Origin of the sequence: Marinobacter sp. M5B (assembly GCF_042604615.1) — a bacterium.
Taxonomy (GTDB): Bacteria; Pseudomonadota; Gammaproteobacteria; order Pseudomonadales; family Oleiphilaceae; genus Marinobacter; species Marinobacter salarius.
The window spans coordinates 1,095,130-1,152,800 of sequence record NZ_CP156894.1 but is presented as its reverse complement, the minus strand read 5'-3'; the positions used below and the strand labels follow the sequence as shown (position 1 = coordinate 1,152,800).

Annotated in this window: 48 protein-coding genes, 2 tRNA genes, 3 rRNA genes and 1 other RNA gene (2 of these 54 only partly in view); 16 read left to right on the top strand and 38 right to left on the bottom strand. The window is 55.5% G+C overall.

Annotated features, from left to right (window positions below):
• The 4 genes from rsmH to rsmI all read right to left on the bottom strand — a co-directional run.
• A protein-coding gene (gene rsmH, locus AAGD24_RS05210) for a 16S rRNA (cytosine(1402)-N(4))-methyltransferase RsmH (RefSeq protein WP_036203728.1) crosses the window boundary here: on the bottom strand, nucleotides 1-979 show its 5' portion. Its footprint begins 2 nt before the window's first position; the window shows 979 of its 981 coding nt (coding positions 1-979); the start codon lies at nucleotides 977-979; only part of the stop codon is in view: it crosses the left edge, with 1 base visible at nucleotide 1.
• The gene (gene mraZ, locus AAGD24_RS05205) at nucleotides 976-1,428 is read right to left on the bottom strand and encodes a division/cell wall cluster transcriptional repressor MraZ (RefSeq protein WP_007154587.1); all 453 of its coding nucleotides are present in this window, start codon (nucleotides 1,426-1,428) and stop codon (nucleotides 976-978) included. Before mraZ ends, rsmH begins: the two co-directional genes overlap by 4 nt.
• Before the next feature lie 306 nt (nucleotides 1,429-1,734).
• An RNA gene (gene rnpB, locus AAGD24_RS05200) (RNase P RNA component class A) lies at nucleotides 1,735-2,096 on the bottom strand.
• A gap of 65 nt (nucleotides 2,097-2,161) precedes the next feature.
• Nucleotides 2,162-3,052: a 16S rRNA (cytidine(1402)-2'-O)-methyltransferase gene (gene rsmI / locus AAGD24_RS05195; protein ID WP_379867302.1), complete on the bottom strand. Its 891-nt coding sequence runs from the start codon at nucleotides 3,050-3,052 to the stop codon at nucleotides 2,162-2,164.
• 99 nt (nucleotides 3,053-3,151) lie between these two features.
• On the opposite strand from rsmI, the gene AAGD24_RS05190 reads away from it, so the two are divergent.
• The 3 genes from AAGD24_RS05190 to AAGD24_RS05180 are packed head-to-tail and all read left to right on the top strand — an operon-like array spanning nucleotide 3,152 to nucleotide 6,071.
• On the top strand, nucleotides 3,152-5,083 hold the full coding sequence (locus AAGD24_RS05190) for a penicillin-binding protein activator (protein WP_379866740.1): 1,932 nt from the start codon (nucleotides 3,152-3,154) through the stop codon (nucleotides 5,081-5,083).
• Between the two features lie 20 nt (nucleotides 5,084-5,103).
• A complete protein-coding gene (locus AAGD24_RS05185; protein WP_379866738.1) occupies nucleotides 5,104-5,478 on the top strand; it encodes a YraN family protein in 375 nt (124 codons plus the stop codon).
• A 2-nt stretch (nucleotides 5,479-5,480) separates the two neighbouring features.
• Complete coding sequence (locus AAGD24_RS05180) at nucleotides 5,481-6,071, top strand: SIS domain-containing protein (RefSeq protein WP_036203719.1); 591 nt, start codon at nucleotides 5,481-5,483, stop codon at nucleotides 6,069-6,071.
• A 67-nt stretch (nucleotides 6,072-6,138) separates the two neighbouring features.
• Here AAGD24_RS05180 and AAGD24_RS05175 read toward each other — a convergent pair whose 3' ends face one another.
• The 23 genes from AAGD24_RS05175 to AAGD24_RS05065 form a co-directional block, all read right to left on the bottom strand.
• The gene (locus AAGD24_RS05175; protein ID WP_177190669.1) at nucleotides 6,139-6,561 is read right to left on the bottom strand and encodes a ClpXP protease specificity-enhancing factor; all 423 of its coding nucleotides are present in this window, start codon (nucleotides 6,559-6,561) and stop codon (nucleotides 6,139-6,141) included.
• Nucleotides 6,562-6,617: 56 nt separating this feature from the next.
• The gene (locus AAGD24_RS05170; protein ID WP_036203714.1) at nucleotides 6,618-7,247 is read right to left on the bottom strand and encodes a glutathione S-transferase N-terminal domain-containing protein; all 630 of its coding nucleotides are present in this window, start codon (nucleotides 7,245-7,247) and stop codon (nucleotides 6,618-6,620) included.
• A gap of 108 nt (nucleotides 7,248-7,355) precedes the next feature.
• The gene (locus AAGD24_RS05165; protein WP_036205673.1) at nucleotides 7,356-8,111 is read right to left on the bottom strand and encodes a cytochrome c1; all 756 of its coding nucleotides are present in this window, start codon (nucleotides 8,109-8,111) and stop codon (nucleotides 7,356-7,358) included.
• Nucleotides 8,111-9,343 carry a cytochrome bc complex cytochrome b subunit gene (locus AAGD24_RS05160; RefSeq protein WP_007154595.1) on the bottom strand — a complete coding sequence of 411 codons (1,233 nt, stop codon included), beginning with the start codon at nucleotides 9,341-9,343 and terminating at the stop codon, nucleotides 8,111-8,113. The genes AAGD24_RS05165 and AAGD24_RS05160 overlap by 1 nt, the downstream gene beginning before the upstream one ends.
• Nucleotides 9,343-9,939, bottom strand: coding sequence for a ubiquinol-cytochrome c reductase iron-sulfur subunit (gene petA, locus AAGD24_RS05155; protein WP_036203711.1), 597 nt, complete (start codon nucleotides 9,937-9,939; stop codon nucleotides 9,343-9,345). Before petA ends, AAGD24_RS05160 begins: the two co-directional genes overlap by 1 nt.
• Nucleotides 9,940-10,180: 241 nt before the next feature.
• Nucleotides 10,181-10,573, bottom strand: a complete 393-nt coding sequence (gene rpsI, locus AAGD24_RS05150; RefSeq protein ID WP_007154597.1) for a 30S ribosomal protein S9 — start codon at nucleotides 10,571-10,573, stop codon at nucleotides 10,181-10,183.
• Nucleotides 10,574-10,585: 12 nt separating this feature from the next.
• Complete coding sequence (rplM, locus tag AAGD24_RS05145; protein WP_007154598.1) at nucleotides 10,586-11,014, bottom strand: 50S ribosomal protein L13; 429 nt, start codon at nucleotides 11,012-11,014, stop codon at nucleotides 10,586-10,588.
• Between the two features lie 286 nt (nucleotides 11,015-11,300).
• Nucleotides 11,301-12,089 (bottom strand): TatD family hydrolase, encoded by a 789-nt coding sequence (locus tag AAGD24_RS05140; RefSeq protein ID WP_151982840.1) that lies wholly within the window; start codon nucleotides 12,087-12,089, stop codon nucleotides 11,301-11,303.
• Between the two features lie 17 nt (nucleotides 12,090-12,106).
• Nucleotides 12,107-13,687: a peptide chain release factor 3 gene (gene prfC, locus AAGD24_RS05135; protein WP_036203705.1), complete on the bottom strand. Its 1,581-nt coding sequence runs from the start codon at nucleotides 13,685-13,687 to the stop codon at nucleotides 12,107-12,109.
• A gap of 122 nt (nucleotides 13,688-13,809) precedes the next feature.
• Complete coding sequence (gene rimI, locus AAGD24_RS05130) at nucleotides 13,810-14,292, bottom strand: ribosomal protein S18-alanine N-acetyltransferase (RefSeq protein ID WP_036203703.1); 483 nt, start codon at nucleotides 14,290-14,292, stop codon at nucleotides 13,810-13,812.
• A 3-nt stretch (nucleotides 14,293-14,295) separates the two neighbouring features.
• Nucleotides 14,296-15,099: a 2-isopropylmalate synthase gene (locus tag AAGD24_RS05125; protein WP_305937536.1), complete on the bottom strand. Its 804-nt coding sequence runs from the start codon at nucleotides 15,097-15,099 to the stop codon at nucleotides 14,296-14,298.
• A gap of 27 nt (nucleotides 15,100-15,126) precedes the next feature.
• Nucleotides 15,127-16,677: a 2-isopropylmalate synthase gene (locus AAGD24_RS05120; RefSeq protein WP_379866733.1), complete on the bottom strand. Its 1,551-nt coding sequence runs from the start codon at nucleotides 16,675-16,677 to the stop codon at nucleotides 15,127-15,129.
• Nucleotides 16,678-16,759: 82 nt separating this feature from the next.
• Nucleotides 16,760-18,475, bottom strand: a complete 1,716-nt coding sequence (locus AAGD24_RS05115) for a protein kinase (protein ID WP_379866731.1) — start codon at nucleotides 18,473-18,475, stop codon at nucleotides 16,760-16,762.
• Entirely contained in the window at nucleotides 18,472-19,941 is a 1,470-nt protein-coding gene (locus AAGD24_RS05110) for an MFS transporter (protein ID WP_305937534.1), read from the bottom strand. Before AAGD24_RS05110 ends, AAGD24_RS05115 begins: the two co-directional genes overlap by 4 nt.
• A gap of 373 nt (nucleotides 19,942-20,314) precedes the next feature.
• Nucleotides 20,315-20,430 (bottom strand): 5S ribosomal RNA (gene rrf, locus AAGD24_RS05105).
• A gap of 101 nt (nucleotides 20,431-20,531) precedes the next feature.
• Nucleotides 20,532-23,427, bottom strand: a 23S ribosomal RNA gene (locus AAGD24_RS05100).
• Between the two features lie 359 nt (nucleotides 23,428-23,786).
• Nucleotides 23,787-23,862, bottom strand: a tRNA-Ala gene (locus AAGD24_RS05095).
• A gap of 96 nt (nucleotides 23,863-23,958) precedes the next feature.
• A tRNA-Ile gene (locus AAGD24_RS05090) sits at nucleotides 23,959-24,035 on the bottom strand.
• A gap of 111 nt (nucleotides 24,036-24,146) precedes the next feature.
• Nucleotides 24,147-25,686, bottom strand: a 16S ribosomal RNA gene (locus AAGD24_RS05085).
• The 16S, 23S and 5S rRNA genes sit together here with 2 tRNA genes alongside, the layout of an rRNA operon.
• A 422-nt stretch (nucleotides 25,687-26,108) precedes the next feature.
• Nucleotides 26,109-26,960, bottom strand: coding sequence for a CDP-diacylglycerol--serine O-phosphatidyltransferase (pssA, locus tag AAGD24_RS05080; RefSeq protein ID WP_036203693.1), 852 nt, complete (start codon nucleotides 26,958-26,960; stop codon nucleotides 26,109-26,111).
• A 90-nt stretch (nucleotides 26,961-27,050) separates the two neighbouring features.
• Nucleotides 27,051-28,067 carry a ketol-acid reductoisomerase gene (gene ilvC, locus AAGD24_RS05075; protein WP_007155057.1) on the bottom strand — a complete coding sequence of 339 codons (1,017 nt, stop codon included), beginning with the start codon at nucleotides 28,065-28,067 and terminating at the stop codon, nucleotides 27,051-27,053.
• Between the two features lie 68 nt (nucleotides 28,068-28,135).
• Nucleotides 28,136-28,627, bottom strand: a complete 492-nt coding sequence (gene ilvN, locus AAGD24_RS05070) for an acetolactate synthase small subunit (RefSeq protein ID WP_007155058.1) — start codon at nucleotides 28,625-28,627, stop codon at nucleotides 28,136-28,138.
• Between the two features lie 2 nt (nucleotides 28,628-28,629).
• Nucleotides 28,630-30,348, bottom strand: coding sequence for an acetolactate synthase 3 large subunit (locus AAGD24_RS05065; RefSeq protein WP_075195695.1), 1,719 nt, complete (start codon nucleotides 30,346-30,348; stop codon nucleotides 28,630-28,632).
• A 498-nt stretch (nucleotides 30,349-30,846) separates the two neighbouring features.
• On the opposite strand from AAGD24_RS05065, the gene AAGD24_RS05060 reads away from it, so the two are divergent.
• Nucleotides 30,847-31,305, top strand: a complete 459-nt coding sequence (locus AAGD24_RS05060; protein WP_036205671.1) for a DUF4124 domain-containing protein — start codon at nucleotides 30,847-30,849, stop codon at nucleotides 31,303-31,305.
• A 67-nt stretch (nucleotides 31,306-31,372) separates the two neighbouring features.
• Here AAGD24_RS05060 and clpB read toward each other — a convergent pair whose 3' ends face one another.
• The 3 genes from clpB to rluD all read right to left on the bottom strand — a co-directional run bounded on the left by clpB (nucleotide 31,373) and on the right by rluD (nucleotide 35,803).
• Complete coding sequence (clpB, locus tag AAGD24_RS05055; RefSeq protein ID WP_036203689.1) at nucleotides 31,373-33,949, bottom strand: ATP-dependent chaperone ClpB; 2,577 nt, start codon at nucleotides 33,947-33,949, stop codon at nucleotides 31,373-31,375.
• A 143-nt stretch (nucleotides 33,950-34,092) separates the two neighbouring features.
• The gene (gene pgeF, locus AAGD24_RS05050; protein WP_075195694.1) at nucleotides 34,093-34,836 is read right to left on the bottom strand and encodes a peptidoglycan editing factor PgeF; all 744 of its coding nucleotides are present in this window, start codon (nucleotides 34,834-34,836) and stop codon (nucleotides 34,093-34,095) included.
• The gene (gene rluD, locus AAGD24_RS05045) at nucleotides 34,826-35,803 is read right to left on the bottom strand and encodes a 23S rRNA pseudouridine(1911/1915/1917) synthase RluD (RefSeq protein ID WP_036203682.1); all 978 of its coding nucleotides are present in this window, start codon (nucleotides 35,801-35,803) and stop codon (nucleotides 34,826-34,828) included. The genes pgeF and rluD overlap by 11 nt, the downstream gene beginning before the upstream one ends.
• Nucleotides 35,804-35,939: 136 nt before the next feature.
• On the opposite strand from rluD, the gene AAGD24_RS05040 reads away from it, so the two are divergent.
• Nucleotides 35,940-36,776, top strand: coding sequence for an outer membrane protein assembly factor BamD (locus tag AAGD24_RS05040; RefSeq protein WP_041336829.1), 837 nt, complete (start codon nucleotides 35,940-35,942; stop codon nucleotides 36,774-36,776).
• A gap of 44 nt (nucleotides 36,777-36,820) precedes the next feature.
• On the opposite strand, the gene AAGD24_RS05035 is transcribed toward AAGD24_RS05040, so the two are convergent.
• Nucleotides 36,821-38,473: an NAD+ synthase gene (locus AAGD24_RS05035; protein ID WP_075195693.1), complete on the bottom strand. Its 1,653-nt coding sequence runs from the start codon at nucleotides 38,471-38,473 to the stop codon at nucleotides 36,821-36,823.
• An 85-nt stretch (nucleotides 38,474-38,558) separates the two neighbouring features.
• Between AAGD24_RS05035 and AAGD24_RS05030 the strand changes: the two genes are divergently transcribed.
• From AAGD24_RS05030 to AAGD24_RS04985, 10 genes are all read left to right on the top strand, one after another.
• Nucleotides 38,559-40,205: a PAS domain-containing sensor histidine kinase gene (locus AAGD24_RS05030; RefSeq protein WP_075195692.1), complete on the top strand. Its 1,647-nt coding sequence runs from the start codon at nucleotides 38,559-38,561 to the stop codon at nucleotides 40,203-40,205.
• 53 nt (nucleotides 40,206-40,258) lie between these two features.
• Entirely contained in the window at nucleotides 40,259-41,647 is a 1,389-nt protein-coding gene (locus tag AAGD24_RS05025; protein ID WP_075195691.1) for a sigma-54 dependent transcriptional regulator, read from the top strand.
• 121 nt (nucleotides 41,648-41,768) lie between these two features.
• Nucleotides 41,769-42,341, top strand: coding sequence for a GspH/FimT family pseudopilin (locus AAGD24_RS05020; protein WP_169052462.1), 573 nt, complete (start codon nucleotides 41,769-41,771; stop codon nucleotides 42,339-42,341).
• 156 nt (nucleotides 42,342-42,497) lie between these two features.
• A complete protein-coding gene (locus AAGD24_RS05015; protein WP_083637211.1) occupies nucleotides 42,498-42,983 on the top strand; it encodes a GspH/FimT family pseudopilin in 486 nt (161 codons plus the stop codon).
• Between the two features lie 8 nt (nucleotides 42,984-42,991).
• Nucleotides 42,992-43,474, top strand: coding sequence for a type IV pilus modification protein PilV (gene pilV, locus AAGD24_RS05010; protein ID WP_178380785.1), 483 nt, complete (start codon nucleotides 42,992-42,994; stop codon nucleotides 43,472-43,474).
• A 2-nt stretch (nucleotides 43,475-43,476) separates the two neighbouring features.
• Entirely contained in the window at nucleotides 43,477-44,604 is a 1,128-nt protein-coding gene (locus AAGD24_RS05005) for a PilW family protein (RefSeq protein WP_075195688.1), read from the top strand.
• Nucleotides 44,604-45,119, top strand: a complete 516-nt coding sequence (locus AAGD24_RS05000; protein WP_075195687.1) for a PilX N-terminal domain-containing pilus assembly protein — start codon at nucleotides 44,604-44,606, stop codon at nucleotides 45,117-45,119. The genes AAGD24_RS05005 and AAGD24_RS05000 overlap by 1 nt, the downstream gene beginning before the upstream one ends.
• A gap of 74 nt (nucleotides 45,120-45,193) precedes the next feature.
• On the top strand, nucleotides 45,194-48,598 hold the full coding sequence (locus AAGD24_RS04995; protein ID WP_075195686.1) for a pilus assembly protein: 3,405 nt from the start codon (nucleotides 45,194-45,196) through the stop codon (nucleotides 48,596-48,598).
• Between the two features lie 59 nt (nucleotides 48,599-48,657).
• A complete protein-coding gene (locus tag AAGD24_RS04990) occupies nucleotides 48,658-49,032 on the top strand; it encodes a hypothetical protein (protein ID WP_075195685.1) in 375 nt (124 codons plus the stop codon).
• Between the two features lie 46 nt (nucleotides 49,033-49,078).
• Nucleotides 49,079-49,486, top strand: coding sequence for a type IV pilin protein (locus tag AAGD24_RS04985; RefSeq protein ID WP_083637212.1), 408 nt, complete (start codon nucleotides 49,079-49,081; stop codon nucleotides 49,484-49,486).
• Between the two features lie 30 nt (nucleotides 49,487-49,516).
• Here AAGD24_RS04985 and ispH read toward each other — a convergent pair whose 3' ends face one another.
• From ispH to murJ, 6 genes are all read right to left on the bottom strand, one after another.
• Nucleotides 49,517-50,467 (bottom strand): 4-hydroxy-3-methylbut-2-enyl diphosphate reductase, encoded by a 951-nt coding sequence (gene ispH / locus AAGD24_RS04980; RefSeq protein WP_041335403.1) that lies wholly within the window; start codon nucleotides 50,465-50,467, stop codon nucleotides 49,517-49,519.
• Between the two features lie 59 nt (nucleotides 50,468-50,526).
• Nucleotides 50,527-50,979, bottom strand: coding sequence for an FKBP-type peptidyl-prolyl cis-trans isomerase (gene fkpB, locus AAGD24_RS04975; RefSeq protein WP_075195683.1), 453 nt, complete (start codon nucleotides 50,977-50,979; stop codon nucleotides 50,527-50,529).
• On the bottom strand, nucleotides 50,979-51,497 hold the full coding sequence (gene lspA / locus AAGD24_RS04970; RefSeq protein ID WP_087148989.1) for a signal peptidase II: 519 nt from the start codon (nucleotides 51,495-51,497) through the stop codon (nucleotides 50,979-50,981). Before lspA ends, fkpB begins: the two co-directional genes overlap by 1 nt.
• A gap of 25 nt (nucleotides 51,498-51,522) precedes the next feature.
• On the bottom strand, nucleotides 51,523-54,342 hold the full coding sequence (ileS, locus tag AAGD24_RS04965) for an isoleucine--tRNA ligase (protein ID WP_075195682.1): 2,820 nt from the start codon (nucleotides 54,340-54,342) through the stop codon (nucleotides 51,523-51,525).
• Nucleotides 54,343-54,377: 35 nt separating this feature from the next.
• Nucleotides 54,378-55,349 (bottom strand): bifunctional riboflavin kinase/FAD synthetase, encoded by a 972-nt coding sequence (ribF, locus tag AAGD24_RS04960; protein WP_075195681.1) that lies wholly within the window; start codon nucleotides 55,347-55,349, stop codon nucleotides 54,378-54,380.
• 65 nt (nucleotides 55,350-55,414) lie between these two features.
• Nucleotides 55,415-56,995 carry a murein biosynthesis integral membrane protein MurJ gene (murJ, locus tag AAGD24_RS04955; protein WP_075195680.1) on the bottom strand — a complete coding sequence of 527 codons (1,581 nt, stop codon included), beginning with the start codon at nucleotides 56,993-56,995 and terminating at the stop codon, nucleotides 55,415-55,417.
• A 286-nt stretch (nucleotides 56,996-57,281) separates the two neighbouring features.
• Between murJ and rpsT the strand changes: the two genes are divergently transcribed.
• Nucleotides 57,282-57,551: a 30S ribosomal protein S20 gene (gene rpsT / locus AAGD24_RS04950; protein ID WP_075195679.1), complete on the top strand. Its 270-nt coding sequence runs from the start codon at nucleotides 57,282-57,284 to the stop codon at nucleotides 57,549-57,551.
• Between the two features lie 75 nt (nucleotides 57,552-57,626).
• On the opposite strand, the gene proB is transcribed toward rpsT, so the two are convergent.
• On the bottom strand, nucleotides 57,627-57,671 hold the 3' portion of the coding sequence (gene proB, locus AAGD24_RS04945; RefSeq protein WP_075195678.1) for a glutamate 5-kinase. It continues 1,080 nt past the right edge of the window; only the last 45 of its 1,125 coding nucleotides appear in the window; its start codon lies off the right edge, out of view; its stop codon occupies nucleotides 57,627-57,629.

Sequence of the window (57,671 nt, the reverse complement as noted above, 5' to 3'; positions counted from 1 at the left end):
ACGCGCTCCCTAACTTGTGTTGTTCCGGTATCCGTTCAAGTACACGCATAACCGCGCTCCTCGCCCGCACGTTGTCGCTCACTTCTTCTGTATCCGCCTTGTTCGCCTTGCCGATCAACCGAAACGCCGATGCTTCCTGCTCCGCCGTCACCGGCACGCCTTTTGGCAATCTCGGCCCGCGCGCCAAGTCCCGCATAAAGCGTTTGACCAGCCGGTCCTCCAACGAATGGAAGCTGATAACCACCAGCCTTCCACCGGGCATCAGCTTTTCAACAGCGGCATTGAGCCCAAGCTCCAGATCTTCCAGCTCCCGGTTGATAAAGATCCGGATTGCCTGGAACGTCCGGGTGGCCGGGTGCTTGTGCTTTTCTTTTTTCGGCACCGCCTCACTGACCAACGACGCCAGTTGACGCGTTGTTTCCAGCGGCGCCTCCTTACGCCGCTCCACAACAAGACGAGCGATACGGCGGGAGAATTTCTCCTCGCCGTATCGCCAGATCACGTTCGCGATGTCTTTTTCGTCCGCCTCGGCCAACCATTGCGCCGCACTTGGCGCCTGCCCGGGGTCCATTCTCATATCCAGTGGCCCATCGCGCATAAAGCTGAACCCCCTGGCGGCATCGTCCAGCTGCGGGGATGAAACACCAAGATCCAGCAAAACACCATTAACCTTCATCCACCCCTGGGCTTCAGCGGCAGCGCCCAGTTCCGCAAACGAGCCGTGAAATGGCTGAAACCGAGCATCGCTCGCCGACAGGTCTCGGGCCACCTGAATTGCGTCCGGATCCTTGTCGATACCCAACACCTTTCCGCCCTGCCCGAGCCGCCCCAGAATCAGCCGGCTGTGACCTCCGCGACCAAAGGTGCCATCGATATAAACGCCATCCGGATCGTTGACCAGCAAGTCCACCGCCGAGTCCAGGAGCACGGAACGGTGCCGGTACTGACCGGCAGGCTCCTGCCCGCGGCCGGCTGTCATAGCGACAACGCCTCCATTTCCGGCGGCATCTCGTCTTCATCCGATGACTCGTCAAGCCAAGCGAACCAACGCTCTTCGCTCCAAAGCTCCAACTTCTTGCCCTGACCAATCAGCATCAATTTCTTCTCCAGGCGCGCATAACTGCGCAACGTGGGTGGCACCAGAATGCGCCCCGCCGAGTCCAGCTCCAAAGGCGTGGCATGGCCCAGCAGCAATCGCTGCAACCTGCGGGCAGCTTTATTCATATTGGGAAGTGCTTCAATTTGTGGCCTTAATGCCTCCCACTGCGGTTCCGGATACATCAGCAAACAGCGCTCTTCATCGGCATTGGCCGTCAATACAATGCGACCACTGCAGGCATGCGCAAGCTCTTCGCGCACCCTGGCGGGGATCGCCAAGCGACCCTTCGCATCCATATTGATGGCATGACTGCCAAGAAAATTGCTCATTAGCACCAATTCCGGGGTTCAGAAACCACAAATAACCACTAGAAACCACTTTTTCCCACTTGTGCACACTATAGAAACACGCAATACACAATGCAAGCGCCGCGAACAGCGCCACACCCGGAAAAGTTCCTTTCACGACAAGAGGTTACAGAACAAGACTGGTCAAAAGCTGGAGATTACGGAAAAGAAAAACCTAAAAATCAATCACCTGCAGTCAGTTCTGAAGATGGCAAGTGAACTCTAAGATTTTTTGGCTATAAAAGCTTGCTGGTGAGAATGACAAATGTCACATCAAGCGGAGAAATAAAAATGAGCTCGCCGGTAAGCCGGGTTCTGTCTGGGACAGTCATTCATCTAGGGCCTGCGTCACCGCATGCCTCAAGCGACCTACCCGAATCCAGCGCGGGCCGCGCCATAGGATTCCTATTTGGTCTTGCTCCAGGTGGGGTTTACCATCGCCGTGAACTGTTGCCAGTCACGCGGTGCGCTCTTACCGCACCGTTTCACCCTTACCGGTGCCCGCGAACATGTCACGGCCACTTAGGCGGTATACTTTCTGTTGCACTTTCCGTCGGCTCGCGCCGCCCAGGCGTTACCTGGCACCTTGCCCTGTGGAGCCCGGACTTTCCTCCCCCGGTAAAACCGGCGGCGACTGTCTGGCGAGCTCGGGCGAGACCATACTCCAGCCTGCAGCGGCAGGCAAGAAAAACCGCGAACCAGTGACTTCCTGAGATCAGGCCTTCAGAGACAACGCTCGCTGATACAGCTCATTCTTGGAGATTCCGGTTAACTCCGATGCCAGCTTCGCCGCCTTTTTGACCGGCAACTCTGTCAGCAGCAACGCCAACACCCGGTCCGCCTCTGCCGCCCCCACCGACAACTCCTCTGCGCTCGCGCCACGCACCATCACCACGAACTCGCCGCGACTGCCATGGGGGTCCGCCTCCAGAGTTTGCCTGACATGGGCCGCCGCCCCTGCATAGAAAGTCTCGAACGTTTTGGTCAGCTCCCGGGCCAGCACGAGCTCTCGCTCTGCTCCCATCACCTCCGCAATACCCCCCACCGTATCGACAATACGGTGGGGCGACTCGTAAAACACCAATGTGGCGGATTCCCTCGACAGGCGGTCCAGGGCAGCCTTGCGCGCTCCGGACTTGGAGGGCAGAAAACCCTCGAACAAAAACCGATCCGTCGGCAGCCCTGCCGCGCTCAACGCCGAAATGAGCGCACAGGCACCAGGCACCGGAGTAACCCGATAACCCCGAGCCCGAGCCTCCCTTACCAGCACAAAGCCCGGATCAGAGATCAGCGGCGTCCCCGCATCGGAAATCAGAGCCACATCCTGGCAGGCCGCAAGCTTGTCCAGAACCTGGCCAGCCCTGTCCCGCTCATTGTGTTCGTGCAAGGCCATCATTGGCTTGCTGATACCCAAGTGCTGCAATAGCCGGCCACTATGCCGTGTATCCTCGGCGGCAATCACGGCCACCCGCGACAAAACCGCCGCGGCCCTGGGAGACAGATCGTCCAGGTTGCCAATTGGTGTGGCAACGATATACAGGGTGCCAGCCTGTTCCGGCAGCTCGCTTTCTGAGTTCACACATCCCTCTCTTTGCCCCCTGCGCATGACACCAACGTCATGTGAATTCACGCGGGAGCTGTTAAACTTGCGGCCTGATAAATCAAACCATTAATGGGAAGCCCGGCGGGCACCAGGGCTCCCGGCATGATGCCGCCGATTACCCGGCGCCACAAGCGTAATAACCCGGAGTATTGTGAGCCAGCCATGACCAAATACCGCCAGAACCTGAAAACCATCACCATTCTCCTGGCCACGACGGTGCTGTTTGCGGGTTGCGCAAGCGTGAACCTGGAATCGTACATTGCCAAAACCGCCGGAGAAGCTCTTGAAGTCGCTGCCAGCGAAACCAACCGACAAAGCGCACAGGCTTACCTGTTGAGAGCAGCGGACAGGTTCCAGGGTCAAAACGAACACCGGGCCGCCAGGAAGCTGCTTCAAAGCAAGCAATTCTCGCCGACCACTGAGGCCACAGAAAACCAACGGCTTCTGCTAGCCATGGCCAGCGCCACTGCGCTTGAGGATGGCGATTGGGCGAAGAGCATTGTATCTGGCATAGAGCCAGATCATTTCCTTAATTATGAAAGAAACCTGATTAACCGCGCCGCAAGACTGCAAGAGCAAACCTATCGGCTTGCCGGAGACAACCTTGCGGCGGCCATTACCCTGATCTTGCTGTCCGGAGCGGACACAGACGCCAATACGCAATCTATCCATGACGATATCTGGAAGAACCTGAAACAGACCTCAGACACCCAGCTCGCCGACAGAAAAGGCCGAGCGATTGGCTATGAAGCCCAGGGCTGGCTTGAACTGGCAGGCATTCTCCGGCAGCCGGGCATCAATCTGGACGAACAGGGAAGAATGATCCGCAACTGGCAGAACAACTGGCCCGACCACCCCGCCGCCGGGGCCTTACCGGCTGAACTGCAACTGATTGCAAGCCTTGCAGAGAGCCAGCCCGAAAGAGTCACCCTGGCATTGCCGCTCAGCGGCCCACTGTCGAGTGCGGGCGCTGCCATCCGCGATGGTTTTTTCGCCGCCTACTACGAGGACGACTCAGCGGAGCGCGGAAAAATCAGCATTCGAGTCGTCGACACCTCGGATCAGAACTTTCGTTCGCTTTATGACGAACTGACCAAAGAGGAACAGGACCTGATTGTCGGCCCCCTGGAAAAAGAGTCCCTGGCAGCACTCGGCGACATGTCGACTCTGCCCGTGCCGGTTCTTGGCCTGAACTATCTGCCACGGGAGGTTACAGCTCCTGACGGACTCTACCAGTTCGGGCTGTCAGCAGAAGACGAAGCCAGACAAATTGCCAACCGTCTTGATGCAGAGGGTATCGATCAGATTCTTGTGCTGATCCCAACGGGGAATTGGGGGGACCGACTGGAAACTGCCCTGCTGGACCAGCTGGCAGAGAATGGAGGCATCGCCCTGGATATTGAGCGCTATTTCCGCGAGGACAATCTCCGTGCCGTCACTGCCGACCTGCTTGGCATCACAGTATCCCGCGATCGGGCCATAGACGTTGAACGCACTGCCGGCATTGACGTTGAATTCGAGCCCCGGCGGCGCCAGGATGCCGACGGCATCGTTATGGTGGCGGAGCCAACCGTCGCACGGCAGTTCAAACCATTATTCGCCTTCTATTTTGGCGGCGATCTGCCCGTTTACTCACCCTCCATGGTCTACGAAGGTAATCCGGACCCATCGAGGGACCGGGACCTGAACGGCGTCACCTTTACCGACACGCCTTGGGTTCTTGAAAAGAAAAACCGCTTTCGCGACATCGTCAAGGAAGCCATGCCTGATGTCCGGGGTCAGCTTGGCCGCCTGTTCGCCATGGGGGCCGATGCCTGGAATCTGAGCAAACGACTGCCATTACTGAGGCAGGTCGATGGCGCCACGATAGACGGCCAGACCGGGGTATTGACCATGACGCCGCAAGGCAGCATTCACCGGGAACAGCTCTGGGCCCGATTCAGCGAAGGAACTCCAGAACAATTGCCATCACTGGAACCTGAAGAAACAGAATCGGACGCCCCCACTATGGAAGGCGCCTCCAATCCAAATTAACAACCAGGACACCTTACGCCATGGATGGCAGCACAGGAACTCGAAAAGCCACCGGGGACCATGCCGAGGGCGTTGCCGCGCGCTACCTTCAGACGCGAGGCGTCACTATTCTGGCACGCAATGTGTTCAGTCGCGGGGGCGAAATTGACCTCATCGGCCGGGACTGTGATGCGCTGGTTTTCTTCGAGGTGCGATACCGCGGAAGCGGTAGCCTGACCGGTGCAGCCGAATCCATCACCCCCACGAAGCAAAAGCGCCTTATCCGCGCCGCTTCGTTTTACCTCCACAGGCATGGGCTGTGGAATGCGAACGCAAGAATTGACGTAATCGCAATCGCACCGGGCGATCGCAAAAAATACCGGATACAATGGATAAAAAACGCCATTCAGGTCTGACTATGACGGATACCGAACAACAGATAAACCAGTGGTTTGCCAACCACATGGAACACACGGCCCACGCCGCCAGCCTGACGGCGCCGGCCATTGAGAGCGCCGCAGACGCACTGGTTAACACGCTACTGAATGATGGCAAGATCATTACCTGCGCCAACGGCAATGCCAACGTACTCACACAGTACTTCTGTACTGCGCTGCTCAACCGCTTTGAGCACGACCGACCGGCACTGCCCGCCATCAATCTGGGAGCGGACGCAACAACCTATTCCGCAATCTGTCGCGACAATCGCTTCAATGACACCTTCTCAAGACAGGTTCGCGCTATTGGCAAAGCCAACGATCTGCTCCTGGTTATTGTGGACGACGGCCACAAAGCCAACCTGATCCAGGCCATACAGGCCGCGCACGACAGAGAAATGAATGTGGTAGTACTGAGTGCCAAGGAGAAAACCGACATCACCTCCCTGCTTCACCCGGAGGACCACGAAATCGCCCTGGATAACCTTTCCCCGACGGCTGCAACGCCTATTCTGTTAGTGATTATCAACGCCTTGTGCGGACTGATCGACGAAAAACTGTTCGGCGGATAAACAAAAAAGCCAGCTGTTAAAAACAGCTGGCTTTTAGGCATCCTGACACTTTCCCTTCAAGACAGTGCTATTTCACGACCTTGAGCGTTGGCCGACCGCTGGGCCGGTCACCACCTTGACCGTTATCACCACTACCATGCTCGGAATCCTTACCACCAGGTCCTTCCGGATCAGGGGAGCCTGGCTCGCTACCGAAGACCATGCCCTCACCATTCTCCTTTGCGTAAACCGCCATGACAGCCTGCAACGGGATAAAGACCTGCATTGGCACACCGCCAAAGCGTGCGCTGAATTCCAGAGCGCCGTTACCAATCACCAGACCACGCACAGCTCCAGGACTTATATTGAGCACGATCTGCCCATTGGCCACATGCTCAGTCGGAACCTGAACGCCCTGCACTCCCGCATCCACAACAATGTAGGGCGTGCAGTCATTGTCGAGGATCCACTCGTTGAATGCCCGAACGAGGTAGGGACGGCTTGATGTCATCGTTATCTTACTATCAGGCACTGCCTTTCTCCTGAACCGGTTTCAGGCGCTGCATATCAGTTACGGATATCTTCTTCCAGGTCTGACAGGCTCGCCTTGAAACCTTCACGACTGAATATGCTATCCATGTACTTTTGAAGCGGCTTCGCCTGCTTTTCATTCAGCTCAATACCCAGCGACGGCAAGCGCCACAGAATCGGAGCAATACAGCAATCCACGATCGTGAACTCTTCCGACAGGAAAAAAGGCATCTCACCGAACAGCGGCGCCGTGGCCAGCAAACTCTCGCGAAGCTCTTTTCGGGCTGCATCCGACGCCTTTGCGTTGGGCTGAGCCAGAATCTGATCCACCAACCCACACCAGTCTTTCTGGATGCGATGGATCATCAGGCGACTGTTCGCACGCGCAACAGGATAAACCGGCAGCAATGGAGGATGCGGGAAACGCTCGTCCAGATACTCCATCATGATGTTTGGCTCGTAGAGCACAAGGTCACGATCCACCAGCGTCGGCAGGGCATTGTACGGATTCAGGTCAGCCAACTCTCCAGGCGGGTTATCCGGATCAACGTTCACGACGTCAACCGTCACCCCCTTCTCTGCCAGCACAATGCGGACTCTGTGGCTGTAATGACTGGCCGGGTCCGAGAAAAACGTCATTGATGACCGCTTGGTCACAACGCCCATAGAACTACCTCACGATTTGACTAACCGAATTGATCCTGAAAAACGCAAAAATCCAGCGGGCCGGCTATTGCCCGCTGGAACTCAGGGACAGGAATTATACCTGAAATCTCAGTGTACGTCCTTCCAGTACTCGCGATTAAGCAGGTAGGCAAAGATAAAGAAGATCGCCACAAAGATCAGTACGAACATACCCAGCCTTTCACGCTCAACCTTTATCGGGTCACCCATGTAAGACATGAAATTGGTCAGGTCGTACATAGCCCGGTTGAATTCCTCCGGCTCCATGGAGCCTTCTGTTTCCCATTCCGGGCAAATGTCTGCATTACGAACATCGCCACTGAGAGGATCAACACTCGCACCCTCACCAATTCTCGGCTCAACCGCACACAGCCCCTGCAAACCGATCAACACATGGGGCATACCAACGTTTTCGAAGACCACGTTGTTCACACCCAGCGGACGACTTTCATCCTTGTAAAAGCCACGAAGATAGGAATAGATCCAGTCTTCACCGCGAAGACGAGATTCCAGGGTCAGGTCAGGTGGCGGAGCACCGAACCAGCTCGCAGCCATTTCCTTGCTCATGGAGTTCTTCATGAGTTCACCGATCTTTGCACCAGTGAAAATCAGATTCTCCTCGTAAAGCTCGGCGGGAATCCCCAGATCATCCGATACACGCTTATACCGCGCATACTCCATGGAGTGACACCCCATGCAGTAGTTGGTGAAAAGGGCCGCACCGCGCTGAAGCGACGCTTTGTTGGTATGGTCCGGCTCCATGGTATCAAGCGGCACGGACGCCCCCGCTGCCAGCCCGAGAGCTGGCAGGATCGCTATGAAAAGACCAACTATCAGCTTTCTCATCATCCTGTCACCCTCTCTGGAACTGGCTTTGTTTTCTCCATGCGTGTGTAGAACGGCATGAGAATAAAATAGAGGAAGTAAAGCGTTGTCAGGATCTGGGCAACCGTTGTGCGACCCTCAGTGGCCGGAACAATACCCAGGTACCCCAGGACAATGAAGCTGATGGCGAAGATCGTCAGAGCGATCTTGCTCAACCAGCCTTTGTAGCGCATTGAGCGTACCGGACTTCTGTCCAGCCAGGGCAAAACAAACAGGATGGCGATAGCAGCCCCCATCACGACAACACCCCAGAACTTCGCGTCCAGGCCGAAGAGGTCAATAGTCACCGCCCGCAACATGGCGTAGAACGGTGTGAAGTACCACACCGGCGCTATGTGGTCGGGCGTCTTGAGGGCATTGGCAGGCTCGAAATTCGGCTTTTCAATGAACAACCCGCCCATCTCGGGGAAGAAGAAGACCACGATAAAAAAGATGAAGAAGAAAACACCGACGCCCAACAGGTCATGCACCGTGTAATAGGGATGGAACGGTATACCATCTTTGGGAATGCCGTTTTCGTCCTTGTTCTTCTTGATATCAATACCGTCAGGGTTGTTGGAGCCAACTTCGTGCAACGCAAGAATGTGCAACACCACCAAACCAAGCAGAACGATTGGTAATGCGACAACATGCAATGCAAAGAATCGGTTCAGGGTAATACCAGAGATCAGGTAGTCACCGCGGATCCACAGCGACAGATCATCGCCAATGACCGGAATGGCGCCAAACAGGTTTACGATCACCTGCGCACCCCAGTAGGACATCTGGCCCCAGGGCAGCAGATAACCCATGAATGCTTCGGCCATCAGAACCAGGTAAATCAGCATACCGAAGATCCAGATCAGCTCGCGCGGCTTTTGATAAGAGCCGTACATCAAGCCACGGAACATGTGGAGATAAACCACCACGAAGAACGCGGAAGCGCCGGTGGAGTGCAGGTATCGAAGCAACCAACCCCACTCAACATCACGCATGATGTATTCAACTGACGCGAACGCACCTTCCGCTGTGGGGTTATAGCTCATGGTCAGCCAGATACCGGTCACGAGCTGATTCACCAGCACCAACATCGCCAGCGAACCAAAGAAGTACCACATGTTGAAGTTCTTGGGCGCGTAATACTTGCCAACGTGCTTGTTCCACGCATCGACAATTGGAAGACGTTCGTCTACCCAGTTCACTAACTTGTTCATTATGCGGCCCCCTCAGGATCCAGACCGACGGTCAGAGTGTTCTCGTCGTCAAAGCGATAGGGAGGCACCTGAAGATTCGAGGGTGCCGGCATATTCGGATAGACACGCCCGGCAAGGTCGTAACGGGAGCCGTGACACGCACAATAGAAGCCGCCAAGCCAGTTTTCCCCGAGATCGGCTGGAGCGACTTCTGGCCTGAATTGGGGAGAGCAGCCCAGATGGGTACAGATACCGACGAGAACAGCGTACTCGTCCTTGAGTGCCCGGAGCTCGCCTTCGATGTAGGCAGGTTGGTCCGCTTCCTTGGAAAGAGGATCCTTCACCTGGTCATTCAGCTCGAGAATGTTTTCGTTCATCTCTTCGGTGCGGCGAATAACCCACACCGGCTTACCGCGCCATTTGACGGTCATTTGCTGACCTGGCTCCAGTTTACTGACATTGACGGTGACCGGTGCACCGGCTGCTTCCGCTTTGGCACTGGGATTCCAGGATGCTACGAAAGGCACGGCCGCACCGACGACGCCGACACCACCCACCACAGACGTGGCACCGATCAAAAATCGGCGCCTGCCTTGGCTCACGTCGCCATTACTCATTATGGTTATCTCCCATCAGGCGACATACAGCCCTGCTTACAGGGAAACTGCACATCGAAAAGGACTTCTCTCAACCTAAAATTATAAGCGCTCAAATGGTAATGAAATTACCCTGCCCTTACAAGTCGGAAAGGCTTTGAGCCGGGCCATTACCTGTCTCAAGCCTGTTCGAAACTGACTTCCCAGACAACAAAAAACCCGGCCAATAGACCGGGTTTTTTCGGATCTGCTCCAGCGATTTTTAACGCTTGGAGAACTGAGGACGCTTACGCGCCTTCCGCAGACCAACTTTCTTACGCTCCACTTCACGAGCGTCACGGGTAACGTAACCCGCTTTACGCAGCGCAGGGCGCAGCGTTTCATCGTAATCCATCAGGGCGCGAGTCAGGCCGTGACGAATAGCGCCCGCCTGACCACTGATACCACCACCTTTAACAGTGATGTTGATATCGAAACGATCCGTGGATTCAGCAACCACCAGGGGCTGACGAACAATCATCCGCAGAGTTTCGCGACCGAAAAACTGCTCAATGGAACGACCGTTGATAGAGATGTTACCGCTTCCCGGCTTGATGAAAACCCGAGCCGTGGATGTCTTGCGGCGACCAGTACCGTAATTTTGTGCTACAGACATATCCGCCTTCCGTTAAATGTCGAGTTCTTTGGGCTGCTGGGCTGCATGAGGATGCTCAGCGCCGGCATAAATTTTCAGCTTCTTGAACATGGCACGGCCAAGCGGGCCATTCGGAAGCATGCCTTTAACAGACTTCTGAATGATTTGCTCAGGAGCCTTGTCGACCAGCTTCTCGAAGTTGATGGACTTGATTCCACCCGGAAAGCCGGTGTGACTGTAGTACATCTTGTCAAATGCTTTTTTGCCGGTAACCCGTACCTGACTGGCATTGATAACCACAATGTAATCACCAGTGTCGACGTGAGGGGTGTACTCAGGCTTATGCTTGCCCCGCAGACGACGGGCGATTTCAGTTGACAGACGACCCAGCGTCTTGCCGGCTGCGTCTACAACGTACCAGTCACGTGTTACTGTTTCTGGTTTCGCACTCAGAGTCTTCATTGATTCCGCCTTGAACGCTATATAAGAAACGTTAAAAACCACCACCGGTAAATGCTCGGCATCCGGAGGAGGTTCTTTACCTGTATGTTATGCGGCAGTGACATCATTCGGGGCTGAGATGATGGCATCGCCTTGAAAAGCCAGGGCGCGAAGTATATCCGAACCCAAAAAGAAAGCCAACCCTGAAAGGGACTGTTTCGTTATTCACGTATCCTCATTGCTACCGCGGAACGGAGCCACCAACCAAAGGGCACCGAAACAACCCGTGGTCGTCATTTCCACGACTCTAGCGCTCGGAAGCGCCGACTTCGTTCCAACCATACAGCCGCTGCACGTTGCAGAGCAGCGACTGGGCCAGGTCTTCGAGCCCCGAATTCCGCAACCGTGCCAGGGTGGCTAGTATCGACGGCAGGTACGCAGGCGAATTATGCCCCGCCTCGACGCCCGCTGGCGCCATATCAGGCGCGTCCGTCTCGAGGATCAGCGCATCAACGGGCAACCGGGCGATGGTATCCCGGGTCTTTCGCGCTCGCTGATGGGTAATGACACCACCAACACCGATGAAGCAACCAAGGTCAATCAGCTTGGTAGCCTGCTCATAGCTGCCCGAAAACCCGTGCACCAACACCCGCCCTGAAAAGCGCTTGCGCCGCAGCACCTCATAGACCTCGTCGTGGGTCTTAACGGAGTGAATAACCAGCGGTAAATGTACAAGCGCAGCAATATCAACCTGCCCTTCAAACCAGGCGTACTGATCCCGCATGTCCCCTTGGAGCCGATCCAGGCCGCACTCCCCCAAGGCTACACAATGACCTGGACGGTCTTCGAGCAAGCCTTGCAATGCGCATAGGTCATCAGCGGTATGCTCAGCCACATACCAGGGATGGATTCCGAGACAGTAGTAGAGCCCATCGTATTCCGATGCAATGCGACTCACTCTGCTCCAGTCGGGCCGCCGAACGCCGGGAATAACGAGATTCGACAGACCACTGCTGCGAGCGTCCTCAAGCACTGCCTTGCGACGCCCATCAAACTCAGGGAAGTCAAAATGGCAATGAGCATCAATGAGTCGCATTCACTCACTCCAGCCTACTAGTGCTCCCGTGTTTTATGGAAGCTGATCTCTGGATAGCGCTCCTGGGCCAACTGCAGGTTGACCATCGTTGGCGCAATGTAGGCCAGTCGGTCGCTGCCATCCAGAGCCAGGAAATCGTTAGCCTTACGCTCGAACTCATCCAGTTTACGCTCATCAGAGGCCGTTACCCAGCGTGCCGTTGCAACATTTATCGGCTCATACACCGCCTCAACCTTATATTCGCTCTTGAGCCGACTAACCACCACATCAAACTGCAGGACACCCACCGCTCCCACGATCAGGTCGTTGTTTCGAAGCGGGCGAAAAACCTGTACCGCGCCTTCTTCCGCAAGCTGGATCAAACCCTTTTGCAGCTGCTTGGACTTGAGCGGGTCCTTCAGGCGAATACGACGGAACAATTCCGGTGCAAAATTGGGGATGCCGGTAAATTTCATATCCTCACCGGCAGTGAAGGTATCTCCCAGCTGGATGGTGCCGTGGTTGTGAAGGCCGATAATATCGCCTGCGAACGCCTCCCCCGCGTGCTCCCGATCACCTGCCATGAAGGTCAGCGCATCGGAAAAGCGAACTTCCTTGCCGATTCTCACGTGACGCGCTTTCATGCCCTGATTGTAGCGCCCCGACACGATCCTCAGAAAAGCCACACGATCCCGGTGCTGGGGGTCCATATTCGCCTGAATCTTGAACACGAAGCCCGAGAAGACATCCTCTTCTGGTTTCACTAATCGCTGATCGGTTTCACGCGGTTGCGGTGTTGGGGCCCACTCCACCAACCCATCAAGCATGTGATCCACACCAAAATTGCCCAGCGCCGTACCGAAGAACACCGGCGTGAGCTCGCCCGCAAGGAAGGCGTCCAGATCGAACTCATGGGACGCTCCTTTGACCAGCTCAATCTCGTCTCGGAGATCACCAGCATAGCCTCCCAGAACCTCGTCCAGCTCAGGATTCTCAAGCCCCTGGATCACTCGTTTTTCCTGGATGGCATGGCCCTGACCGGATTTGTACAGGATCACTTCGTCCCGGGTCAGGTGATAGACACCTTTAAAATTCTTCCCCATACCGATGGGCCAGGTAATCGGTGCGCAGGCGATTTTGAGGACATCCTCAACCTCATCCATCAACTCCACGGGATCACGCGTATCACGGTCCAGCTTGTTCATGAAGGTCAGTATTGGCGTATCCCGCAAGCGGGTTACTTCCATCAGCTTGATCGTGCGCTCCTCAACACCCTTGGCGCTGTCGATCACCATCAGGCACGAATCCACCGCCGTTAACGTGCGGTAGGTATCTTCCGAGAAATCCTCGTGGCCAGGCGTATCCAGGAGGTTGACCAGGCGCCCGCCATATGGGAATTGCATCACCGAGGTGGTGACGGAAATACCACGCTCCTTTTCCATCTCCATCCAGTCGGATTTTGCGTGCTGCCCCGACTTCTTTCCCTTGACCGTGCCGGCTTTCTGGATGGCCTGCCCAAACAGCAGAACCTTCTCTGTAATGGTGGTTTTACCCGCATCCGGATGCGAGATAATCGCAAACGTGCGGCGCTGGGATACTTCGCTGGCAAGGCTGGTCATAATTGGTAACAACCTGGTTCGGAGAGACTGAAAAAACGGACGTCATTATAGGGATATTAAGGCACTGACGCGAACCCGCATCCGTTGAGAGCGTGCCGATCTAACCGCGGAGTTTCGAGGGACTATCCGCCCAAGGGTAAGGCCATGACCAGTGCGTCTTCCCGCTCGCGGCCTGCAGGGTAGTAGCCCTTCCTGCGACCAATCACGTCAAAACCTTCCGCCGCGTACAGATCAATTGCTGCACGGTTGCTGGCGCGCACCTCCAGTAAAACCTGGCTCATGCCATCCCGCGCCGCCTCCAGCACAAGGTGCCGAAGCAAACGGCGTCCTCCGCCATTGCCCTGTTTAGCCGGTGCCACGCACAAATTCAGCAAATGGGCTTCACCCGCCATATAAGCGACGACGGCGTATCCACTGAGCCGCTGCCCCCACTCGAGTGCCCAGAGCCGATAGTCAGGCCGAAAGCACCCCAAAAAAACGGACTCGCTCCAGGGGAAGGAGTAGCCCTGGGCTTCGATATTGAGGACGTCAGGCAGATCCTCCTGGCGTAAGGCCCGGATCATGAGGTCGGCACTCTCTATCTCGCGGTATAGATCCTGACCCACAAGTCAGCCCCCGACAGCGGACTTCAACTGCTGCCAGAGCTCACGCTTGTAAGCGGGCACCGCAGCCAATTCGGCAAGAGTATGGGAGAAGTCGACAGCAGCATCACCCAGCGCATCGTCAAGCAATACAGCTCTTTCTGAGGGAGAATCGTTGGTTAAAACTCCGAGCAAGACCACTTTGCGGGCACCGAAGTCATTGGCCAGGAAATGAAGAGTATCGCGAAAACAGTCTGCGCTGTTTCCTGGAACCCTCAGATTTCCAAACACCGGCCAGCGAAGCTCGCGCCCTTTCTCAATCCGGGTTTCACCGACCGCTGTCAGGATGTTTTTTGCCAGTGTGTCTTGAAGACGTGTGCTAGCCTCGTCGGATACACCACTGATCAGCACAAGCTGCTCTGAGAACCAGAACCCAAGGTGGGCGTGAATCTGGCGGGGCAGCTCCCCAGCAGCGTCCACTGTTTTTTCAGGCGACTCGTCGGCCGGTGCCTTCGACTCAACGGCAACTGGCGTTTCCGGAACCTTTTCGGGCACCGTTACGCCAGCAGGTTCCGGCGTGTCATCGGCCATCAGCGCCTGGATGCCGGCGATTCTGTCCTTGCCGACACCATCAACCTTACGCTGGGGAACGGATGGCCGCGCCGGAACCGGAGGCGGTGCAATCGCAGCAGCTTCCAGCTCCGGCTCATCCTGCTCGGGAAAGGCGAATTCAGGGCTCGGTGCGGCGCCGGGTAACGCCTTCCTGGCGTACCAGAGATGGATTCCCGCCTTGCCCAGATAAAATTGACGTTCTGCCTCCGGCATCATCATTGTACTAGCCCCCTTCGCCTACCCTGCTCAGACATCAGCGCCCTGCGGGTGCTGCCGAACACCGCCCCGGCTGATCAGGTTCAGGGCCTCAATGTAGGCCTTTGCGGAGGCGATAATGATATCGGTATCGGCGCCGATGCCGTTCACAATTCGACCACCGCGCTCCAGGCGTACCGTTACTTCTCCCTGGGCATCCGTACCGCTGGTAATGTTGTTCACGGAATAGAGCTGCAGGTTACAGCCGGAGTCTACCAGGGACTCAATGGCCTTGAAGGTGGCGTCAACCGGCCCGCTGCCTTCTGCCTCTACCTTGTGCTCCCTGCCATCCACCAGAAGGGTCAAGCGAGCCCGGGGAATAACACCGGTCTCAGAGCACACCTGCATAGTAACAAGCCCATAGCGGCCGTCTTCTTCCTTCTGCCGGGTATCGCTGGCAATCGCCTGAAGGTCTTCATCGAAAATCTCATGTTTGAGATCAGCCAGTGCCTTGAACCGGGTAAAGGCTTCATTAAGCTCTGTTTCTGTCTCAAACTGGATGCCGAGTTCCAACAGGCGGGAACGGAAAGCATTACGGCCAGAATGTTTGCCCAGCACCAGGCTGTTGGTGTGCCAGCCCACGTCCTGTGCCCGCATGATTTCGTAGGTTTCCCGATGCTTCAGGACGCCATCCTGATGAATACCTGATTCGTGGGCAAAGGCGTTTGCACCAACGATCGCCTTGTTAGGCTGTACCGGAAAGCCGGTGATGGTCGATACCAGTCGAGAGGCAGGCACAATGTGCTGAGCATCTACCCGGGTGTCGATAGCGTAAAGATCCTGACGGGTACGAACCGCCATCACAAGCTCTTCAAGAGAAGCGTTCCCTGCCCGCTCACCGAGCCCGTTGATGGTGCATTCCACCTGGCGGGCGCCGCTGCTAACGGCTGCAAGGGAGTTTGCAACTGCAAGCCCGAGGTCGTTGTGACAGTGAACGGAGAACACGGCTTTGTCGGCGTTCGGAACACGGTTCAGCAACTGACGGATGGTCTCCCCAAACTGCTCCGGAATAGCATAGCCCACTGTATCCGGAATGTTGATGGTTGTTGCGCCGGCCTTGATTGCCGCTTCGATAATACGGCACAGAAAATCCAGCTCTGACCGACCGGCGTCTTCGCAGGAAAATTCAACGTCGTCAACATGACTGCGGGCACGCCTAACGGATCTGACGGCCTGCTCAACCACGTCATCCGGCTGCATCTGCAGCTTGTACTGCATGTGAATCGGAGACGTCGCAATGAAGGTATGGATACGTCCGCGCTCGGCCGGCCTTATGGCATCCGCGGCGCGGTCAATGTCCTTATCCAGTGCCCTGGCAAGACTGCAAACGGTAGATTCCTTGATAGACTCTGCAATCGACTTTACCGCCTCGAAGTCACCCTGGCTGGCGATCGCAAAACCCGCCTCTATGACGTCAACCCTCAGCTTCTCGAGAATCCGGGCTATCCGCAGTTTCTCCGCTTTTGTCATCGTTGCGCCGGGGCTTTGCTCACCGTCACGCAATGTTGTGTCAAAAATAACCAGGTGATCGTTCGCAGGCATGGCGCTCTCCATCAGGGCAACTGAAGACCAGTTTCTCGGGAGTATATCATCGATTGCGATGCCCACGGGGCGTGCATAGTGTTTAGTCGACGCCGTTCATCCAGACCAGCCAAATCAGCAAACCATTGAGCACCAGAGAGACAACCGCGATGAAACGCCAGTTTTCCGGTGGCACACGGTCCACGAGCGGGCGCCATTCGGTGGGTGTCAGCGCCGGGTTGGGATGTCCGAGATCCCTCAGGAATTCCGACAGCGAAGGGTATCGGGACTCCGGCCTCAAGGAAACGGAGCGTTGCAGGCAGGCATCCAGCCACACCGGCAGGTCTGGGTTGAATTCGCGTATACTGCGATAGCGCATATGGCGACGGACGGACGGTCTGGGAGGCTTCGCATAGGGAAGCTGACCGGTCAACAGCTCATAGGCAATCACCGCCAGGGAATAGCGGTCAGAGGCGGGTGTTGCCCGATCACCCTCAAGACACTCCGGCGCAGCGTAGCTCTCAGTCCCCAGGCAGCCATCCTGCCCCCACGGCACATCAATCTCCTCAATCCCTCGAATTCGTACCGCGCCCAGGTCAATGATTTTAACTGTCCCGTCTCTGGCAATCAGTACGTTTTCTGGCTTGAGATCCTGGTGCACCATTTCAAGACGGTGCAGAGCCCGTAAACCAATGGCAATCTGCTGAATGAGGTTCCTCACGTCGGCAGGCGTTGGCAGGGGGTTGTCGTTCATCCACTCGCGTAGCGTCGGTCCCTGAATATATTCGGTGACACAATAGAGGCAGCGTCGGTTCTGGGGCGGCTCAATAAACCGGACAATATGAGGACTGTTTACACGGCGCCCCACCCAGCACTCATTGAGAAAACGGTCGATATAGGCCGGATCATCCACAAAGTTCGGCGACGGCGTTTTGATAATCACCGGCTCACCGCCGGCATCGGGGCTAGCAAGGTAAACCTGGGTGCGGCGGCTGGCGTAGATTTCCCTGACGATCCGATAACCGTCAAGCCTTTGCCCGGGCTCCAATGGCGGCGGAAATGCCAGCGACGTCAGCCGTTCATAATGAGCCTCAACGTCTTCCACTGGCAGATGCTCAATATTAAGTACCTGAGCGCTCAGGTTGTCGGGGCTTCCAGCGGAGTAGGCTGCGTCCACCAGCGCCCTGGCGACCTCATCCGCGTCACCCTCCGCTGCAAGTCCGGCCATAACGACTGGGTCGAGATACCCGTGCACACCATCAGTGGTCAATAGCAAACAATCACCGGGCAGAAGGTTTGCCCGGAATACATCAATTTCGACATTCAGCTCAGCCCCCATGGCCTTTGTCAGCGCGCCCCTATCGGCGCCTACAACTGCATGATGGTCCCTGGTCAGGCACTCCAGTTCGTCGTTGCGAACAAGACAAACCCGACTATCCCCCACATGAAATACATAGGCTCGATTGTTCTTGATGACGACACCGCTAAAAGTACACACCATCGCATGGGCATCTGCATGGCCGGCGTGACCACGACCGTGCAACCATCGATTCAAGGCCCCAAGGACACGACCGGCCGCAGTTTCAACGGCCCAGGAGTCCGGCGTACTGTAGTAGTCGTGCAGAAACCCTTTTACGCAGGTCTCAGCCGCCTCACGGCCTGCGGCTGAAGCACTCACCCCATCGGCAATAACAGCAGCAACTCCCTTGAGAACGAGGGCCTCGCCTTCTGGATACCGAATACCCAGGCTGTCCTGATTCTCGGCCTTCCGGCCGGCGATGCTGTATTGGCCGGCCTGTAATTGGAGGCGACCACTCACGTTACGTCAATCATTCTGACGGAACCATCCGGCATAACCTCGCTTGTTTGCGGATCAGGTTCATCCATGAAGATCATCACCAGGGACATGATTGCCAGAGCAATTGCTCCCAACACCAGGAAGAACTGCTCTGAGGGCACCAGGGCCAATACAACCAGGAAGACAACACCTCCTACATTGCCGTAGGCACCTGCCATCCCCGCAACCTGGCCGGTAAGACGACGCTTCACCAACGGAACCGACGCATAGACTGCGCCACATCCGCCTTGCACAAAAATCGAGCAGAGCACAACCAGAGCGACCGCCAATGGCAGAGGCCAGCTGCTATCAATCCTTGCCATGAAGAAGTATCCAACTGCGATACCGGCCAGCATCAGTATCGTAATCAGCTTTCGCCCATAGCGGTCCGCAAGATAGCCGCCGCCGGGGCGCCCAAACAGGTTCATCAGAGCAAAACTCCCGCCGAGCATCCCCGCCAACATGGGAGAGATATCAAACGTATCCAGGAAATACAGCGGCAACATGGAGACCACCGCAAGTTCCGATCCGAAGCTCGCCATATATACGAGATTTAAAAGTGCTACCTGCTTGAACGGGTAACGATCAAATGCCGGTACAGGCCTTTGAAAGACGTGACCGTTTATCTGCCAAATCCGCAAGAACTGGACAGCTGCCATCACCCCTATCGCACCATAAAGAAGATAGGTTGTCGGAGCCCCCAGCATACCGAGCTTATAGGGCCCCAGTTGCCAAACGATCAACGCCAAAGCAAAGAACAGCGGCAAGTTCATTACCACGTAAAGGACGAAATCGCCCTTGCTGGTGACTTCCATCGCACCGCCCCGCTTTGGCTTGAAGTAAGTCGAACCTTTTGGGGTATCGCGAACCAGGATGAAGAAAACCGCCGCGTAGATAATCGCGATAACGCCGGTCGTGCCTACCGCCCAGCGCCATCCGTTATCACCACCAAACCACAGCGCTACTGCCGGCAATGAAAGCCCCGCAAACGCAGCACCAAAGTTACCCCAACCGCCATAGATACCCTCAGCCAGCCCCAGCTCCTTCGCCGGAAACCATTCACTTATCAGCCGGATACCCACAACGAACCCCGCACCAACAAAGCCCAACAGAAACCGGGTCACAGCAAGCTGCTCAAAGGTTGTGGAGAGTGAAAATGCGATGCAGAGAAGCCCCGACACAACAAGGACCAGGCTATACACACGGCGAGGGCCGAGTGCATCCACTAACATACCGATAAGAATTCGAGCTGGTATCGTCAATGCCACGTTGAGCAGCAACAAGGTATTTACTTCCGAGGCTGACAACCCGAACTGATCTCGAATAGAAGACATTAGGGGGGCGTGATTAAACCAGACCAGGAAGCTTATAAAAAACGCTACCCAACTCAGGTGAAGAACTTTGATCCTTCCTACGAAAGAAAAGAATCGAAAAGAGGTATCGCTCATACGTTGGCCTGTAAACATGCTGAATTTGCCAACAGATCGTGAGGAAGGTTCTAAAGAAGGGGGGGCCAAATGTGGCGAGCTATCAAAGCAAAACAGGAATGGCCGACACCTTCACTTCCTTCTGACGGCGTCGTTGCCGGTACCTGTCGGAGCCTAACTCTAGACCCGATACTTCAGCAAAATATATTCCAGAATATTTTTAATTTTTAAAAACAATGCATTGCGAATATTTCCAAGGGCAACAAATCCCCAGCAACGCACCAATGCTGGGCAACCCGAGCGGCACCGCACCACTATAGGTTATTGGTCGTTACTTTTTTACAGGCAATAAAAAACCCCCGTCGGCGAAGCCGCGGGGGTTTTGGTATTAAGAGCCTGACGATGACCTACTCTCACATGGGCAGAAGCCACACTACCATCGGCGCTGGTCTGTTTCACGGCTGAGTTCGGGATGGGATCAGGTGGTTCCAGACCGCTATGGTCGTCAGGCAAAACGGTTGATCACTGGGTGGACGAGGTAGAACGATGTGATGTTGATTTCGATTGAGCGCGATGGCTCTTGCGTTATCCGCAATTGTCTTGGGTGTTATATAGTCAAGCCTCACGAGCAATTAGTATCGGTTAGCTCAACGCCTCGCAGCGCTTACACACCCGACCTATCAACGTCCTGGTCTTGAACGGCTCTTCAGGGACCTCAAGGGTCCAGGGAGATCTCATCTTGGAAGGGGCTTCCCGCTTAGATGCTTTCAGCGGTTATCCTATCCGAACATAGCTACCGGGCAATGCGTCTGGCGACACAACCCGAACACCAGCGGTTCGTCCACTCCGGTCCTCTCGTACTAGGAGCAGCTTTCCTCAAATCTCCAACGTCCACGGCAGATAGGGACCGAACTGTCTCACGACGTTCTAAACCCAGCTCGCGTACCACTTTAAATGGCGAACAGCCATACCCTTGGGACCGGCTTCAGCCCCAGGATGTGATGAGCCGACATCGAGGTGCCAAACACCGCCGTCGATGTGAACTCTTGGGCGGTATCAGCCTGTTATCCCCGGAGTACCTTTTATCCGTTGAGCGATGGCCCTTCCATACAGAACCACCGGATCACTATGACCTACTTTCGTACCTGCTCGACGTGTCTGTCTCGCAGTTAAGCGGGCTTGTGCCATTACACTAACCGCATGATGTCCGACCATGCTTAGCCCACCTTTGTGCTCCTCCGTTACGCTTTGGGAGGAGACCGCCCCAGTCAAACTACCCACCACACAGTGTCCTTAACCCCGATAAGGGGTCGAAGTTAGAACCTCAAACAGGTCAGGCTGGTATTTCAAGGTTGGCTCCACCAGAACTGGCGTCCTGGTTTCAAAGCCTCCCAGCTATCCTACACAAACATGCTCAAAGTTCACTGTGAAGCTATAGTAAAGGTTCACGGGGTCTTTCCGTCTAGCCGCGGATACACCGCATCTTCACGGCGATTTCAATTTCACTGAGTCTCGGGTAGAGACAGCGCCCCCATCGTTACGCCATTCGTGCAGGTCGGAACTTACCCGACAAGGAATTTCGCTACCTTAGGACCGTTATAGTTACGGCCGCCGTTTACCGGGGCTTCGATCAAGAGCTTCGCGCAAGCGCTAACCCCATCAATTAACCTTCCGGCACCGGGCAGGCGTCACACCGTATACGTCCACTTTCGTGTTTGCACAGTGCTGTGTTTTTAATAAACAGTCGCAGGGGCCTGGTATCTTCGACCGGCTTCTGCTCAACCCGCGAAGGGCGTCACATACCACCGGCGTGCCTTCTCCCGAAGTTACGGCACCATTTTGCCTAGTTCCTTTACCCGAGTTCTCTCAAGCGCCTTGGTATTCTCTACCTGACCACCTGTGTCGGTTTGGGGTACGGTCTCGAATAGCCTGAAGCTTAGAAGATTTTCCTGGAAGCAGGGCATCAATGACTTCCCGCCCTAAAAGGGCAGTCGTCGTCGCGTCTCGGCATTGTGGGACCGGATTTGCCTAATCCCACTGCCTACATGCTTAAACCGGGACAACCGTCGCCCGGCTCACCTAGCCTTCTCCGTCTCTCCATCGCAGCTATCCAAGGTACGGAAATATTAATCCGTTTCCCATCGACTACACCTTTCGGTCTCGCCTTAGGGGCCGACTCACCCTGCGCCGATTAGCGTTGCGCAGGAACCCTTGGTCTTCCGGCGTGGGGGTTTTTCACCCCCATTGTCGTTACTCATGTCAGCATTCGCACTTCTGATACCTCCAGCATGCCTCTCGACACACCTTCGCAGGCTTACAGAACGCTCCCCTACCCCGTGCACTTGCGTGCACAGCCGCAGCTTCGGTAACCAGTTTGAGCCCCGTTACATCTTCCGCGCAGGCCGACTCGACTAGTGAGCTATTACGCTTTCTTTAAAGGATGGCTGCTTCTAAGCCAACCTCCTAGCTGTCTGAGCCTTCCCACATCGTTTCCCACTTAACTGGTATTTGGGGACCTTAGCTGGCGGTCTGGGTTGTTTCCCTCTTCACGATGGACGTTAGCACCCACCGTGTGTCTCCCGGATAGTACTCACAGGTATTCGGAGTTTGCATCGGGTTGGTAAGTCGGGATGACCCCCTAGCCGAAACAGTGCTCTACCCCCTGTGGTATTCGTCCGAGGCGCTACCTAAATAGCTTTCGGGGAGAACCAGCTATCTCCGGGCTTGATTAGCCTTTCACTCCGATCCACAAGTCATCCCCTGGCTTTTCAACGACAGTGGGTTCGGTCCTCCAGTTGATGTTACTCAACCTTCAACCTGCTCATGGATAGATCGCCCGGTTTCGGGTCTATGCCCAGCGACTAAATCGCCCTATTCAGACTCGGTTTCCCTACGGCTCCCCTAAACGGTTAACCTCGCCACTGAACATAAGTCGCTGACCCATTATACAAAAGGTACGCCGTCACGGAACAAGTCCGCTCCGACTGCTTGTACGCATACGGTTTCAGGATCTATTTCACTCCCCTCACAGGGGTTCTTTTCGCCTTTCCCTCACGGTACTGGTTCACTATCGGTCAGTCAGGAGTATTTAGCCTTGGAGGATGGTCCCCCCATGTTCAGACAGGATGTCTCGTGTCCCGTCCTACTCGATTTCACTGGACTCAGGTTTCGGATACGGGGCTATCACCCACTATGGCGGCTCTTTCCAGGGCCTTCTCCTACCAGTTGTCCAGCTTAAGGGCTGGTCCCCGTTCGCTCGCCGCTACTGAGGGAATCTCGGTTGATTTCTTTTCCTTCGGGTACTTAGATGTTTCAGTTCCCCGAGTTCGCCCCGTACGGCTATGTATTCACCGTACGGTACCGGCCCGAAGACCGGTGGGTTTCCCCATTCAGAGATGCCCGGATCACAGCTTGTTTGCCAGCTCCCCGAGCCTTATCGCAGGCTTCCACGTCTTTCATCGCCTCTGACTGCCAAGGCATCCACCGTATGCGCTTAGTTGCTTGACTATATAACCCCAAGACAACTGATCCGTTTCTCACACTCAACCAGAACGTCGGACCCACCGAAGTGAACACAACCTTCTCATTCAGAGATGAGATTCAGAGACAGTCACTCGAAGTCATATACAACCACTTCAACGACAACACCGGATAACGCTTGAAATCGCTATCACATTGAACACTTTCTCTCGGAGATAATGAGAAAAAGTATTCGTGTTCTATCTCGTCCAATTTGTTAAAGAGCAAATCTGACCCAGTGATCAGAAAGAAGGTCTTCAGTCACAACCCTCAATCGAGTCATAACACTGAAAAACTTGTTTCTGTACACTGACCGAAGCCAGGCATTCATCGATCTGTCCAGGTATTGGTGGAGCTGAGCGGGATCGAACCGCTGACCTCCTGCGTGCAAGGCAGGCGCTCTCCCAACTGAGCTACAGCCCCTAAAAGCTATTTACAAGAATTGTGTAGATCTAGGCGTGTTCGGGCGCCGCATAGCCTGCTATGCAAGTCCGGACACAACGACGAGCTACGCAATTCTGGTGGGTCTGGGTGGACTTGAACCACCGACCTCACCCTTATCAGGGGTGCGCTCTAACCACCTGAGCTACAGACCCGGTTTTGCTTGTCCTGAAACAAGCCAAGTCGGGCCTGCATAGACCCTTTGCTCTCTTCTTAAGCTAACCAAGTAATTCGTGTGGACTCTGACCGAAGCTTTCGGCTTCGTTTAAGGAGGTGATCCAGCCGCAGGTTCCCCTACGGCTACCTTGTTACGACTTCACCCCAGTCATGAACCACACCGTGGTGATCGTCCTCCCGAAGGTTAGACTAACCACTTCTGGTGCAATCCACTCCCATGGTGTGACGGGCGGTGTGTACAAGGCCCGGGAACGTATTCACCGCGACATTCTGATTCGCGATTACTAGCGATTCCGACTTCACGGAGTCGAGTTGCAGACTCCGATCCGGACTACGATGCGTTTTGTGAGATTAGCTCCCCCTCGCGGGTTTGCAGCCCTCTGTACGCACCATTGTAGCACGTGTGTAGCCCTGGCCGTAAGGGCCATGATGACCTGACGTCATCCCCACCTTCCTCCGGTTTGTCACCGGCAGTCTCCCTAGAGTTCTCAGCCGAACTGCTAGCAACTAGGGATAGGGGTTGCGCTCGTTACGGGACTTAACCCAACATCTCACGACACGAGCTGACGACGGCCATGCAGCACCTGTGTCAGAGTTCCCGAAGGCACCAATCCATCTCTGGAAAGTTCTCTGCATGTCAAGGCCAGGTAAGGTTCTTCGCGTTGCGTCGAATTAAACCACATGCTCCACCGCTTGTGCGGGCCCCCGTCAATTCATTTGAGTTTTAACCTTGCGGCCGTACTCCCCAGGCGGTCAACTTAGTGCGTTAGCTGCGCCACTAAGACTTCAAGAGTCCCAACGGCTAGTTGACATCGTTTACAGCGTGGACTACCAGGGTATCTAATCCTGTTTGCTCCCCACGCTTTCGCACCTCAGTGTCAGTATTGGTCCAGAGTGCCGCCTTCGCCACTGGTGTTCCTTCCTATATCTACGCATTTCACCGCTACACAGGAAATTCCACACTCCTCTACCATACTCTAGCCTGACAGTTCGAAATGCCGTTCCCAGGTTGAGCCCGGGGCTTTCACATCTCGCTTATCAAACCACCTACGCGCGCTTTACGCCCAGTAATTCCGATTAACGCTTGCACCCTCCGTATTACCGCGGCTGCTGGCACGGAGTTAGCCGGTGCTTCTTCTGTGAGTAACGTCAAGCCTCACGAGTATTAGTCGTAAGGTTTTCCTCCTCACTGAAAGTGCTTTACAACCCGAAAGCCTTCTTCACACACGCGGCATGGCTGGATCAGGGTTGCCCCCATTGTCCAATATTCCCCACTGCTGCCTCCCGTAGGAGTTCGGGCCGTGTCTCAGTCCCGATGTGGCTGATCATCCTCTCAGACCAGCTACGGATCGTCGCCTTGGTAGGCTCTTACCCCACCAACTAGCTAATCCGACATAGGCACATCCAATAGCGCAAGGTCCGAAGATCCCCTGCTTTCCCCCGAAGGGCGTATGCGGTATTAATCCGGGTTTCCCCGGGCTATCCCCCACTACTGGGCAGTTTCCTATGCATTACTCACCCGTCCGCCGCTCGTCAGCGGGGAGCAAGCTCCCCCTGTTACCGCTCGACTTGCATGTGTTAAGCCTGCCGCCAGCGTTCAATCTGAGCCATGATCAAACTCTTCAGTTTAAATCATACAAGAATCCGAAGATTCTCTATTCTTGCTCAAGACAAAACTCAATTTCGACGAGTCACTGTCCTGATATTTCGTATCCGAAATACCTCGGCCAGCGCCCACACGAATTACTTGGTTAACTTTTTAAAGAGCGTTCGGGGCTTGCCCGATCAAGGTGGCGTATTCTACATCGAATCGCTGCCTTGTCAACCGTTTATTTTGACTTCGGTTTTAAACCGAAAAACTGCCAATAAATTCAAATGGTTGCCTTTCAATTCCTGGTCCGCCTCGGTGGCGTTCCCCTCGAAAGAGATGCGCATTCTACAGAGCCCTGAGAATGTGTCAACGAGGTTAATCAATTAATTTTACTCTGTTTCGGTTACCCCCTATAACGCTGATCAAACCGCAATCAGAACGTTCATTTTTCAGGCCGAAATTACGCCGACTCGCCTGCCGAGCGGCGCGATTTTCTAAACAGTGCAAAAACCGGCCCCGACAACGCATAGATAAGGAACCCGCTAAACAGGACTGTTGCCGGATCAAGCGCGACAACCACAAACATCAGCACCACCAGGAGTATTGCAGCGAACGGCACCCGCCCCCGCATATCCAAGTCCTTGAAACTCTTATAGAGAATGTTGCTGACCATCAACACACCACAACCGCCAACGACGATGATCGTCATGAGGGTTAGCCAACTGGCCGGCTCCATCGCATGAAAACACCACACTAACCCGGCAACACACGCTGCAGCCGCAGGACTGGGCAGCCCCACGAAAAACTTCTTGTCCATGGAGCCGATCTGGGTGTTGAATCGTGCCAACCGCAAAGCAGCTCCCGCCACATAGATAAAGGTAATAGCCCAACCAACCTGACCAAGACTGTTCAGCGACCAGAAGAACGCCACCATACCCGGAGCCACACCAAAGGCGACCATATCCGCGAGACTGTCGTATTCCTCGCCGAACTTACTCTGAGTATTGGTCAACCTGGCAACCCGACCGTCAAGCCCATCCAGGATCATGGATACAAAGATCGCAATCGCGGCATTGTCGAATACGCCGTTTGCGGCGGAAACGATCGCGTAGAAGCCAGAGAACAGGGAAGCCGTTGTCAGCGCATTAGGCAGCAGGTATATCCCCTTGCGACGAACCGGCGCCCCCTCTACCAACTCTTCCTCGACAACTTCGCCGGACTCAATATCATGTTCATGACCAGAGGCGTCTGACCGTCCCCGAACATCTTTCTTTTCAGCCTGTGTTTCGGCCTGCTTCTTTTCATCAGTCATTCCAATCACTCCGGAAAGCATTTAGGCGGAGTATATACGAAAAACGCGGCCACCCGGGCCGCGTTTTCCAAACCAGTCCGAGGTACCGGATCAGTTTTTGTCTTTGTCCACGATCTTGTTCGCGGAGATCCAGGGCATCATGGAGCGCAGTTTTTCGCCAACGGTCTCAATCTGATGCTCGGCATTAATGCGGCGACGGGCCGTCATGGACGGGTAGTTGCTGCTGCCTTCCTGAATAAACATCTTGGCGTATTCACCGGTCTGGATGCGCTTCAAGGCATTGCGCATAGCTTCGCGGGATTGCTCGTTGATGATCTCCGGACCAGTCACGTACTCACCATACTCCGCGTTGTTGGAGATGGAGTAGTTCATGTTGGCAATACCGCCCTCGTACATCAGGTCAACAATCAGCTTCAGCTCGTGCAGACACTCGAAGTACGCCATTTCAGGCTCGTAACCGGCATCCACGAGTGTTTCGAAGGCCGCCTTTACCAGCTCAACGGTACCACCACAGAGAACAGCCTGCTCACCAAACAGATCGGTTTCAGTCTCATCCTTGAAGGTGGTTTCGATGATGCCGGTGCGGCCGCCACCGATACCGCTGGCGTACGAGAGCGCCAGGTTCTTGGCGTTGCCGGAAGCATCCTGGAAGATGGCAATCAGATCAGGGATACCGCCGCCACGGGTAAATTCGGTGCGCACAGTGTGGCCCGGCGCTTTCGGGGCAATCATGATCACATCCAGATCTTTGCGCGGCACGATCTGGTTGTAGTGGATCGCAAAACCGTGGGCAAACGCCAGAGTGGCGCCCTGCTTCAGATTCGGCTCGATCTCTGCGTTATACAGTTGGGCCTGGAACTCGTCCGGCGTCAGAACCATAACGACATCCGCTGCGGCAACTGCTGCGGGAACGTCACTGGTTTTGAGGCCATAGGCTTCCGCCTTGGCAATGGAAGAAGAACCTGGGCGCAGACCAACCGTTACATCCACACCGGACTCTTTCAGGTTGCATGCATGCGCGTGCCCCTGTGAGCCAAAACCGATGATGGCAACTTTCTTGCCCTGAATGATGGAAAGATCACAATCCTTATCGTAATAAACCTGCATGGAAAACCTCTATAATATTGTATTGGCCTTTTGGGGGCCGTCATTGTACAGAATGATGTCAGTGCCTGTTACAGGCTTAATACCTTTTCACCACGGGCGATGCCCGAAACCCCGCTGCGAACAACCTCAAGCACGCCCGAGGTACCCACCGCCTGAATAAAGCCGTCCAGTTTTTCACTGGCACCGGCCAACTGAACGGTATAGACCGAGCTGGTAACATCCACGATCTGGCCACGGAAGATATCAACCGTACGCTTGATCTCGGCACGCTGGGACCCAGTGGCCTTGAGCTTGACCAGCATCAGCTCACGCTCGATGTGGGAGCCTTCCGTCAGATCCACCAGCTTGACCACTTCAATCAGCTTGTTGAGCTGCTTGGTGATCTGCTCGATGACTTTGTCCGAGCCTGTGGTTGTTACCGTCAGGCGCGACAGGGTTTCGTCCTCGGTCGGCGCCACCGTCAACGTTTCAATGTTGTAGTTACGCTGCGAGAACAGACCAACAACACGGGACAGTGCACCGGGCTCGTTTTCAAGCAAAACAGAAATGATTCGACGCATGATCAGACCCTCTCCGTCTTGCTGAGCCACATGTCCTTCATTGAACCACGGGCCACCTGCATCGGGTAGACGTGTTCAAAACGGTCCACGTAGATATCAACGAAAACCAGCCGGTCTTTCATCGCCAGCACTTCTTTGAGCTTTGGCACCAGATCTTCCTTTCGGTCGATTCGGACACCAACGTGACCATAGGCCTCTGCCAGTTTGATGAAGTCCGGCAGGGACTCCATGTAGGACTGGGAGTGACGGGACTCGTAGTTCATGTCCTGCCACTGCTTGACCATACCAAGGGCCTGGTTATTCAGATTGATGATCTTTACTGGAATATCGTACTGACTACAGGTCGACAGCTCCTGGATATTCATCTGGATACTGCCTTCACCGGTAATGCAAAGCACCTCGTCATCGGGGAAGTTCAACTTGACCCCCATAGCCGCTGGCAGGCCGAAGCCCATGGTGCCAAGGCCGCCGGAGTTGATCCAGCGATTGGGTTTATCAAACTTGTAGTACTGGGCTGCAAACATCTGGTGCTGACCCACATCGGAGGTCACAAAGGCTTCACCATTGGTAAGCTTCCAGAGCGCCTCCACCACTTCCTGAGGCTTGATGACATCCGGGCTGGTCTCGTAACGCATGCCATGGAATGCCCGCCACTCTTCAATCTGCTTCCACCAGGCAGCAATTGCATCGGCGTCAGGCTTTTCCTTGCTCTCTTTGACGAGAGTGATCATTTCCTTAAGCACCGCATCCACCGGGCCAACAATGGGAACATCCGCATCAATGGTTTTGGAGATGGAGGCCGGGTCGATATCGATATGGACAATGCGGGCACCGGGACAGAATTTTTCTGTCGCGTTGGTCACCCGGTCATCGAATCGCGCCCCCACACAGAGGATAAGATCCGAATGATGCATGGCCATGTTGGATTCGTAGGTGCCATGCATACCCAGCCAGCCGATGTGCTGAGTATCGGAGGCCGGATAACACCCAATGCCCATCAGAGTGTTGGTAATCGGATAACCCAACATCCTGACCAACTCGGTCAGCTGATCCGTGGCTTTGCCGAGGATGACACCGCCGCCCGCATAAATAATGGGACGCTTGGCTGCCATGAGCATATCGACGGCTTTCTTGATCTGCCCAGCGTGGCCACGAATGGCCGGATTGTACGAACGGAGCTTGACCTTCTTGGGAAAGACATACTCGTAGCGCTCGTTTGGCGTTGTCATATCTTTCGGGATATCAACAACAACCGGTCCGGGACGACCTGTCGAGGCAATGTAATAGGCCTTGCGAACGATCTCGGGGATCTCTTCCGGATGACGGACACTCAGGTTGTGTTTCACGACAGGACGGGAGACACCGATCATATCGGTCTCCTGGAATGCATCTTCACCAATCAGAGTCGATGCAACCTGACCGCACAGGACCACCATCGGGATGGAATCCATGAAGGCAGTGGCAATGCCAGTGATGGTGTTGGTGGCTCCAGGACCCGAGGTTACCAGAACGGTGCCCGGTAATCCGGTAGCACGGGCATAACCGTCGGCCATGTGGACCGCAGCCTGCTCGTGACGCACCAGAATGTGCTTGACTTTGTCCTGCCTGAACAGCGCGTCATAAATATGCAACGCTGCACCACCCGGATAGCCATATATGTATTCGACCCCCTCATCTTGCAGGGACCGGATCAGCATATCGGCGCCAGACAATAACTCCACGATGTTCTACCCTCTTCTACGAGTGAATGAGCCGGGAAACGTCCCGGTTGCCTGGATGTCCGGACATCATGCTTCTTGTGAAAGCTGAACCGGATACTCCGCCACACCAGCTATTAAGAGGTTGTCTCCTGGCCAGCCGCCCTCCTGAGGGTTGCGGAGAACGGCCAATCAACGGGTTGCACGTAAGCAACAACCAGTCCGCGACCTGCGCGGGGCATTCAGTGTGGTAATTAACGGGGGATACTCGCTCGGGATTGCCTGCCGTATTGACCCCAGTCTTCAGGCAATCGGTAATTTTGACAGCGCTAAACTCCCTGTCAATAGCGGCGGCTGTTTTCTCTGCCCGTACCCACCGAAGGTCTGCCATACTTTGTGCAACTATTTGAACCAGATTGAAGAAACTTGCCTTTACAAATGGCATGATAAACATAGGCTAACATAGAGACGGGGCCGCTACGGGCGGAACTTCGACAAGGCTAACGCGGAATGAGCAACGGCATGAACAGAAAAACCCTCACCCTGGCAGTACTTCTGGCTGCGACACCATCAATGGCTTTCGCGGCTTCCGTGTATAAATGGACCGACGAAGACGGGGTTACGCACTTTGGCGATCGGCAGCCAACCGGACAGCAGGCGGAGTCCGTCAATATTCGCACCGGCAAATCCTCCGGAGGCAACCGGATGAGCCCGCAGGAACAATTGGAACAGCTCGAAACCCAGAAAGCCAAAGAAAGCGAGAAGCGCCAGGAAAGCGCCGTAGAGGAAGCGCGGCGCAAACAACGGGAAGCCAACTGCGAAACCGCACGCACCAATCTTAAGCTAATTCAGCAGAACAGCAGGATCCGTATAGAAGAGGAAGGGGAACTGCGGTATCTGACCCCCGAAGAAATCGAGGAGCAGAAACAGCAGTTTGAGAAAATCGCAGAGGAAAACTGCGGCGAACCTGCCGAAGGTTAATGCAAGAGACACTCTGGTTGGATCCGGACGAGGGAGAGCACAATGCTCCGCCTCGTCGCTCCTGACATTACGCTTTCAAGAACTCCAAACCATGATCTTTGACCGACCCACGAATGGTATCACCGGGCAGGAAGTCCCCTTGCAATAACCTCTGGGCCAGCGGATTCTCAATCATCCGCTGAATGGCCCGCTTCAATGGACGAGCACCGTAAACGGGGTCGTAGCCAACTTCCGCCAGCAACTCCATCGCTGCGTCGTCCAGCATCAACGACATATCCTGCTCTTTCAGGCGCTTGCCCAGAGCATTAATCTGAATCCGGGCAATGCCCTGAATCTGGCTTTCAGCCAGCGGATGAAACACCACCACCTCATCCACCCGGTTAATGAACTCTGGCCTGAAGTGAGTACCCACTACGTCCATAACGTCCTTCTTCATGGACTCGTAGTTTTCCTCACCCGCTTTCTGCTGAATGATGTCCGACCCCAGGTTTGAGGTCATCACGATGACGGTATTGCGAAAATCCACCGTTCTACCCTGACCATCTGTCAGGCGCCCATCCTCAAGAACCTGCAACAGAATATTAAATACGTCCGGGTGCGCCTTCTCAACTTCATCCAACAACAACACTGAGTAGGGCCGGCGGCGGACGGCCTCGGTCAGGTAGCCACCCTCTTCATAACCAACGTATCCCGGAGGGGCACCGATCAGCCGAGCGACGGAATGCTTCTCCATGAACTCAGACATGTCGATTCGAACCATGGCCTCCTCGGTATCAAAGAGGAACGACGCCAGGGCTTTGCAGAGCTCAGTCTTACCCACACCGGTCGGCCCCAGGAACAGGAAAGAACCATTAGGGCGGTGAGGGTCTGACAGTCCTGCACGGGACCGACGAACCGCGTTGGACACGGCCTCAACGGCTTCGTCCTGACCGATGACACGCCCATGGAGGGCTTCCTCCATTCGCATCAGCTTGTCGCGTTCGCCCTCGAGCATCTTCGAAACCGGAATACCCGTCCACTTGGACACCACTTCGGCGATTTCCTCATCGGTCACGCGGTTACGCAGCAGCTTCATCTCCATCATTTCCGCCTGGCTCGCCATATCCAGTTGGCGCTCCAGCTCCGGAATCCTGCCGTATTGCAACTCCGACATGCGCCCGAGATCGCCGGCACGGCGGGCATTTTCCAGGTCGATCCGGGCTTGTTCCAGTTGGCTCTTGATCTTCTGGGAACCATGCAGTGCCGCTTTTTCGGTATTCCAGACCTCTTCCAGGTCCGCGTACTCACGCTCGATACCGGAGATGACATCCGAGAGCTCAGAAAGCCGCTTCTTGGAGGCGGCATCGGTTTCCTTTTTCAACGCCTCCCGCTCTATTTTCAATTGGATCAAACGCCGCTCAAGGCGATCCAGCGCTTCTGGCTTGGAGTCCATCTCCATGCGGATCTGGCTTGCAGCCTCATCCACCAGATCAATGGCCTTGTCCGGCAACTGACGGTCAGCGATGTAACGATGAGACAACTTGGCCGCTGCGATGATGGCACCGTCTGTGACTTCCACGCCGTGATGAACTTCGTAGCGCTCCTTCAGGCCGCGGAGGATCGCTATGGTGTCCTCCTCGGTAGGCTCGGAGACCAATACCTTCTGGAACCGACGCTCAAGGGCCGCGTCTTTCTCAATATTCTCGCGATACTCGTCAAGGGTGGTGGCGCCCACGCAATGTAACTCCCCGCGCGACAGGGCGGGCTTGAGCATATTGCCGGCGTCCATGGAACCTTCCGCTTTACCGGCGCCGACCATGGTGTGAATTTCGTCGATGAACAGGATGATCTGCCCTTCCTGCTTGGACAACTCATTCAGCACAGATTTGAGGCGCTCTTCAAACTCACCCCGGAACTTGGCGCCCGCAATCAGCGAGCCCATATCCAAAGACAGCACGCGCTTGTTCTTGAGCCCTTCTGGCACCTCGCCGTTGACAATGCGCTGGGCAAGTCCTTCTACAATTGCGGTTTTACCCACACCGGGCTCACCAATGAGCACCGGATTGTTCTTGCGACGACGCTGCAGTACCTGAATGGTCCGACGGATTTCATCATCGCGACCAATCACCGGGTCCAATTTGCCAGCCTCGGCACGTTCGGTCAGATCAATGGTGTATTTGGAAAGCGCCTGTCGATGCTCTTCTGCAGACGCATCGTCAACCGACTCACCGCCTCTGACCTCATCGATGGCACGCTCCAATGCGGATTTGTCGACACCCTGCTCCCGCAGAACCCGCCCAAGGCTGCCCCGATCCTCTAGTGCGGCCAGCAGCAGCAATTCGCTGGAAATGAACTGGTCACCACGTTTCTGCGCCAGCTTGTCGGCAATATTGAAGAGCCGGCCCATATCGTTTGACATAGAGACATCGCCGGCAGAGCCCTGCACTTCCGGCAGGTTTTCAATCTCCCGGGCCACAGCCTGGCGTATCCGGGAAGGCTCAGCGCCCGATTGTTTCAACAGCGGCTTGATGGAGCTGCCTTCCTGGTCCATCAGCGCCTGCATCAGGTGCACGGGTTCTATAAAGTTGTGATCCCTGCCTACCGCTAGCGACTGGGCGTCGGCCAGTGCTGTCTGGAGTTTGCTGGTCAGTTTGTCGATTCTCATAATTCGGTCTTCCCAAATCTCTGTCACTGAACCGATGGGAGAATTCCATCGGCGACATTGCGTCTGCTTTGACAGTTAATGTAGGGGCGATTGGTGGGAGTTCAAGCAGACCGGACGGGAAAGTGTCAGAAAATTGACGAATGTCATGAGATGAATATCAGGCTTGCCATTCTCCCGGTTTGCCCGTCTCGACGATAGGAGAAAAAACGCTCACGATCGGTCACCGTGCAGAATTCACCACCGTAGACCTGAAGCACACCTGCCATTGCCAGCCTCTGCCGGGCAAGCTCATAGATATCCGCAAGATAATGGGTAGGATTTCGAGGGCTGGAAATGAATGCATCACCCGATTGGGAATCGCTCATCAGGAAAGCCTCCCTGACCTCGGGGCCAACCTCAAACTGCTCAGGACCAATGGCCGGCCCCAACCACGCCAGGACGGCAGCAGGATTACCCAGATACTCAACCGTTCGCTCCAGAACACCACCACACAAGCCGCGCCAGCCAGCATGGGCAGCGGCCACCTGGCCACTGGCGGGGTTACAGAAAAGCACCGGAAGACAGTCCGCTGTCATCACCACACATGCCACCCCAGGCTGGGAGGTCACACTGGCATCCGCGGTGACCGCACCCGACTGCGGCAACTCAACAACGTCAGTACCATGAACCTGGTTAAGCCAACCGAACGACTGAGCGCCGGGCTCAGCCCACTGCCCAAGCAGGGACCGATTTTTCGCAACATCATCGGGATGATCTCCCACATGCGTGCCGAGGTTCAGGGATTGCCACGGCGCCTGGCTGACCCCGCCCATTCTCGTCGTGCATGCGGCATGCACCCAAGACGGAGCGGGCCAGTCAGGGACAATCACCGGCAGTTCAGACGTCATGGTTCTCCAACTCCTTAACGTGCTTTCGAAGTGCGGCCAGCAGACCCTCGATGTCATCGGGCAGTGGTACCTCCCAAGTCAGTATCTCACCGGTTTGCGGGTGTTCCAATGTCAACTGGCGTGCATGGAGCGCCTGCCGCTGGAAACTGGCAAGCACGTCCCTCAGTTCGTCTGTTGTGCCTTTCGGCAGACGTAGCCGACCGCCATACTGAGGGTCGCCCACCAATGGATGTTTCACGTGGGCCATATGCACCCGTATCTGGTGGGTACGGCCGCTCTCCAGCTTACAGCGAACGTGGGTGTGCGCTGCGAAGCGCTCCACCAGGCGATAATGCGTTACCGCCGGCTTACCGGTGGGCACAACCGCCATTTTCTTGCGTTCACGGGGATGACGACCAATCGGTGCATCCACCGTCGAGCCTCCAGTAAGGGTGCCAACCACAATGGCTTCGTATTCCCGCCCCATGGTCCGGGTCTGCAACTGGTCGACCAGCGATGTATGAGCAATCAGGCTGCGCGCTACCACCATGATGCCGGACGTATCTTTGTCGAGACGATGCACAATCCCTGCTCTGGGCAGGTTCTCCACTTCCGGGGCATGGTTGAGCAGGGCATTGACCAGGGTGCCGTCAGCGTGGCCTGCCGCCGGGTGGACCACGAGGCCCGCAGGCTTGTTAATGACCAACAGGTGCTCGTCTTCATACACAATATCCAGGTCTATCGATTCCGCTTCCCAACTGACTTGCGCTTCCGGCTCCGCGTCCAGATCGAGCCGGTCGCCCAGCATTACCTTGTCCCGGGGCTTACAGGTTTTTCCATTGACCGTCAGTGCGCCGCTTTTGATCCAGCCCTGCAGTCGGGAGCGCGAGTGCTCCGGCATCAGTTCGGCCGCAGCCTGATCCAGGCGGCGGTCGCTGTGCTCCGGTGGAATGGAGAAGCTGGCGATAATACGGTTTTCAGATGACATTGAGCCCCCGGGGCCGGTATGAGTGTTACGTTTGAGTCAGAATTTCTGAATCCACGGCGCGTGCCACTGCACATGTGAACGGATCCCCGTTACAATGGCCGACGTTTCGAATTTTGCCATTATACGGGATTCCGGCATGAGATCAGTTGTCCGATTACTGCTAGTCACCACCGCAGCGCTATTCATCAGTGCCTGCGCATCGAACGATAAGCAGGAAGAAGTGCTGCCGGAACAAACCTATTACGAAAATGCCCGCGATGCGATGAACTCGGGCAACTTCAACGAAGCCGAGCAGAACCTCGACTATCTGGAAACCTACTACCCATTTGGCCGCTATGCGGAACAGGCCCAATTGGACCTCATTTATGCCCGCTACCAGAATCTTGACCTGGAAGGGGCCCGCGCGGCGGCAGACCGTTTTCTCAGACTGAATCCACAGAGCGATCACGCCGACTATGCGCTCTATATGCGAGGACTGGCATCCTATAATCTGGATATTGGCCTGGCTGCCCGCTACTTCCCGGTGGACGTTTCGGCAAGAGACCCCGGCGAACAGCGCCAGGCGTTCCGGGACTTTTCCGAGCTGCTGAACCGCTACCCCTCCAGCGAATACGCTCCAGATGCCCGCCAGCGCATGATTGCGATCCGCAACCGTCTGGCTGAACTGGAACTTTACGCGGCACGATATTACATCAGCCGTGAAGCTTACATCGCGGCGAACAACCGAGCTCGATACATTATCGAAAATTATTCAACGACGCCGTCCGTCGAAGAAGCCTTGATCATCCTGGCGGAAACGTTCCGTTTCATGGATCTGAAAAAAGGAGCAACGGATGCCGTGGCAATGCTGAAAGAGAACTTCCCGGACAGCGCCGCCTTCAATGAGAACGGAGAGTTCCAGCCAGACATACTCAAACGCGAGGACCGCTCCCTGTCTAGCGTGGTCACCTTCGGCCTGATGGGCGACGAATAACATTTGGCAGGGCTGCCCGAGCAATCAGGCAGCCCTACCGCAATCTACTTTCCACTTTTCCAGCCATTGGTAATCGGGTAACGCCGATCCTTACCAAACCCCCTTTCGGTAATTCTCACGCCTATCGGCGCCTGCCTGCGCTTATATTCGTTAATATCCACCAGCCGCACCACGCGATCGACATCCACCCTGTCGAACCCCTGAGCGACAATGGCATCGGCACTGAGATCCCGCTCCACGTAGAGATTGAGGATCTGATCAAGAACGTCGTATCCCGGCAGGCTATCCTCGTCTTTCTGATCCGGTGCCAGCTCTGCCGACGGCGGACGGGTAATGACCCGTTCCGGAATCACCTGCGAAACACTGTTGCGATACCAGGCGAGGCGAAAAACCAGGGTTTTGGGAACGTCCTTGAGCACATCAAAGCCGCCGGCCATATCCCCGTACAGGGTCGAGTAGCCCACCGCCATTTCACTTTTGTTGCCAGTCGTCAGCACCAGCGAACCGAACTTGTTGGACAGAGACATCAACAGAACGCCCCGCAGCCGGGCCTGCAGATTCTCCTCGGTGGTGTCAGGTTGCGTGCCCTCAAACGGGGCCGCCAATGTTTTCATAAAGGCATCGTACATCGGCTCAATGGAGAACACGTCGTATTGAACGCCCAGGGCCACGGCCTCGGCTTCCGCGTCTTCAATACTCATACCCGAGGTATAGCGAAAAGGCATCATCACCGCGCGTACCCGGTCGGCCCCCAGGGCATCCGCCGCAACAGCCAGAGTCACCGCTGAATCGATACCGCCGGAGAGCCCCAGAACAACGGATTTAAAACCATTCTTGTTGACGTAGTCCCGCACTCCCAGGACCAGGGCCTTGTAGACATTTTCCTCCAGCGACGGTTCGGCAACGGCAGGCTGCGGGATTGGCTGGCAATGATGCTCACAGACGAAGTCCACCGGATAGAGCCCTTCGCTGAACTGTGGTGCTTCGGCTGCAAGCACCCCGGAATGGTCGTAAACCACAGAGCCACCATCAAAGACCAGTTCGTCCTGCCCGCCAATCAGATTGACGTAGACAATACTCACCCGATTCTCAAAAGCCTTGCGTTCTACCAGAGCCTTTCGCCGCACCTGCTTGTCAATATCGTAGGGTGATGCATTGAGGTTGACGACCAGTCTGGCGCCTGCCGCGGCAGCGTCTTCCACCGGCCCCTCGCTCCAAATGTCCTCACAGATGGTAATGCCCACTGGCACCCCTTTGATATCCATGACCAGAGTATCCACGCCATTGGCAAAATAGCGCTTCTCGTCGAAAACCTGATAATTGGGAGGAAACCGCTTGAAGTAGCGACCGGTTATATTTCCCAGCTCAATGGCGACCGCAGCGTTGTAAAGTAGAGCGCCCTCCCGTATCGGAGCCCCCACGATGATGGCGGGGCCCAGATGCTCCCCGCGCAAGGTTTCCAGCGCGTCTGCAACGCGCACATCCATACTGGGTCTTAATAAAAGGTCTTCCGGTGGGTAACCGGTAAGACACAACTCCGGGAACACAACCAGATCCGCCTGATGCTCCTGTTCCGCGCGTCGGGTCGCCTCAATCACCTTTTGGGTATTGCCAGGGATATCGCCCACCAGAAAATCGAGTTGGGCCATCACTACCCGAAGTTTTCCGGGCCCCTGACCATCCTTTTGCACGGACATAACGCAGCTCCTGTAACTCATTGCCATTAAAAGGCTATTATAACCCCGCAAGACATCAGAATTCTCGCGGGATATCCACTGGACGATGGCGCAACCAACCACTCCTGATCAGCAGCCCATTACCGATACACCACCCTCAAACCAGAGGGGCCGGCTGTTTCGGGTCTATAACCACTACCGTGTAGTCGTCAGCGTTATACTGGTGGCGTTGCTGTTTGTGGACCCTATAAACTTCGACTCCCGCTTCCGGGCAATGGATTATTACCAGGCCGGGGTGGTCTGCTATCTCGCCATCAATGGCTTCATTGCCCTGACAATGCTGGCAGGGTTTCAGCCCAGAAGCCGCCATATCACAGTATCCATATTGATGGACATCCTGCTCCTGCATGGACTCCTGATTGCCAGCACCGGCATTACCAATGGCCTGGCGAATCTGGTTATCGTTTCCGTGGCTGCAGGCAACATACTTACCCCTACCAGGATCGGCACCTTCTACGCGGCGTTGGGTGCTATCTGTTCTCTGGGCATCTCGGCCTGGTCCGTGCTGGTGTTTGATGACTCCGCCGATGAAATTGTTCGCGCTGGCTCCCTGGGCATTCTCTATTTTGCCGCAGCGTTCATCCTCCAATACATATCCCGGCGCATGCTGCGAAGCGAAGCGCTTGCCAGTTCCCGAGCCCGCAGCATTGCCGAACTGGAGCAGATCAATCGCCAGATTATCCAGCGCATGAGAACCGGCATACTTGTTCTCGACCGGTTCGGGCGAATCCGCCTGGCTAATGCTGCTGCGGAAGAATTGCTGTTTGGCACTGCCACCGAGGACTCGAAATTACCCAGCCGGGGACGAAATCTGCCACGGCCGCTCCGAAGAGGCCTCGATGCCTGGCTGAAAGACCCTGCCCGCAGAACAGAACCTTTCCAGGCTACACAAACCTCGCCCGTGGTACAGGCCAATTTCACTCAGCTCGATCAGCAGCGCGGCGACCAGATCCTGGTATTTATCGATGACATGAGCAGGGTGACGCAACAGGCCCAGCAAATGAAGCTGGCGTCCCTGGGGCGGCTGACCGCAGGTATTGCCCATGAAATTCGGAACCCGCTGGGGGCCATCAGCCACGCGTCCCAATTGATGAACGAATCCCCCAACCTGGATGAGGGGGATCGCAAAATGCTGGACATCATCGAACGGCATTCCCGACGGGTTAACGGCATCATCGAAAATGTGCTTGACCTGTCGAGACGACGCGCTGCCGACACCGACCTCATTGACGTCGACAAATGGTTATCCGCGTTCCGCGACGATTACCTGCAAACCCAGAGTAACGAACACCAGAAATCCGACGAGATTCTGCTTCGCACCGAACGCAACCTACCCCTGGCGCGCTTTGATGTCAGCCAGATTGAACAAGTGATGGTCAACCTCTGTGACAATGGCCTCCGGTATAGTAAACAGACGACCGGCGAACGGCGCATAGAACTGTATGCAGGTGTGGCCGCCGATGGCGAGCGCGCCTACGTGGATGTTCGCGATTTCGGCCCGGGCATCGCTCCGGAGCACCGCGTGTCTGTTTTTGAACCTTTTTTCACAACCGACAAGAGTGGGACGGGACTCGGCCTTTATCTGGCTCGAGAACTGTGCGAGGCTAATCAGGCTCACCTGTCCCTGGTAGAGGACAACCAGCCCGGCTGTTGTTTCCGCATTACATTCGCCCACCATGGACGGATGATCTAACAAATCCGGAAGCCCGGTAGTCTGAATAACGACATGGAACCGATAACAATCCAATGACCACTCATACCGCCCTGATCGTAGACGACGAACCCGATATCCGGGACCTTCTGGAAATCACACTCAGCCGTATGGGAATAACAACCCTGACCGCGCCAGACATCACCTGCGCGAAGAAGCTTCTGGGTGAACACAAACCACAACTCTGCCTGACAGACATGAACCTGCCCGATGGCAACGGCATCGAGCTTGTGCAGTGGATACAGCAGAATACGCCCTGTACCCCTGTGGCTGTAATCACGGCCTACGGCAACATGGATACGGCCATTGAATCCCTGAAGGCCGGTGCCTTCGATTTTGTGTCCAAGCCGGTTGAGCTTCCGCGGCTTCGGGAGTTGGTCAACAGTGCTCTCCGGTTGTCGGAGGCCGAAGCCAACACTCAGGACACTGACGATGAACCGGGTCTGTTACTCGGCAAATCAACAGAAATTCAAAAACTCCGAAGCCAAACTCGGAAACTGGCCAGAAGCCAAGCACCCGTTTTCATCAGCGGGGAATCGGGTAGCGGTAAAGAACTGGTCGCAAGAATGATTCATTTGCAGGGTCCTCGCCGCGACGGTCCCTTTATAGCTGTCAACTGTGGAGCCATCCCCTCTGAACTGATGGAGAGTGAATTTTTTGGGCACAAAAAGGGCAGCTTTACCGGGGCCGTTGAAAACAAAGACGGCCTGTTTCGATCTGCCAACGGTGGCACTTTGTTTCTGGACGAAGTTGCTGACCTGCCTCTGGCAATGCAGGTAAAACTCCTGAGGGCAATTCAGGAAAAGGCTGTCCGCCCGGTTGGCGATACCAAGGAAGTTCCGGTGGATATCCGGGTACTCAGCGCGACCCATAAGAACCTTCCAGATCTGGTTCAGGAAGGCATTTTTCGGCAAGACCTTTTCTACCGGATCAACGTCATTGAACTGGCTGTGCCTCCTTTGCGGGAACGACCAGACGACATTTCCTTGCTTGCTCGCCACATTCTCGAAAGAATCGGTAAAGAATATGAATGCGAACCCGCCTCGCTAACCCAGGGCGCCATCGGGCGGCTCAAACAGTACGATTTCCCGGGCAACGTAAGGGAACTCGAAAATGTTCTGGAGCGCGCCTTTACGCTTTGCGATGCCGATCAAATTGATGCCGGCGATCTGCACCTGGGAAATGGTGTACAGACGGCGTCGTCCCCCACCCAGGTTATCGCGGAAGGCGAGGCCAACGATGACGAGACTGCCCCGGTGCCCGATGGCGAGATTGACCTGGAAAACTACCTGGAGAACATAGAGAGACAAGCCATCGAGAAGGCTCTGGAAGCCACCCGATGGAATAAAACGGCGGCCGCTAAGCGTCTGGGAATCAGCTTTCGAGCGCTTCGGTACCGCCTCAAGAAGCTGGGAATGGAGTGAACGGTATCTCAGAATTCTCTCGTCGGTAACCACCGTTCATTGATATACGGTAGAATTCATGTCGCTTTTCTACAGGATGTAAAAAAGCGCCCAGACCAAACCACCAACATGGATGTTGACTATGCGATACCTTGCCCGAACCAGGGGCTTCACCCTGGTTGAACTTATTCTCACGCTCGCGCTGGTCGCAATGCTCGCCGGAATTGCCAGCACCTCCTGGACTCGGCTTATCTCCTCAACGCGCCACACCGATGTGATCAACGACACTCGCCGGATGTTTGCCGTCGCACGATCCTACGCCGTCCACCAGAAAACCCTGACCACCGTGTGCCCGCTGTCTCCCGCGCTGAGGTGTACCGATGACTGGAATAACGCCGTCTCCGTCTTTCCAGACAGAAACAACGACAAGCGACCGGATGCGGGAAAAGTCCACCGGGTGTTCACGCTCACGAGGGGGCAGTCCAGCCTCTATTCCCGAACAGCCGGAAGAGGCTACTTCCAGCTATCTGCCAAAGGTATGAGTCACGGCACCATGGGAAGCCTTGTCGCGTGTTCTGCATCAACCAACGGAAGATTTGACATGAGTTACCTGGCCCTCAATATTGGCGGCCGCATTCGGACACTCCATGACGAAGACGGGGATGGGGAAATCAGACTTCCCTGGGGAACGATCATCACCTGCCCTGGCCCATGAACAAAGGCCCGATGGTTGCCCCCAGAGTGTGACCGAAACCTCATCTTCAGCCGCCGAATACCGCCCATACCGGATGTTCGACCGTTCATCGAATAGGCGATGCATATCTATGGCGCCTTTGGTTTACTAACCTGAGGCTTACCAACGGAATTTGGCATGTTGAAGAGAACCGCAGGTTTCACGCTCATAGAACTACTCATCACGATGGTCATTCTCGCGATCATTGCGACTGTTGCGCTCCCCGGCTTTGGCAGGCTGATAGAAAGCAATCGGCTGGTAACCGGCACGAACTTGCTGGTGTCATCCATTAAACTTGCAAGAACAGAAGCCATCAAACGCGGCACAAACGTCACGTTCAGTACCGATGGTGGCCTGGGGGGCGGTTGGTGTGTGCACGAAGGCGATGACGCCGGGGACTGCGCCAATGACCAGATTCGCGGGTTCGAGTCACCTGGTAATCTTACCTTTACTGAAAGCGTAGGCGATCTGGTGTTTGACCGGCGCGGGTTTCTTGTTCCACAAGCTGCTCAAACCTTTACCGTCGCTCCGGTCGGCTGTGCCAGTGGTGACATATCCTTCCGAAGGATCCGGGTAAGCCCGGTTGGACGAACCGAAGTAGATGACGGAGAAGTATGCCCGTGACTCCAACTATGACTCAGACATCTAAGCACCGCTCCGGCCTGGCTTCCCCGAGACACCAGTCCGGTCTTGGAATGATCGAGATCCTCATTACTGTCTTGGTCCTTGCCATCGGCATACTGGGCGTTGCTTCAACACAGGTCGTTTCCCTGCAAATGAACTCTCAGTCCCAGAGCCGGAGCCAGGCGGTCCTGCTCGCGGAAGACCTGCTGGACCGAATTCGTGCGAATTCCGACAATCCCGGTGACTATGCCCTGGCTCAGGACGACGCGCAGGGCGCTGATGGTGGTGGTTGCGCCACATCTTTCGTACCGGCAAATGCAACCGTTGCAGCCAACGACATTGCCGCCTGGGAAAACAGCCTCGCCTGCCTTCTTCCAGAGGCTGAGCGTACCGTTGCAGTCGATCCCTTAACCAACGTGGTTACAGTCACCATAGACTGGAACCAGAACGACCAGGCCATGAACCCTGTAGTAGTGAGGACTCAGATTTGATCATGTCAAAGTTCCGCGCTCCCTCTGCCCCCGATACTCGTCCTGGGGCCAGCCAATCAGGCCTGTCGCTGGTTGAGCTGCTGATTGCAACAGCTCTCGGCCTCATTCTTACGCTTGGAGTAATCCAAATTTATCTGAGCGGGAATGAGACCTATCGTCAGACGCAGGGCCTTGCCCACGCGCAGGAAAGCACCCGATTTGTTTCCGCCGTCCTGACACCGGATCTCCGTTCTGCCGGCAGTTTTGGCTGCCTTGCAGAAATGGGCAGACCACTTGACCAGGTTGTCGACAACCGCCTGAATGGCGGCCTGGCGGTACCACTGGATCAGGCACTCCAGGGCTGGGAGTACACGGGAACCGGCCCGGGAGATAGCGTCACGCTGGCAAACGCCATGGCAACGCCCGGCGCCGGTAACTGGGCCTCAGGAACCGCTGGTGCGAACCTGCCCGCCGATCTTGCGGGTTCCGTGATCACCAATTCCGATGTCATTATTGTCAATGCCCTGACTTCTATTGGTGTGCCGTTAAACCCCGCCGTTCCCCAGAATGGTAACAGTATTAACCTTGCTGACGACTCAGGAGTGGAGGCCGGATCCGTCGTTCTGGCCACCCGTGGCGATTGCTCTGAAGGCGAAATGTTTCAGAAGAGCAACAATGCCAATTCCAATTCCATCGTAATGGCTGGCGGCAATGTCAATCCGGGCAATAACGGTAATAACTTCAATCTGAATTACGACCCTCAAACCAGGGTCTATCAGTTTACGTCAATGGCCTATTACATCGGCCAGGGCACCAACGGAGAGCCTGCCTTATTCCGGCGCATGATGACACCGCTCCAGAACCCCCAGGAGCTGGTCTCCGGCGTTGAAACATTGCAGATCCTCTATGGCGAAGATACCGGTGGAACCAGCGCCGCGGATGATTATGTCCCCGCCGACGAGGTAGTCGACTGGAACACCATCGTGAGTGTTCGATTCTCGGTCATGACCCGCAGCCAGGACGAAGTGCTGGAAGAAGAAAATAATCGCAACTTTGACATGCTTGGCAGTGAAGTCTCCCAGGCAAACAACGGGGACCGACGTGTTCGGCTTATCTCCGTCAGCACCACTGCACTCAGGGGGAGAATGTAATGAAAGCGACCCGGAATCGAGTGAAGCCGCCTATGGTAGACGTTAGCCCTCATACTAAACGCCAGCGCGGAGCGACCTTGATCGTGGCCCTTGTCATGCTGCTGATCATTTCTCTGCTAGCCATCGGCGGCATGCAGGGATCCGTGATGCAGGAACGCATGGCGAGCAACGCTCACGACAGTGCGATTTCGTTTCAGGCTTCAGAAGCGACGTTACGACAGAGTGAAAACGATATTCTGAACACCCCAGGTACCCGTGTGACAGCCTTCAGCGAGGCAATGCTCGACAGCCCGTGGGATTGGGATGGCAACAACCCTGCCCGATCTGGCACCGGGGTCGCTGGTCCGGATGTAAGCGCACAACCTGCCTACCATCTCGCGCGTCTTGCGGATGTGTGCCCGATCGAACCCGGACAGCCCTGCTTCGAGCGCTACCTGGCAACGTCTCGGGCCCAAGGGGGAAGCGATGAAGCAGTCACAGTACTCCAATCTACGGTTTTGTTACCACCAGAGTAAATGACGGCGTGTGTTAAAAACCGTCGCCAGACAAACATCACAATGAATTGCTGACTCCAACTGGAGAGTTTGCCATGAAAACGTTCAAGACAGCATCACACAAGCGCTCGCGCTACTCGAAACTAAGCGTCTTCAGCACCAGCCTTGTGTTTTCAATCTGCACAATGCAATCCGCCATGGCACAGGTCAACCTGGCTCAGGTGCCACTGTTTCTGAAAGAATCTGTCGATTCAAACCTGGTGTTTGTCTATGACGATTCCGGATCCATGGCGTGGCGTTACATGCCCGATGACCTTGATGGGCATGGCGGCAACCGGTATTACTACTCCAGCCGTGTGAACAAGATCTACTACGACCCAACAATAACGTATCAGCCGCCATTCAAGCCAGACGGCAGTAGTCGTTATCCTGACTCGGATTATAACAACGCGTGGGTAAACGGGTTTGATCAATCCGATGGAAGGGATGATCTTCGTGACGATATACGTTTCGATAGTATCGGGAGCATCGAAGAAGGTTTCTACATGCAGTTCAACTCCTCCACGAGTTGCGACAGCAACCCCCGACAAAATGATTGTTACACCCCCGTTCTTCTCAATAATGCATCCGCCGAGATCAAGCAGAACTATGCGAACTGGTTTTCCTATTACAGCACGCGGACCCTGGCGGCCAAATCGGGGATCACGGAAGCCTTCTTTGATCTTCCAGACAATATCCGGGTTGGCTATGGCGCCATTAACGTCAACAACAACACCATTGATGGCGTAAACGACACAGATACCCTTGTCAGTGGAGTGCGCCCATACACAGCTGCTCGACGCCAGCAATTTCTAACCTGGCTTCACAACAAGAGTGTAAACGGCGGCACCCCACTGAGAACGGCACTCAGGGATGTCGGCAAGTACTATTCCCGTACTGACAATCGGGGCCCGTGGGGAGAAATTCCTGGCACCAATGACAGTACCGCACATATTGAATGCCGCCAAAGTTTCTCCCTTATTATGACCGATGGTATCTGGAACGGAAGCAGCCCCTCTGTCGGAAATGTCGACAATACGCCGGGACCGTCCTACACCAATCCGGACCCCGATGGCTCCGATTTCAACTACACAGCCGTGTCGCCATTTACCGACGGGCATTCCAACACTCTGGCGGATGTTGCGATGCAGTACTGGAAAAACGATCTGCGCACAGACCTCGGTAACAAGGTCCCCGTCACATCGACCGACCCGGCATTCTGGCAGCACATGACAACCTTCACGATCGGGCTAGGCGTCACAGGCGACATCAAGGAAGCCGATGCACTTGCTGCACTCGACCCGGACAACAACATCACCATCAACTGGCCCGAACCTGGCTCGAACCGAAGCCCTGCCAACATTGATGACCTGCTCCATGCGGCGATCAACGGTCGCGGTGGCTATGCCAGCGCGCAGAACCCGAAGGAGTTCGCCGACGAAATCAAGAGTTTCCTTGGTGATGTAATTGCTCGCTCACAGACATCTGCCTCATCCGCAGCTGTCAGTTCGGCAGTCTTGCGCGCTGACTCCCTGGGTTTCTTTGCGGGCTTCCGCAGTGAAGACTGGTCCGGCACTTTGTCAGGGTTCAGCTTCGACCAGGGCAAACAGCTCTGGGATGCCGAAGAAATTCTGCGACAGACGCTCCCGACAGACCGGAAATTGATCACCCACAATGGAAGTAGCGGCATTGATCTGGAATTCGCATCGGCCAGCTCTCTTTCTAACCTCTCGGCTGCTCAACGCGATGCGCTGAATGCCGACCCAACACTGAACGCCACTCAAGATAACCTTGGCCATAATCGACTGGCCTGGCTTCATGGCGACAATGACGCTCACGCAACTCTCCGAAGCAGGCAGGGCACTGACGCTGGAGGTAATACCGTCCTCCGGCTTCTGGGTGATGTCATCAACGCGAACCCGCAGTTCGTCGGTAAAACCAACTATGGGTTTGCACGCCTGGGTGGTACCGAAGGGAGCGAATACGGTTCATTCCGATCTACTAATACTTACCAAACCCGGATCGATGCACTGTATGTGCCTGCCAACGACGGCATACTGCACGCCTTCGATGGCGAAACCGGCAAAGAGCTCTTTGGCTACATTCCATCAGAACTGCTGCTCCCCTCGGGCTCAAATACATATGCCCGCATTTCAGAGCTGATGAAGCCCAACTACACCCACCGATACTTCATGGATGGCACACCACGAGTACAGGATGCCTATATTGATAAGGACGGAAACGGTTCCGAGTGGCGAACTGTGCTTCTGGGAACTATGGGCAAAGGTGGCAAAACAGTATTTGCGCTTGATATAACCGAGCCAGGCTCATTCTCTCCAGCAGATGATGTGCTGTGGGAGTTCCAACATCCGAATCTCGGATACGGAGTGACCGATCCGCAGATTTCCCGCCTCGACGATGGAACCTGGGTAGCCATTTTTGGAAATGGCTACAACGGGGCCAGCGGTCAATCCAGTCTGTTTGTTGTTGACCTGGAAACCGGCAATCTCGTCAAAGAACTCCAAACCGGAGCCGGTAGCGCTGCGAACTCAAACGGCCTTGCCTCCGCTACCATCACCAGTTTTCCGGAAACAGATGCCATCACCCGTTATGCCTACGCTGGCGATCTGTTAGGCAATTTTTGGCGATTCGACCTTACTGGAAACACTAACAAGTGGGACGCAACCAAAGTATTCACCGCCGAAAGCCCTGACGGTAATAGTCAACCGATCACTGTGGCTCCCCGGGTCGCGCTCAACCCCAATAACAGTGACGAACTCGTAGCAGCGTTCGGTACCGGTAGCTTCCTGCGAAACGGCGACGAAGGTGACTACGATGTCCAGACACTGTACGCCGTAAAAGACGATCTGACCGCGTCAGGGCTGGAACGAGATGACCTGGTGCAACAGACCATCACCAGACAGGAAGATGTCGTTGTGAATAGGGCGTCAGGGAACGGTACCAACAGCTTTACGGTCCGGGAAACCTCCAGCAACCAGTCGACAAATCAGCAAGGCTGGTACCTGGACCTTGCCTACAACTCAAACAAACAGGGAGAGCGAGTTATCAGCCGGGCAACCTTCCCGTTTGGTGTAAACCCGGATCGGGTTCGATTCACTACCGTCATCCCTGATGATGACCCCTGCGGAAGCGGGCGTACCGGGTTTATTATGGATCTTAAACTGACAACCGGCGTTCCTTCTGAGACCCCCGTGTTCGACCTTAACAGCGATGGCACCTTCAACGCGGGTGATATCGTAGGCGGCTATGCGCCAAGCGGCATCCAGGTGGGTTACGGCGGTGAAAACCGTACGATTGCGACCGAAGACGGCGACGCAGAAGTAGTGATACCGGGCCTGGATCCCAACCAGTTGTCACCGGGAGATCCATGCGAGGATGGACTCTGTGCCCGTTCCCTGGACTCAAGCATCGGCCGACAAACGTGGGAGCAGCTTCGCTAAGAAGCTGCCTTGGCCGATCACGAGCTAACTATCTTTTATTTGAGTAGCAGGAAAATACTATGATTACTCGCTTACTACTGAATCAACCACGCAGAGCTCTTGCCGTAGCCCTAATCGCATTGGCGGCAACAATGACAAGCGGCATGGCATTCGCCCAGGCGGACGATGAAGTCATGGAGGGCAATCCGATATCCCTCGAGAACGTTGTTTTTGAGGGAACCGTGAACTTTGTCCACCCCGATTCGTTCATGCTGGTCATTGACGACTATTCTTTCGTACTTGAGCGCGTCATCACGTTCAACGGTGGCACCTGGTCACGGGAACAGGTCGTCCAACGGCTCGCACAGGGTGATCGTCTTAAGCTGGAACTCGGAGGGATAGCGGACCAGAGATCTGGCGCTCGACTGGTGCAAAAAATTGAAGTTCTGAACTGACCATGCGGGAATGGCGACCACTAGTAAACTAAGAGGGATAACGATTTTGAAGACTCACTCGAACTCAGGTTTTACGTTGATCGAGATGATGATTGCGGTCGCGATCATTGCCATCATCGCAGCAATAGCGCTTCCTCTTTATCAGAGCCAGATGGAGCAAACCCGACGAACAACTGCGCAGGCAGACCTGCTAGAACTCACCCAATGGATGGAGCGTCGATACTCCAACGGTTTTGATTATCGCGATGGGGGTAATAATCCTGTTTTGCCATTCGATCAGTCGCCGCAGAACGGAGACGCGTTCTACGATATCAGCTTTGTGGGGAACGTAGCCCGGAATGCGTTTACCTTGCAGGCAGTTCCAACCGGACCTCAGACAGACGATGATTGTGGAACTCTTACGCTGGATGAACAGGGTAATCGCGGCGCAGACCAGGCAGCAGGGTGCTGGTAAACGAATATGACACGAACGATGCCATCACAATCAGACTTCGATGGCATCGATTCGCAATTCTTTAGGCATCGAGAAAACGATATTCTCCTCCCTGCCCTCAATCTCTTCGGGCACCTCGCCGCCAAGTTCCCTTAAACGCGCAATTACCTCATTGACCAGTATTTCCGGGGCAGACGCGCCAGCAGTCACGCCAATGGATTGCTTGCCCTCGAGCCACGTCGGATCTATTTGATTTGATTGGTCTATAAGATAGGCAGGCGTTCCCATGCGCTCTGCCAACTCCCGCAATCGATTGGAATTGGAACTGTTCGGCGAACCCACTACCAGCATTAGGTCACAGTCACCGGCCAACTGCTTCACAGCATCCTGACGGTTCTGCGTGGCGTAGCAGATATCGTTTTTGCGAGGGCCCTGAATGTCCGGGAACTTTTCACGCAAGGCATCGATGACTCGGGCGGTGTCGTCCATGGAAAGCGTGGTTTGAGTTACATAAGACAGCCTGGACGGATCTTTCACGACCAGTTCGGCAACGTCTTTCTCGTCTTCCACAAGATAGATATCGCCACCGTTGCCATGGTCATACTGCCCCATGGTGCCTTCCACCTCTGGATGACCATGGTGGCCAATGAGGATGCATTCACGCCCATCGCGACTGTACTTCATCACCTCGAGGTGAACCTTGGTTACCAGAGGACAGGTTGCGTCGAACACCTTCAACCCCCTGCGCGCGGCTTCATTCTGCACCGCCTGGGACACACCGTGGGCACTGAAGATCACCAGCTTGTCGTCCGGCACCTCTTCCAGCTCATCCACAAAGATAGCGCCGCGGTTGCGCAGGTTGTCCACCACAAATTTGTTATGCACCACTTCATGGCGCACGTAAATGGGCGCACCAAAGACATCCAGGGCACGGTTCACTATTTCGATAGCGCGGTCGACACCGGCACAGAAACCACGAGGATTAGCGAGTCGGATTTGCATAGAATTGCCCTGAGATATCAAACAAGTTTGCAGAAGCCTGCGGGAGGACCAAAATGCGTTTAGTGGGCCCGACCAACAGGCTCCACATCAATAATTTCCACTTCAAATGTCAGTGTACGCCCCGCCAGAGGGTGATTAAAGTCCACCTCGACCTGATCTCCTTCCACACGACTAACGACGCCCGGCAACTCACTCTGACGCGCATCCGCGAATGAGATCATAACCCCCTTTTCAAGCACCATGTCCGCGCTGAACTCACTCCGCTTGAACGTTTGCACGTTACTCGGATTATGCTGCCCAAAGGCCTTTTCAGGAGGTACTTCGAAGCTATTGCGGTCGCCCGCCGTCATACCCATCAGGTAGGCCTCAAAATTTTCCGGCAGGCTCTCGTCACCAATCTCCAGTGTTGCCGGTTCTTTCTCGAAAGTGGAATCAATGATCTCACCGTCACTGAACTTCAACGCAAAATGAAGCGTAACGCGAGTGCCCTGATCTACGGGAAGTTCTTTCATCAGCGATTGTCGCTCCTGTTGTCCGCATCCGGTTCCCGGGGCTTGCGGAATATATCCAGAATCATCATACCGGCACCAATGGTGATGGCCGTATCGGCGATGTTAAAAGCGGGGAAATGGTAGCCGTTCCAGTAAAAATGCAGGAAGTCGACCACGTAGCCATGAACAACACGGTCGTAAACGTTACCCAGAGCGCCGCCAAGGATTAATACGATGGCAATCGCCGACCAGGTTTCATGGCGCCGCAGGGATTTCAGCCATACAACCAGAACTACACTGACCACCAGTGCCAGGGAGACAAAAAACCAGCGTTGCCAACCTGCGGCACCGGCCAGAAAGCTAAACGCCGCACCGGTGTTGTGCAGCAAGGTCAGATTGAACAGTGGCATTACCGGTACCGGGTTGCCATAGGTCAGCATGGCCGTAGCCATGGCCTTGCTCCCAAGGTCCAGCACGATAACGAGCACCGCCAGCCAGAGCCAGCGGAGCTTGGAGCCGGTTTCTTCCGTATTGGTCATTACGCTTTCCACAAGGTGACGTCCATCAGGCGAACGAGCGGGACTCGCCCTGCCCTTCCACGTTGGTCACACAACGACCACACAGGTCGCCATACTGCTCACTCTGACCGACATCGGCCCGATGATGCCAGCAGCGTTCACACTTGGCGTGTCCGGCGGGGTTTACTTTTACAAGCAATCCCTCGTGGGACGTCGGCTCCGCGTCGCCGGCGTCAGACACCGGTGCTACCGTGGCTTCCGAAGTAATCAGCACAAAGCGTAACTCTTCACCAAGGTACTGCAGATCCTTGGCAAGGTCGCCTTCGCAGTAGAGAGTCACTTCCGCACTGAGGGAACCTTTGATTTCTCCCCTGCCACGAACCTCTTCCAGGCACTTATTCACCGCTTCTTTAACGCTGTAAATACGGCTCCAGTAATCACGGCCCAGTTCGGCGTCGTCCGGCAGTGCTGTCAGGCCTTCATACCAGGTTTCGTAGAACACGGTATCGCCACGCTTCCCGGGCAGGTGCTGCCAGATTTCATCGGCCGTGAAACTCAGGATCGGCGCAATCCAACGCACCAGCGCTTCTGCCACATGGAACAGGGCCGTCTGACAGGAGCGACGCTCGCGGCTGTCGGCCTGAGTGGTGTATTGCCGGTCCTTGATAATATCCAGATAGAACCCGCCCAGGGTGGCCTCGCAGAAGTTGTACACCTTCTGGTAGATGCGCAGGAACGCGTAATTCTGGTAATCCTCATGCAGCTCCGTCTGCAGCTGCAGGGCCTTGTCGACCATCCAGCGGTCCAGCGCGATCATATCCTCTGGCGCAACGGCATGCTGCTCCGGATCGAAACCCGTGAGGTTGCTGAGCAGGAAACGGGCGGTATTCCGGATACGACGATAACCGTCCGCAGTCTGTTTGAGGATGTCCTTGGAAACCGTCATTTCACCGCTGTAGTCGGTCGCGGACACCCATAGACGCAGGATATCGGCACCCAGCTCGTTCATCACTTCCTGGGGCGCGATCACGTTGCCCAGGGACTTGGACATCTTGCGGCCCTTACCATCGACAGTGAAGCCATGGGTCAGCACCTGCTTATACGGCGCCACGCCGTTCATCGCGATGGAGGTTTTCAGGGACGACTGGAACCAGCCACGGTGCTGGTCTGAACCTTCCAGATACATATCTGCCGGGAACTGACCCAGTTCGGTGCGGGGACGCAGCACGGATTCGTGGGTTACTCCGGAATCAAACCATACGTCCAGGGTATCCAACACCTTTTCATACTGGTCGGCATCACTGCCCAGCAGCTCAGTGGTATCGATGTCGTACCAGGCGTCAATACCGCCCTTTTCGATTTCCTTCGCTGCCGCCTCAATCAGATTCTGGGTATCCGGATGCAGTTCCTGCGTTTCCTTGTGGATAAACAATGTGATCGGCACGCCCCAGGTACGCTGGCGCGAGATACACCAGTCCGGGGATTGCCTGAACATGGCCTCGATGCGGTTCTGCCCCCAGGCAGGCACCCAGCGCACACCCTTGATGGCTTCCAGGGCGTCGTCACGGAGGTTTTCCTTCTCCATGCTGATAAACCACTGAGGGGTGGCTCGGTAGATCAACGGTGTCTTGGTACGCCAGCAATGGGGGTAGCTGTGGCTGAACTTCTCCGCCCGGACCAACTTGCCCTCGCGTTCCAGAGCTGAACACACCGGGTCATCCGCCTTGTAGACGTGAACGCCAGCAAACTCACCGGCGGCCTGGGTATAGGTGCCATCGGCCTTGACCAGGCTGATGGTATCAATGCCGTAGGCCTTCCCCACTTCAAAGTCTTCCATGCCATGATCGGGGGCCGTGTGGACGGCGCCGGTACCAGCGTCGGTGGACACATGGTCGCCCAGGACCAGCGGCACCTGCTTGTCATACACCGGATGATGCAGATCCAGTTTTTCCAGCGTGGCGCCTGGCACAGTCGCCAGTACCTCATAGTTCTCAACACCCCAACGCGACATGATGCCATCCACCATGTCCGCGGCGAGGATCATACGCTCCCGTCCATGTCCGGCATCGGTCTGTACCAGGGCATATTCCAGCTCAGCGTGCAGTGAAACAGCTTGGTTGGCGGGAATGGTCCAGGGTGTCGTCGTCCAGATAACAACCGACACATCACCCTCGCCCTTGTCGGTACCAAACAGGTCGAGCACGCGCGCCTGGTCTACGACCGTGAACCGCACATCGATCTGTACTGACGTCTTGTCCTGGTACTCAACTTCGGCTTCCGCCAGTGCAGACTGACCGACCACGCTCCAGTACACCGGCTTGAACCCGCGCACCAGATGGCCTTTGGCGACTATTTTGCCCAAAGCACGCACAATGCCCGCCTCGACCTTCGGGTCCATGGTCAGGTACGGCTTTTCCCATTCACCCATCACCCCAAGGCGGATGAAATCGGCCTTCTGGCCGGCGATCTGTTTGGTAGCGTAATCACGACAGGCCTGACGGAAGGTCTTGTAATCCACCTTCACACCCGCCTTGCCAATCTCCTGCTCCACCTTGTGCTCAATTGGTAAGCCATGGCAGTCCCAGCCCGGCACATAAGGCGCGTCGTAACCCATGAAGCTGCGGGATTTGACGATCATATCCTTGAGGATTTTATTGACCGCATGACCGATATGAATGCTGCCATTGGCGTAGGGAGGGCCATCATGGAGGATGAACTTATCCCGCCCCTCACGCTGCTTGCGCAGGTTGCCGTATACGTCCAGGTCCTGCCAGCGCTGGAGCATGTCCGGCTCGCGCTTGGCCAGGTTACCGCGCATGGGAAAGGCGGTTTCAGGCAGATTCAGAGTGTGCTTGTAGTCGCTCATGGTAATGGTGCGTAGCTCAGGTTGTTAAATGTCGGTCAACGTTCGGTGGCTGAGGAGCCATGGCCTGCAATCCAAGCCCGCGCATCGTCAAAGTCACGGGCAATCTGCTCCTTGAGGTCATCCACCGAGTCGAATTTCACCTCGTCCCGCAGGGCATGGCGGAAAACCACATCAAGACGCTGGCCATAAAGTGTGCCAGCAAAGTCAAACAGGTGCACTTCCAGGGACGGCTGCTTACCATCCACTGTGGGGCGCAGACCAATGTTGGCTACGCCGTCCAGAACACGGCCATCCTCAAGGGTTGCGCTTACCACATAGACCCCTTTCAGCGCCGGCATATGAGGTAACAGAATGTTCGCCGTGGGCGCGCCAATCTGCCGCCCCAACTGGCGGCCATAAACGATTCGCCCTCGGATGCGGTAAGGATGGCCCAGTAAATCCTCGGCGTCGTTGATCCGGTTCTCTGAAAGCACACCTCGAATTCGGGTACTGCTGACACGCTCGCCGTGCACCGTCACGGTACGGGTATTCTCCACCGTGAAGCCGCGTTGCTCACCCACTGCCCGCAACAGCGAAAAATCGCCGGCCCTGTCGCAACCGAAACGGAAATCGTCCCCTACCACGAGATGGCGAACTCCGAGGCCATCTATCAAAACGTCTTCAATAAAGCCCATACCAGAGTAACTCCGGAACCGCTCGTTAAAACGCAGGCACAGGACAACGTCGATGCCAGACGCCAGCAGCAATTCAAATTTCTGCCGGAACGGCATCAACCGTGGGGGTGCGTCACGGCCCTGGAAGAACTCACGGGGTTGGGGCTCAAACACCATCACCACGGAAGGCACGCCGAGCTCCAGTGCTTTTTCATGAACCTGGTCGATGATGGTCTGGTGCCCAAGATGCACCCCATCGAAATTCCCGATGGTGGCAACGCACCCGTTCGCGAGCGGAGCTTCGTCCTGCTGCGAAAGGCTTTTCAGGTTGGTCAGGCCCCGGATCAGACGCATGTAAAGCGAACCCTTGTTTGCCAGCGGTGTATGGTTTCACTGGTGAGAAAACGCGCGATTATAACCTACCTGTGGCGAAAATGTCTTACCCGAACCCCAGCCAATGCCAACACAATAAAGTACACCGCGACGCCCGAGACTACGAGAATACCCATATCCGTGGCCCGCTGGAGACCGCCTGCCATCAGCCACTGACCCACTGGCGGCTGTAGCCAGAGGATGACCGCAGCCAGGGCCGCATTGGCTAGTCCGATCTGAACCAGGAAGCGGGCCCACCCCGGCTGCCATTTCCAGGCGCCTTCACGGATAAGGCCACGCCACAGGAGCGCCGTGTTCAACCACGCAGACAGCGAAGTTGCCAACGCCAGCCCCGCATGCGCCAAGGGGAAAATCAGCGCCAGGTTAAATACCATATTGGCCACCATCGCGATAATGCCGATTTTAACCGGCGTTTTGGTGTCTTGCCGTGCGAAATACCCCGGCGCCAGCACCTTGATCAACATGAAGGCCAGCAATCCGGCGGAGTATGCTCGCAGGCTTTGGGCCGCCATGGTGACGTCGCGATCGGTAACTTCTCCGTAGTGGAACAGAGTCGCAATCAGTGGCTCAGCCAGAAGAGCGAGGGCCAACGCGGCAGGCAAACCTATAAGCAGCACCGCCCGCACAGCCCAGTCCAGCGTTGCGGCAAACTGGTCTGCCGATTCCGCTGCGTGTTTGCGAGACAGACTGGGAAGAATCACCGTGGCAATAGCGATACCGAATACACCCAGGGGCAACTCCGACAGGCGATCCGAGTAGTAAAGCCAGGACACACTGCCGGTCTGCAGAAACGACGCAAGAACCGTGTCCAGAAGCAGATTGATCTGGCTGACAGAAACCCCGAACAACGCCGGCACCATCAGCTTCATGATGCGACTGACCCCTTCGTGCCTGTAATCCACTTTTGGCCGCGGCATCAACCCTAACTGCATCAGGAAGGGTAACTGAAAGAACAGCTGCAACGCCCCGGCGATAAATACCCCCCAAGCCAAAGCGATGACAGGCGTTTCCATCAGGGGCGAGAGAAATATGGCCGCGCTGATCATCGCCAGATTGAGCAACACTGGCGTAAACGCGGGAACGGCAAAACGGTCGTAGCTATTGAGAATACTACCCGCAAACGCCGTCAGGGAGACCAGCAGCAAATACGGGAAGGTAATCCGCAGCATATCGCTGGCCAGGCCGAACTTGAGGTCGTCATCCAGAAAACCTGGCGCAAACACTGCGGTCAGAAGCGGCGCCCCCAGCATGGCAACTGCCGTCACGCCCAACAGAACCAACCCAAGGACGCCTGCGACCGCGTTAACCAAACGCCGGACTTCGGTGATGGACTCCTGCTGCCGATACGAGGAAAGCACCGGCACGAAGGCCTGAGCGAACGCACCCTCGGCAAACAGGCGGCGGAGAAAATTAGGGATTTTGAAGGCGACGAAAAACGCGTCGGCGCCCGCCCCGGCACCAAAATAACGCGCAATCACCATATCCCTTACCAAACCGAGGACCCGTGACAGCATCGTCATTGAGCCAACGACTCCAGATGACCTCAACAGCCCTGGTGGTTTGGGCAACGCCTTTGGTGTTTCTGTCTGCTCAGGTTCGGACGACATTCTAGGCCTGGACAATGGTTCGGTAGTTTCTGGATGTACCCGGGATGTAGCAGGCCATATTTCGGTAATTCCTTAGGGCCTTAACGGGACTCTCCGGCGATGAGCGGCGAGTTTACCACAGGGGCCGGAGATACCGGGATGAAATAGCGTTGAGCCTTGACATTTTGGGGCTTTGGCGGCATAGTTCCGCGTCATTTATTTCGACGCGCTGGTTTTGGCGCGCCCGCGATTTTTACGAATCGATTCACAACGAATTTCGGATTTCACAGATCTCAGGAGTTATACGGTGGCAAATACCCCGCAAGCCAAGAAGCGCGCACGTCAGAACGAGAAGAACCGCAAGCACAATGCCAGCCTGCGTTCCATGGCGCGCACTTACATCAAGAAGGTCCAGGCCAGCATTGAGGCCGGCAAGCCAGAAGAAGCACAAGCTGCTCTCCAGAAGGCTCAGCCGATTATGGACAGCATGGTCAACAAAGGCGTGTTCGCCAAGAACAAGATTGCTCGCCAGAAGAGCCGTCTGAGCGCCCGCATCAAGGCTCTGAAGAGCGCGTAACGCTTCTTCGGAACCTGAATGAAAAAACCGGCCTGATGGGCCGGTTTTTTTGTGCCTGCCGATTATCTTACCCGCCTACACAATCACCATGTTGTCGCGATGGACCATTTCTTCGTCAGA

Bases quoted from the DNA above. Each gene is read 5' to 3' on its own strand.
- rplM (WP_007154598.1), bottom strand. From the start codon at position 11,014: ATGAAGACTCTGAGTGCGAAACCAGAAACAGTAACACGTGACTGGTAC.
- AAGD24_RS05020 (WP_169052462.1), top strand. From the start codon at position 41,769: ATGCGATACCTTGCCCGAACCAGGGGCTTCACCCTGGTTGAACTTATT.
- AAGD24_RS05005 (WP_075195688.1), top strand. From the start codon at position 43,477: ATGTCAAAGTTCCGCGCTCCCTCTGCCCCCGATACTCGTCCTGGGGCC.
- AAGD24_RS05040 (WP_041336829.1), top strand. From the start codon at position 35,940: ATGAGATCAGTTGTCCGATTACTGCTAGTCACCACCGCAGCGCTATTC.
- petA (WP_036203711.1), bottom strand. From the start codon at position 9,939: ATGAGTAATGGCGACGTGAGCCAAGGCAGGCGCCGATTTTTGATCGGT.
- AAGD24_RS05185 (WP_379866738.1), top strand. From the start codon at position 5,104: ATGGATGGCAGCACAGGAACTCGAAAAGCCACCGGGGACCATGCCGAG.
- ileS (WP_075195682.1), bottom strand. From the start codon at position 54,342: ATGAGCGACTACAAGCACACTCTGAATCTGCCTGAAACCGCCTTTCCC.
- AAGD24_RS05120 (WP_379866733.1), bottom strand. From the start codon at position 16,677: ATGCCTGCGAACGATCACCTGGTTATTTTTGACACAACATTGCGTGAC.
- AAGD24_RS05140 (WP_151982840.1), bottom strand. From the start codon at position 12,089: ATGCGACTCATTGATGCTCATTGCCATTTTGACTTCCCTGAGTTTGAT.
- AAGD24_RS05165 (WP_036205673.1), bottom strand. From the start codon at position 8,111: ATGAGAAAGCTGATAGTTGGTCTTTTCATAGCGATCCTGCCAGCTCTC.
- ilvN (WP_007155058.1), bottom strand. From the start codon at position 28,627: ATGCGTCGAATCATTTCTGTTTTGCTTGAAAACGAGCCCGGTGCACTG.
- AAGD24_RS05035 (WP_075195693.1), bottom strand. From the start codon at position 38,473: ATGTCCGTGCAAAAGGATGGTCAGGGGCCCGGAAAACTTCGGGTAGTG.
- AAGD24_RS05030 (WP_075195692.1), top strand. From the start codon at position 38,559: ATGGCGCAACCAACCACTCCTGATCAGCAGCCCATTACCGATACACCA.
- AAGD24_RS04995 (WP_075195686.1), top strand. From the start codon at position 45,194: ATGAAAACGTTCAAGACAGCATCACACAAGCGCTCGCGCTACTCGAAA.
- AAGD24_RS05025 (WP_075195691.1), top strand. From the start codon at position 40,259: ATGACCACTCATACCGCCCTGATCGTAGACGACGAACCCGATATCCGG.
- lspA (WP_087148989.1), bottom strand. From the start codon at position 51,497: ATGACCAATACGGAAGAAACCGGCTCCAAGCTCCGCTGGCTCTGGCTG.
- AAGD24_RS05015 (WP_083637211.1), top strand. From the start codon at position 42,498: ATGTTGAAGAGAACCGCAGGTTTCACGCTCATAGAACTACTCATCACG.
- rluD (WP_036203682.1), bottom strand. From the start codon at position 35,803: ATGTCATCTGAAAACCGTATTATCGCCAGCTTCTCCATTCCACCGGAG.
- AAGD24_RS04990 (WP_075195685.1), top strand. From the start codon at position 48,658: ATGATTACTCGCTTACTACTGAATCAACCACGCAGAGCTCTTGCCGTA.
- rpsI (WP_007154597.1), bottom strand. From the start codon at position 10,573: ATGTCTGTAGCACAAAATTACGGTACTGGTCGCCGCAAGACATCCACG.
- fkpB (WP_075195683.1), bottom strand. From the start codon at position 50,979: ATGAAAGAACTTCCCGTAGATCAGGGCACTCGCGTTACGCTTCATTTT.
- pgeF (WP_075195694.1), bottom strand. From the start codon at position 34,836: ATGACGTCTGAACTGCCGGTGATTGTCCCTGACTGGCCCGCTCCGTCT.
- rsmI (WP_379867302.1), bottom strand. From the start codon at position 3,052: ATGCGCAGGGGGCAAAGAGAGGGATGTGTGAACTCAGAAAGCGAGCTG.
- prfC (WP_036203705.1), bottom strand. From the start codon at position 13,687: ATGACCAGCCTTGCCAGCGAAGTATCCCAGCGCCGCACGTTTGCGATT.
- ribF (WP_075195681.1), bottom strand. From the start codon at position 55,349: ATGCGTCTGATCCGGGGCCTGACCAACCTGAAAAGCCTTTCGCAGCAG.
- ilvC (WP_007155057.1), bottom strand. From the start codon at position 28,067: ATGCAGGTTTATTACGATAAGGATTGTGATCTTTCCATCATTCAGGGC.
- AAGD24_RS05000 (WP_075195687.1), top strand. From the start codon at position 44,604: ATGAAAGCGACCCGGAATCGAGTGAAGCCGCCTATGGTAGACGTTAGC.
- murJ (WP_075195680.1), bottom strand. From the start codon at position 56,995: ATGTCGTCCGAACCTGAGCAGACAGAAACACCAAAGGCGTTGCCCAAA.
- AAGD24_RS05175 (WP_177190669.1), bottom strand. From the start codon at position 6,561: ATGACATCAAGCCGTCCCTACCTCGTTCGGGCATTCAACGAGTGGATC.
- pilV (WP_178380785.1), top strand. From the start codon at position 42,992: ATGACTCAGACATCTAAGCACCGCTCCGGCCTGGCTTCCCCGAGACAC.
- mraZ (WP_007154587.1), bottom strand. From the start codon at position 1,428: ATGAGCAATTTTCTTGGCAGTCATGCCATCAATATGGATGCGAAGGGT.
- AAGD24_RS05060 (WP_036205671.1), top strand. From the start codon at position 30,847: ATGAACAGAAAAACCCTCACCCTGGCAGTACTTCTGGCTGCGACACCA.
- AAGD24_RS05110 (WP_305937534.1), bottom strand. From the start codon at position 19,941: ATGAGCGATACCTCTTTTCGATTCTTTTCTTTCGTAGGAAGGATCAAA.
- AAGD24_RS05125 (WP_305937536.1), bottom strand. From the start codon at position 15,099: ATGATGATGCCGGAGGCAGAACGTCAATTTTATCTGGGCAAGGCGGGA.
- clpB (WP_036203689.1), bottom strand. From the start codon at position 33,949: ATGAGAATCGACAAACTGACCAGCAAACTCCAGACAGCACTGGCCGAC.
- ispH (WP_041335403.1), bottom strand. From the start codon at position 50,467: ATGCAAATCCGACTCGCTAATCCTCGTGGTTTCTGTGCCGGTGTCGAC.
- pssA (WP_036203693.1), bottom strand. From the start codon at position 26,960: ATGACTGATGAAAAGAAGCAGGCCGAAACACAGGCTGAAAAGAAAGAT.
- AAGD24_RS05180 (WP_036203719.1), top strand. From the start codon at position 5,481: ATGACGGATACCGAACAACAGATAAACCAGTGGTTTGCCAACCACATG.
- AAGD24_RS05160 (WP_007154595.1), bottom strand. From the start codon at position 9,343: ATGAACAAGTTAGTGAACTGGGTAGACGAACGTCTTCCAATTGTCGAT.
- AAGD24_RS05190 (WP_379866740.1), top strand. From the start codon at position 3,152: ATGATGCCGCCGATTACCCGGCGCCACAAGCGTAATAACCCGGAGTAT.
- AAGD24_RS05170 (WP_036203714.1), bottom strand. From the start codon at position 7,247: ATGGGCGTTGTGACCAAGCGGTCATCAATGACGTTTTTCTCGGACCCG.